Origin of the sequence: Acinetobacter sp. ANC 4169 (assembly GCF_002135355.1) — a bacterium.
Taxonomy (GTDB): domain Bacteria; phylum Pseudomonadota; class Gammaproteobacteria; order Pseudomonadales; family Moraxellaceae; genus Acinetobacter.
This window is the reverse complement of record NZ_NEGE01000008.1, coordinates 57,672-115,342: the sequence shown is the minus strand read 5'-3', so window position 1 is coordinate 115,342 and position 57,671 is coordinate 57,672. Positions and strand designations below refer to the sequence as shown.

General features: G+C 39.0%; 49 protein-coding genes, 1 other RNA gene and 1 pseudogene (2 of these 51 cut by a window edge). 30 read left to right on the top strand and 21 right to left on the bottom strand.

Annotated features, from left to right (window positions below):
- A protein-coding gene (locus B9T26_RS07905) for an NAD(P)/FAD-dependent oxidoreductase (RefSeq protein WP_086199171.1) crosses the window boundary here: on the bottom strand, positions 1-755 show its 5' portion. The gene continues 445 nt to the left of window position 1, outside the view; only the first 755 of its 1,200 coding nucleotides appear in the window; its start codon is at positions 753-755; its stop codon lies off the left edge, out of view.
- Positions 756-809: 54 nt separating this feature from the next.
- Positions 810-1,691: a 1-aminocyclopropane-1-carboxylate deaminase/D-cysteine desulfhydrase gene (locus B9T26_RS07900; RefSeq protein ID WP_086199170.1), complete on the bottom strand. Its 882-nt coding sequence runs from the start codon at positions 1,689-1,691 to the stop codon at positions 810-812.
- Between the two features lie 310 nt (positions 1,692-2,001).
- On the opposite strand from B9T26_RS07900, the gene B9T26_RS07895 reads away from it, so the two are divergent.
- The 5 genes from B9T26_RS07895 (at position 2,002) to B9T26_RS07880 (ending at position 5,096) form a co-directional block, all read left to right on the top strand.
- Entirely contained in the window at positions 2,002-2,193 is a 192-nt protein-coding gene (locus B9T26_RS07895) for an NF038215 family lipoprotein (RefSeq protein ID WP_086199169.1), read from the top strand.
- 420 nt (positions 2,194-2,613) lie between these two features.
- Positions 2,614-3,237, top strand: a complete 624-nt coding sequence (locus B9T26_RS07890) for a LysE family translocator (RefSeq protein WP_086199168.1) — start codon at positions 2,614-2,616, stop codon at positions 3,235-3,237.
- Between the two features lie 167 nt (positions 3,238-3,404).
- Positions 3,405-3,536, top strand: a complete 132-nt coding sequence (locus B9T26_RS15885; protein ID WP_264754448.1) for a hypothetical protein — start codon at positions 3,405-3,407, stop codon at positions 3,534-3,536.
- A gap of 117 nt (positions 3,537-3,653) precedes the next feature.
- Positions 3,654-4,103 carry an ABZJ_00895 family protein gene (locus tag B9T26_RS07885; protein WP_086199167.1) on the top strand — a complete coding sequence of 150 codons (450 nt, stop codon included), beginning with the start codon at positions 3,654-3,656 and terminating at the stop codon, positions 4,101-4,103.
- 84 nt (positions 4,104-4,187) lie between these two features.
- Positions 4,188-5,096 carry a TIGR01777 family oxidoreductase gene (locus tag B9T26_RS07880; RefSeq protein ID WP_086199166.1) on the top strand — a complete coding sequence of 303 codons (909 nt, stop codon included), beginning with the start codon at positions 4,188-4,190 and terminating at the stop codon, positions 5,094-5,096.
- Here B9T26_RS07880 and thiO read toward each other — a convergent pair.
- Both thiO and hemB read right to left on the bottom strand, forming a co-directional pair.
- On the bottom strand, positions 5,082-6,206 hold the full coding sequence (thiO, locus tag B9T26_RS07875; RefSeq protein ID WP_086199165.1) for a glycine oxidase ThiO: 1,125 nt from the start codon (positions 6,204-6,206) through the stop codon (positions 5,082-5,084). The two genes, B9T26_RS07880 and thiO, sit on opposite strands and share 15 nt — an antisense overlap.
- 18 nt (positions 6,207-6,224) lie before the next feature.
- On the bottom strand, positions 6,225-7,238 hold the full coding sequence (gene hemB, locus B9T26_RS07870) for a porphobilinogen synthase (RefSeq protein WP_086199164.1): 1,014 nt from the start codon (positions 7,236-7,238) through the stop codon (positions 6,225-6,227).
- A gap of 108 nt (positions 7,239-7,346) precedes the next feature.
- Between hemB and B9T26_RS07865 the strand changes: the two genes are divergently transcribed.
- The 3 genes from B9T26_RS07865 to B9T26_RS07850 all read left to right on the top strand — a co-directional run bounded on the left by B9T26_RS07865 (position 7,347) and on the right by B9T26_RS07850 (position 10,810).
- On the top strand, positions 7,347-7,844 hold the full coding sequence (locus tag B9T26_RS07865) for a thioesterase family protein (protein ID WP_086199163.1): 498 nt from the start codon (positions 7,347-7,349) through the stop codon (positions 7,842-7,844).
- Positions 7,845-8,119: 275 nt separating this feature from the next.
- A complete protein-coding gene (locus tag B9T26_RS07855) occupies positions 8,120-9,271 on the top strand; it encodes an HlyD family efflux transporter periplasmic adaptor subunit (RefSeq protein ID WP_086199161.1) in 1,152 nt (383 codons plus the stop codon).
- Positions 9,272-9,277: 6 nt separating this feature from the next.
- Entirely contained in the window at positions 9,278-10,810 is a 1,533-nt protein-coding gene (locus tag B9T26_RS07850) for a DHA2 family efflux MFS transporter permease subunit (RefSeq protein WP_086199160.1), read from the top strand.
- Between the two features lie 402 nt (positions 10,811-11,212).
- Here the strand turns inward: B9T26_RS07850 and glpK are convergent, their stop codons facing one another.
- Positions 11,213-12,697 (bottom strand): glycerol kinase GlpK, encoded by a 1,485-nt coding sequence (glpK, locus tag B9T26_RS07845; protein WP_086199159.1) that lies wholly within the window; start codon positions 12,695-12,697, stop codon positions 11,213-11,215.
- Between the two features lie 131 nt (positions 12,698-12,828).
- Here glpK and ssrA point away from each other — a divergent pair.
- From ssrA to B9T26_RS07820, 5 genes are all read left to right on the top strand, one after another.
- Positions 12,829-13,187: a transfer-messenger RNA gene (gene ssrA / locus B9T26_RS07840) on the top strand.
- Between the two features lie 184 nt (positions 13,188-13,371).
- A complete protein-coding gene (locus B9T26_RS07835; RefSeq protein WP_086199158.1) occupies positions 13,372-14,508 on the top strand; it encodes a tyrosine-type recombinase/integrase in 1,137 nt (378 codons plus the stop codon).
- 233 nt (positions 14,509-14,741) lie between these two features.
- Positions 14,742-17,339 (top strand): hypothetical protein, encoded by a 2,598-nt coding sequence (locus B9T26_RS07830; RefSeq protein WP_086199157.1) that lies wholly within the window; start codon positions 14,742-14,744, stop codon positions 17,337-17,339.
- A 291-nt stretch (positions 17,340-17,630) separates the two neighbouring features.
- Positions 17,631-18,506, top strand: coding sequence for an inovirus-type Gp2 protein (locus B9T26_RS07825; protein WP_086199156.1), 876 nt, complete (start codon positions 17,631-17,633; stop codon positions 18,504-18,506).
- Positions 18,507-18,596: 90 nt separating this feature from the next.
- Positions 18,597-18,863, top strand: coding sequence for a hypothetical protein (locus tag B9T26_RS07820; protein WP_086199155.1), 267 nt, complete (start codon positions 18,597-18,599; stop codon positions 18,861-18,863).
- A 245-nt stretch (positions 18,864-19,108) separates the two neighbouring features.
- Here the strand turns inward: B9T26_RS07820 and B9T26_RS07815 are convergent, their stop codons facing one another.
- Both B9T26_RS07815 and B9T26_RS07810 read right to left on the bottom strand, forming a co-directional pair.
- Positions 19,109-19,453, bottom strand: coding sequence for a hypothetical protein (locus B9T26_RS07815; protein ID WP_319823186.1), 345 nt, complete (start codon positions 19,451-19,453; stop codon positions 19,109-19,111).
- Between the two features lie 9 nt (positions 19,454-19,462).
- The gene (locus tag B9T26_RS07810) at positions 19,463-19,870 is read right to left on the bottom strand and encodes a hypothetical protein (RefSeq protein ID WP_086199153.1); all 408 of its coding nucleotides are present in this window, start codon (positions 19,868-19,870) and stop codon (positions 19,463-19,465) included.
- 687 nt (positions 19,871-20,557) lie between these two features.
- Here B9T26_RS07810 and B9T26_RS07805 point away from each other — a divergent pair.
- The 6 genes and pseudogenes from B9T26_RS07805 (at position 20,558) to B9T26_RS07780 (ending at position 26,110) form a co-directional block, all read left to right on the top strand.
- On the top strand, positions 20,558-21,592 hold the full coding sequence (locus B9T26_RS07805; RefSeq protein ID WP_086199152.1) for a DUF932 domain-containing protein: 1,035 nt from the start codon (positions 20,558-20,560) through the stop codon (positions 21,590-21,592).
- 131 nt (positions 21,593-21,723) lie between these two features.
- Entirely contained in the window at positions 21,724-22,797 is a 1,074-nt protein-coding gene (locus B9T26_RS07800) for a YqaJ viral recombinase family protein (RefSeq protein WP_086199151.1), read from the top strand.
- A gap of 206 nt (positions 22,798-23,003) precedes the next feature.
- Positions 23,004-23,888 (top strand): hydrolase or metal-binding protein, encoded by an 885-nt coding sequence (locus B9T26_RS07795; RefSeq protein ID WP_086199150.1) that lies wholly within the window; start codon positions 23,004-23,006, stop codon positions 23,886-23,888.
- Positions 23,889-23,964: 76 nt separating this feature from the next.
- Positions 23,965-24,195 carry a helix-turn-helix transcriptional regulator gene (locus tag B9T26_RS07790; RefSeq protein WP_086199149.1) on the top strand — a complete coding sequence of 77 codons (231 nt, stop codon included), beginning with the start codon at positions 23,965-23,967 and terminating at the stop codon, positions 24,193-24,195.
- A gap of 106 nt (positions 24,196-24,301) precedes the next feature.
- Positions 24,302-24,409 (top strand): annotated as a pseudogene (locus B9T26_RS15810) (HNH endonuclease); the annotation flags it as partial.
- Positions 24,410-24,499: 90 nt separating this feature from the next.
- Positions 24,500-26,110, top strand: a complete 1,611-nt coding sequence (locus B9T26_RS07780; protein WP_086199148.1) for an HNH endonuclease — start codon at positions 24,500-24,502, stop codon at positions 26,108-26,110.
- Between the two features lie 42 nt (positions 26,111-26,152).
- Here B9T26_RS07780 and B9T26_RS07775 read toward each other — a convergent pair whose 3' ends face one another.
- Positions 26,153-26,566, bottom strand: a complete 414-nt coding sequence (locus tag B9T26_RS07775) for a hypothetical protein (RefSeq protein WP_086199147.1) — start codon at positions 26,564-26,566, stop codon at positions 26,153-26,155.
- A 251-nt stretch (positions 26,567-26,817) separates the two neighbouring features.
- Between B9T26_RS07775 and B9T26_RS07770 the strand changes: the two genes are divergently transcribed.
- The 3 genes from B9T26_RS07770 (at position 26,818) to B9T26_RS07760 (ending at position 34,070) form a co-directional block, all read left to right on the top strand.
- Positions 26,818-29,580, top strand: coding sequence for a type I restriction-modification system subunit M (locus tag B9T26_RS07770; protein ID WP_086199146.1), 2,763 nt, complete (start codon positions 26,818-26,820; stop codon positions 29,578-29,580).
- Position 29,581: 1 nt separating this feature from the next.
- Positions 29,582-30,859 carry a restriction endonuclease subunit S gene (locus tag B9T26_RS07765; RefSeq protein ID WP_143223003.1) on the top strand — a complete coding sequence of 426 codons (1,278 nt, stop codon included), beginning with the start codon at positions 29,582-29,584 and terminating at the stop codon, positions 30,857-30,859.
- Positions 30,860-30,932: 73 nt separating this feature from the next.
- The gene (locus B9T26_RS07760; RefSeq protein WP_086199145.1) at positions 30,933-34,070 is read left to right on the top strand and encodes a type I restriction endonuclease subunit R; all 3,138 of its coding nucleotides are present in this window, start codon (positions 30,933-30,935) and stop codon (positions 34,068-34,070) included.
- Positions 34,071-34,100: 30 nt separating this feature from the next.
- Here the strand turns inward: B9T26_RS07760 and B9T26_RS07755 are convergent, their stop codons facing one another.
- Positions 34,101-34,934, bottom strand: coding sequence for a TIGR02391 family protein (locus B9T26_RS07755; RefSeq protein WP_086199144.1), 834 nt, complete (start codon positions 34,932-34,934; stop codon positions 34,101-34,103).
- A gap of 400 nt (positions 34,935-35,334) precedes the next feature.
- Here B9T26_RS07755 and B9T26_RS07750 point away from each other — a divergent pair, with 400 nt between their 5' ends.
- The 3 genes from B9T26_RS07750 to B9T26_RS15530 all read left to right on the top strand — a co-directional run bounded on the left by B9T26_RS07750 (position 35,335) and on the right by B9T26_RS15530 (position 45,505).
- Positions 35,335-41,955 carry a carboxypeptidase regulatory-like domain-containing protein gene (locus B9T26_RS07750; protein ID WP_086199143.1) on the top strand — a complete coding sequence of 2,207 codons (6,621 nt, stop codon included), beginning with the start codon at positions 35,335-35,337 and terminating at the stop codon, positions 41,953-41,955.
- Positions 41,956-42,046: 91 nt separating this feature from the next.
- The gene (locus B9T26_RS07745; protein ID WP_086199142.1) at positions 42,047-45,208 is read left to right on the top strand and encodes a transglutaminase domain-containing protein; all 3,162 of its coding nucleotides are present in this window, start codon (positions 42,047-42,049) and stop codon (positions 45,206-45,208) included.
- A gap of 3 nt (positions 45,209-45,211) precedes the next feature.
- A complete protein-coding gene (locus B9T26_RS15530; RefSeq protein WP_143223002.1) occupies positions 45,212-45,505 on the top strand; it encodes a hypothetical protein in 294 nt (97 codons plus the stop codon).
- A 392-nt stretch (positions 45,506-45,897) separates the two neighbouring features.
- On the opposite strand, the gene B9T26_RS07740 is transcribed toward B9T26_RS15530, so the two are convergent.
- The 12 genes from B9T26_RS07740 to B9T26_RS07685 all read right to left on the bottom strand — a co-directional run bounded on the left by B9T26_RS07740 (position 45,898) and on the right by B9T26_RS07685 (position 54,869).
- Positions 45,898-46,335: a hypothetical protein gene (locus tag B9T26_RS07740; RefSeq protein ID WP_086199141.1), complete on the bottom strand. Its 438-nt coding sequence runs from the start codon at positions 46,333-46,335 to the stop codon at positions 45,898-45,900.
- Complete coding sequence (locus B9T26_RS07735) at positions 46,310-46,696, bottom strand: type II secretion system protein (RefSeq protein WP_086199140.1); 387 nt, start codon at positions 46,694-46,696, stop codon at positions 46,310-46,312. The genes B9T26_RS07740 and B9T26_RS07735 overlap by 26 nt, the downstream gene beginning before the upstream one ends.
- Positions 46,683-47,159, bottom strand: coding sequence for a type II secretion system protein (locus tag B9T26_RS07730; protein ID WP_086199139.1), 477 nt, complete (start codon positions 47,157-47,159; stop codon positions 46,683-46,685). Before B9T26_RS07730 ends, B9T26_RS07735 begins: the two co-directional genes overlap by 14 nt.
- Positions 47,159-48,955, bottom strand: a complete 1,797-nt coding sequence (locus B9T26_RS07725) for a secretin and TonB N-terminal domain-containing protein (protein ID WP_086199138.1) — start codon at positions 48,953-48,955, stop codon at positions 47,159-47,161. The genes B9T26_RS07730 and B9T26_RS07725 overlap by 1 nt, the downstream gene beginning before the upstream one ends.
- A gap of 2 nt (positions 48,956-48,957) precedes the next feature.
- A complete protein-coding gene (locus B9T26_RS07720) occupies positions 48,958-49,473 on the bottom strand; it encodes a hypothetical protein (protein ID WP_086199137.1) in 516 nt (171 codons plus the stop codon).
- Positions 49,470-49,955 carry a hypothetical protein gene (locus tag B9T26_RS07715; RefSeq protein ID WP_086199136.1) on the bottom strand — a complete coding sequence of 162 codons (486 nt, stop codon included), beginning with the start codon at positions 49,953-49,955 and terminating at the stop codon, positions 49,470-49,472. The genes B9T26_RS07720 and B9T26_RS07715 overlap by 4 nt, the downstream gene beginning before the upstream one ends.
- Positions 49,952-50,413, bottom strand: coding sequence for a PilN domain-containing protein (locus tag B9T26_RS07710; protein WP_086199135.1), 462 nt, complete (start codon positions 50,411-50,413; stop codon positions 49,952-49,954). The genes B9T26_RS07715 and B9T26_RS07710 overlap by 4 nt, the downstream gene beginning before the upstream one ends.
- The gene (locus B9T26_RS07705) at positions 50,410-50,985 is read right to left on the bottom strand and encodes a hypothetical protein (RefSeq protein ID WP_086199134.1); all 576 of its coding nucleotides are present in this window, start codon (positions 50,983-50,985) and stop codon (positions 50,410-50,412) included. Before B9T26_RS07705 ends, B9T26_RS07710 begins: the two co-directional genes overlap by 4 nt.
- Positions 50,969-52,540, bottom strand: a complete 1,572-nt coding sequence (locus tag B9T26_RS07700) for a GspE/PulE family protein (protein ID WP_086199133.1) — start codon at positions 52,538-52,540, stop codon at positions 50,969-50,971. Before B9T26_RS07700 ends, B9T26_RS07705 begins: the two co-directional genes overlap by 17 nt.
- On the bottom strand, positions 52,540-53,589 hold the full coding sequence (locus B9T26_RS07695; RefSeq protein WP_086199132.1) for a type II secretion system F family protein: 1,050 nt from the start codon (positions 53,587-53,589) through the stop codon (positions 52,540-52,542). The genes B9T26_RS07700 and B9T26_RS07695 overlap by 1 nt, the downstream gene beginning before the upstream one ends.
- Positions 53,589-54,005, bottom strand: a complete 417-nt coding sequence (gspG, locus tag B9T26_RS07690) for a type II secretion system major pseudopilin GspG (protein WP_086199131.1) — start codon at positions 54,003-54,005, stop codon at positions 53,589-53,591. The genes B9T26_RS07695 and gspG overlap by 1 nt, the downstream gene beginning before the upstream one ends.
- A 132-nt stretch (positions 54,006-54,137) precedes the next feature.
- Complete coding sequence (locus B9T26_RS07685; protein WP_086199130.1) at positions 54,138-54,869, bottom strand: Fic family protein; 732 nt, start codon at positions 54,867-54,869, stop codon at positions 54,138-54,140.
- 454 nt (positions 54,870-55,323) lie between these two features.
- Here B9T26_RS07685 and B9T26_RS07680 point away from each other — a divergent pair, with 454 nt between their 5' ends.
- From B9T26_RS07680 to B9T26_RS07665, 5 genes are all read left to right on the top strand, one after another.
- Entirely contained in the window at positions 55,324-56,553 is a 1,230-nt protein-coding gene (locus B9T26_RS07680; protein ID WP_086199129.1) for a tyrosine-type recombinase/integrase, read from the top strand.
- Positions 56,554-56,609: 56 nt separating this feature from the next.
- A complete protein-coding gene (locus B9T26_RS07675) occupies positions 56,610-57,035 on the top strand; it encodes a hypothetical protein (protein WP_086199128.1) in 426 nt (141 codons plus the stop codon).
- Between the two features lie 120 nt (positions 57,036-57,155).
- The gene (locus B9T26_RS15660) at positions 57,156-57,332 is read left to right on the top strand and encodes a hypothetical protein (RefSeq protein WP_171262956.1); all 177 of its coding nucleotides are present in this window, start codon (positions 57,156-57,158) and stop codon (positions 57,330-57,332) included.
- Positions 57,333-57,434: 102 nt separating this feature from the next.
- Positions 57,435-57,653: a helix-turn-helix transcriptional regulator gene (locus tag B9T26_RS07670; protein ID WP_086199127.1), complete on the top strand. Its 219-nt coding sequence runs from the start codon at positions 57,435-57,437 to the stop codon at positions 57,651-57,653.
- Positions 57,653-57,671: the start of a Rha family transcriptional regulator gene (locus B9T26_RS07665; protein WP_086199126.1), read on the top strand. The gene runs 485 nt beyond the window's last position; the window shows 19 of its 504 coding nt (coding positions 1-19); its start codon is at positions 57,653-57,655; its stop codon lies off the right edge, out of view. Before B9T26_RS07670 ends, B9T26_RS07665 begins: the two co-directional genes overlap by 1 nt.

Below are 57,671 nucleotides of genomic sequence, written 5' to 3'. Positions count from 1 at the left end.
ACATTCCAGTAGTTGGACAGTTGCAGCGAACTTGGGCCACTTAAACCACGATGGGTAAACAGCAAGGCTTCAGTAAAACTGTTTAAATCATTGGATAGGGTGGCATCGACTGCATTACCACTTAAACGTGTGGTCACTTCTTTGAACTGGTCGCTAAAAGTAAAGGGCACCAAGCCGGCACGGGTAGCATGAACATGATGGCCAAACTGTTTGGCAATTTCATAACCGATCCCTGAACCACCCAGCGTAGGAACAGATAAACCACCGCTCGCCACAACCACCGATTCAGCCTGAAAATAGCCGAGAGTCGTTGCGACTTGAAAGCCCTGATCTGCAACCGCTGTTACTGCTTTGACTTCACAGCTGGTTTTAATTTCGACCAAACCGGTTTTCTCGCATTCTTTTAACAACATGGCCAAAATTTCCTTGGCACCGTTTAAGGTAAAGAGCTGCCCGTGTTTTCGTTCTTCGTATTCAATACCGTGTTCGCAAACCAGACCAATAAAGTCCCAGTTGGTATAACGGCTAAGCGCAGAAATCACGAAGTGCGGATTATGCGAAATGTAGTTTTCAGGCTCTACATACAGGTTGGTAAAATTACATTTACCACCACCCGACATCAGGATTTTTTTACCTACCTTGTTGGCTTTTTCCAGCACCAATACCTTACGGCCACGCTGTGCTGCCATAAATGCCAACATCAGACCTGATGCACCTGCACCTAAAACAATGACATCATACTGATTTGTAGACATGAGCAACCTGCGGGAGATAAAAGCAGGGCATTATAGACAATTTTGCGCTCAATTTCAGGATCGATCTGCATCTATGTGCCGACCTTGCAGGCCGCCAGTATGAATGACCAAAATGCGGCTGCCTGCCGGGAAATGGTTTTGGCCAATTAAATCCATCAATCCATACATCATTTTAGCGGTGTAGACCTGTTCCAATGGGAGATGATGCTGATTTTCAAAAGACTGTATAAACTGTAACAGCGCTGGCGTGGTCTTGGCATAACCTCCACAGCAATAAGCATCGGTCATTTGCCAGTTTTTCTTGGTCGTCCATTGTTGTATATCGCGCTGTAAAAAATCACCTTTTAAGGCTGAAAAACCCAGAACCTTTTGATGTGCTGAACTTGCTTCAATAATTCCTGTCATCGTTCCGCCTGTTCCAACGGCACAGCAGATCACATCATAATTTTGCCTGTCTTCGACGGTTAAAATTTCCTTGCAGCCTTGAATTGCAAGGGGATTGGTTCCGCCTTCGGGAATGCGGTAATGCTCTGGATAGTGTTGTTGTAGTTGCTCAAGAAATACAGGGCTGGTCTTTTCACGATATTGCTGCCGGGAGACAAAATGCAGTTGCATCCCAAACTGCTGCGCTGTGGCTAAAGTCGGATTCAATGCTTTGCTTGCCAGTTCTTCACCGCGAATAATCCCCACGCTTTTGAAACCAAATAAATGCGCTGCATATGCCGTTGCAGCAATATGATTGGAATAAGCCCCACCAAAGGTTAGGACTTTATTTACCCCTTGTTTTTGTGCCTCAAGAAAATTGTATTTCAGTTTAAAAAATTTATTGCCGGAAATTTGCGGATGAATTTGATCTAATCGCTTAATCGTAACTGATACAGTAGTATCAAGATTAAGTTTTTGGTAAGCCACTGACTGTGCAATACGATCAAACATTTCATCATGATCTTGGAATATTCAAAGCTATTGTACGCAAAATATTTTTGCCTATAGCACTATTATTTCTTAAGCGCGTGTATCTACGGAGATTGCGACAGACAGGCGAGAGTCAAGATATTCAATTTTTATCAGTCAGTGTATTGAATTAAATTTTGAATGGATATTTCTGTGAAGGGTAAATTTTACTAGCGATATTTATTTGTAAATATATCTTAAAGAATTGAATTAAAAATATAAAAAAATGATCGAAAAATATCCATTAGTGTTAATCTAAAAGATATAACAAGGATGAAAAAGAGGATATGTGATGAAGACGCTATCCGTAGGTTTATCGCTATGCATGTTGCTGTTGATGACTGCTTGCGATGCCAAAAATGACTATAACAAGCCGAAAACCGAAGTCCGTAGCATGATTATTGGTGGTGTTCCTGTGTATGAGCAAGATTATCGGCTTTCTCAGCTGAATGCGCGTGAAATTCAGCCCGTGGCTCAAGAATAAACTGAGCCGAGTTTTAATCCTGAACTTTAAATCAAAATAGACCTGCCAACTGGCAGGTCTAAATTTATATGCATCAATAAATTATTGTGCCGAAATGATGTCCTGATTTTTATTTTCCGGTTTTGTGGACTGCCACTGAAATGGATTTAATTCTGCAAATGTCAGACGAACGATGCTTATCTTTTTTCCAAGCTATACGCTCTTTTCCAGACCCAAATATTGCTCGCTCTACAGCAGCTATGCTCATCTATTTTCTAATAAATGAAGGATTTAATTCACTTGGCTAGTGATTTTATAGGCAATTTTGTAAATGCTTAGTAAATTATTCGGTAAAATTGTGAAAAAGAGGTGAAATACCGGGAGATATTCAGCTTTTTAAATTGTAAAATTGCCGCGAAATTAATTTAAATAGGTGTACCTGTGGAATCATTTTGGATTTTGGGTTCAATTGCATTTGCCTTGATGTTAGGTGCAATGAGTCCTGGACCGACATCCATTTATGTCGCTAAAAATTCAATTGCAATTTCACGTCGGCACGGCTTGTTTACGGCTTTGGGTACAGGTACAGGGGCTGCCATTTTTGGCTTGTTGGCCGTGCTTGGATTACAGGCATTTTTATTGGCAGTGCCGTCAGCCTATTTGGCTTTAAAAATCTGTGGTGGCTTATATCTACTGTGGATGGCTTATAAAATTATTAAACATGCCAAAGAGCCAATTGAATCTGGCCATGATTCAGCAGCGCAAATGTCACTACGCCGTGCATTTACCACAGGCTTAATTACCCAACTTTCCAACCCCAAAATTGCGATTGTCTTGGCCAGTATTTTTACTGCACTTTTACCCAAAGAAATTCCGACCTATTATTATTTTGTGTTACCCATTCTGTGCTTCTTTATTGATGCAGGCTGGTGTTCACTGGTAGCCGTTGCTTTGTCGGCAGAAAAGCCGCGCCGTGTTTATTTAAAATTTAAAGCCGGTTTCGACCGTGCAGCAGGCGGAATCATGACTTTACTGGGCTTGAAGTTGATTTTTGGAATGAAATGATTTCAGGTTTTGGCTTAAACAGAATGATTGTTTAATCATTTAATATTTTTTGTCGATCTGAGATGAGATGTCAGCCAGACATTTATAATTGAAATTGAGCAGATGTTATCTAAGATGAACCAAGGGTAAAATAAACTCTACAAAATAAAAGACCGACGATTCGAGTGATGATGAAATCGTCGGCCAAAAAATCTGTTGCAAGTTTTAGCTTGGGCTGCTGTTCCGCACTAAAACTTGAAACTAAGTTTATTGCTTTAGAAAAGTTCACCGAAAATATTGTGGATGCCGGTACAAATTAACGGTTTATGAACTTCGTACCCTATATAACGCAGGCTTTTACAGATTGGTTGACAATAAAATGAAAAAAAACTCATTTTTTTTTATACTGAAGCTCTAAAAGTTGTTTATGCAGGTACATCGTGTCATTAACTCGATATTTTTTATGGTTTTTTTTATTTTGTTTTATTTTTACCTGTATCTGCGGCGTACTGGCTGCTTTACTGCCAGCCGGCATGGGCGGAATTCTGACCATCGTGCCTTATTTAACTGCAATGATTTTAGTGCTGTATAAGTTTTTAAAGCAACAGAGACGTGCACCGACCGATCAGGAACGCAAAAAAATCACTCTGGGATTCACGGCAATTTTCTGGGGCTATAACCTGGCCTTTTTACTGTTGGGTATTGGGATTTTTGCCAAAGCAAATCCTGAAATTTGGCAGAATTTTCTTTTATATCTCAAAAATCCGCAATTTATGAGTATTGTGCTGATTATGCTTTTATTGATTGCCATCCCGCTTTATCTTTTGACCTATTGGTTTTATGGCAAACAGGCACAGCGTATGGCCAAAAAAATGTTTGGCGAATAAAGCGTCAACATGCGCTCAACCGATGTACGCTTGAATTTGTACTGAGCTTGATCTATAGATAAGAAAAACACGAGTGCTTATCAAATGCAAAAAGCATGTGTCTTGATCACTGGCGGAAGCGGTTTTATCGGTTCGCATTTGCTGCCTTATTTACTGGCGCGTGATTATGCGGTAATTGGGCTGACCCGCCAGAAGAATAAGATTTCACGGCATCCTGATCTCACCTGGATTCAGCATTTAGAAGAACTGAAAACCGATAGGATTGATTATGTCATCAACTTGGCTGGTGAAAGCATTGGCGATGCACGCTGGACAGCCAACCGCAAGCAACAATTGATTGAGAGCCGGGTTGAAACCACGCATCAGCTTTATCGCTATTTGGAAAAGAGACAGATTTTTCCAAAACGGATCATTTCAGGTTCTGCAGTGGGCTATTACGGCATTGATCCGACGGAACAATGGTCCACCATCTGTACCGAACAGTCGATGCCACAAGCGATTTTTATGTCAGAACTGTGCCAGTTATGGGAACATGCAGCCTTAAGTTTCGCGCAGCAGCAAACCAGGATTATTCGTCTGGGCATTGTTTTTGGCCGAAATGGCGGAATTCTGCCGCGTATGTTATTACCAATAAAACTCAATCTGGTGGGGCGAATTGGCCACGGGCGGCAACCTGTGGTCTGGGTACATGTGCAGGATGTGCTGCGTGCCATTGAATTTCTGATGCTGCATGAAACATACGGGCAGATTTTTAATGTGGTCGCACCGGAAAAAGTCTCACAAGGGCTATTTGCCAAAACTGCTGCACAGATGCTGAAACGTAAACCATTTTTTTGTTTACCCAGTTTTGTGTTGCGATGGATGCTGGGTGAACAGTCGCAGTTGGTGTTGAATGGTCAGTATGTATCGTCCAAAGCCCTGCGAGAGGCCGGTTTTGAGTTTAACTATCCGACTTTAAAAAGTGCCTTGCAGGATATTCTAGTCAGCGGTTAAAACAGTTTCGGGTTTTAGTCGTGCAGCACTATAAGGTTCAGGATTGACTAGCGTGGGTTGTTGCAGCATCAGTTGTCTTAACAATCGCGCAGAGGCGGGGCCCATACATAAGCCATTACGGAAATGCCCAAAGTTGGCCCAGAGATTATCCAGATTCGGCATTTTTCCAATATAAGGAATACCAGTGGGGGAGCCCGGTCTTAAACCCGCCCATTGTTTTTCGATCGGGAAATTGGCCAGTTCAGGCACCATTTCAAAACAGGCTTGCAAAATCTTGTCTTTGGTTGCTGCTGTGGGTGTGGTATCAAAACCACAATTGGCCATGCTGGAACCACAGACTACATGGCCATCTAAACGTGGAATTAAATACATCACATCATTCATGCACATGGTTGGCAACCAGTTTTCAGGGGTTTTAAACAGCACCATTTGGCCCTGAACCGGGTGTACCTGAATTTCCAGTTCCAGTTGTTCTGACCAGTGCTGAGACCACGCGCCAGTGGTTATGACAAACTGATCTGCCTGATAAGTTTTGCCATTTTGAGCAAGTACAGACTGAACCTGGCCATTTGTAATTTTGAACTGTTCAATGGGGCAATGTTCGATAAATTCGACTTGGGGATGCTGTTTTAAATAGGCCGTGATGGATTGCAGTAAACGCGGATTTCTGACATTGGCAATTTGTGGGAAATAAATGGCATGCTGGAATTTGGGAGCAATAAAAGGATTAAGCTGTTCGAGCTGTTCCTGTTGCAGATATTCACATTGCTGCATCGGTTCCTGAAATTGCTGGGCATAGTTTAAACCGCGTTCAAAATCAGCCTCATCGAAAATCAGCAGACCGGTTTCATGAATTTCAAAATCAATGCCTGAAACAGGCTTGAGCTTTTCATTCCACTCTAAATACAGTGACTTACCATGTTGAGCCAGTTGATTGACTGCTGATGGATAGCGCCAGGGATACATGGGAGAGAGGATGCCACCGCCTGCCCATGAAGCGGCTTTACCGGCTTGCTGCTGATCGAAAATAGTCACGGAACATCCTTGTTCCACAAGCTCTAGTGCAGACATCAAACCACTGATGCCTGCTCCAATGATGGCAATTTTCATCACTTGCGCCACTGAGCCTTATTTCATGTCTTTCAATTTAAGCGCTGCTTCTTCGGCAAAATAAGTCCAGATCCCATCTGCACCGGCACGGCGGCAACTCATCAGTGATTCAATGATTACGCTGTCAGATAGCCAGCCATTTTGAATGGCGCCAGCCAGCATGGCATATTCACCACTGACTTGATACACAAAAGTAGGCACACCAAAGTTGTCTTTTACTTCACGAACGATGTCGAGATAAGGCATACCCGGTTTAACAATCACCATGTCTGCACCTTCCTGAATATCCAGTGCAATTTCATGCAGCGCTTCAGCGCGGTTACCGATATCCATCTGGTAATTGTACTTGTTGCCGCCTTTTAGGTTAGTCGATGAACCGACTGCATCACGGAAAGGCCCATAAAAGCTGGAAGCATATTTCGCCGAGTAGGCCATGATGTTGGTATAGATATGGCCATTGGCCTCGAGCGCAGTACGAATTGCACCGATACGGCCATCCATCATGTCACTCGGTGCAACCACATCTGCACCTGCTTCGGCATGACTGAGTGCCTGTTTAATCAGGCATTCAACAGTTTCATCATTCAGCACATAGCCGGTATCATCAATGATGCCGTCCTGACCATGCGTGGTATAGGGGTCTAAAGCACCATCTGTAATCAGTACCATTTCTGGCAATTCTTTTTTTAGAAGGCGAACGGTATTTTGTACCAGACCGTCTTCACGCCAAGCGGCTTCAGCGGATAGACTTTTGTCTTCTTGTGGCGTGACAGGGAATAATGCAAGCTTGGAAACACCCAGTTCCAGTAAACGTTCTGATTTTTTTAACAGCAGATCAGCAGATAGACGCTGAACATTCGGCATACTTGGAATATCTTGGGTTTGATTTTGCCCCGGAAGTACGAATACTGGGTAAATGAGATGATCGGTGGTCAGCTGGGTTTCACGAACCATGGCTCGTAATTGGTCATTTTTACGAATACGGCGCATGCGGGTAGCGGGAAATGCTGGACGATTGAACGTATAAGTCATAAAAATCTCAATGATCAGTATTAAACTAGCCGCTATTGTAGACTCATAATTTGAGTTTAGGGCGACTGTATTCATTTTTTTATTCAATCCAGGTAATTCGGGCAGACTATGACGCAAGCAGAGAAAAATTGGACTGGTAACATTCACTTAGGCTCGAAAGTTGATATTGATGTGGTACTTATGCAGCTATGCAAGGCCTTTAACAAATCTCCTTTTTTTCAGCATAACGGCATGACCATGCGGGTTGTGGATGACCAGATTGAAGCCTATATCGAAATGCAGCCGTTTATGATTGGCAATGTCGCCTTCCAGATTTTGCATGGTGGTGTGGCGGCGACGATTTTAGACAGTGTAGGCGGTATTGTGGCCATGGGAGAGCTGTATAAAAAGGCCAACCCTGACGATTTACCCGAAACCATCAAAAAAGTCTCCCGTTTAGCCACGGTCGATATGCGGGTCGATTATCTTGCACCTGGTCGTGGCCAGTCATTTACTGCCCGTGCCGAGACTTTACGTTTAGGTCGTAAAGGCTGCACCATGCGCATGACCTTGGTGAATAATGAAAACAAGCCGATTGCGACTGCAATTGCCTCTTATGCCTATTAAGTTTGCTTTAAGGCCATGGTGCTAAAAGTAGTAGCATTAAACTGTTTATTCGGCATTGAATGAAAATTCAGTGCCGAATTCATTTTTAAAGACTGATGAGTTACATTTTTATTATCGCATGATGATTTTTTGTTATTAAAATGCGTCGTCAATATTAAAGCACAAATGACTTTCTCATCAACATCATCGCATGACAACAATTGTTTTCCTGTCGGTAAATTCTACCTGCAAGTAGGATGTGTAGTGATCAAGTCTGATGGATTTAGGAATAATCGATGACAGATGTTGAAAATACCCTGCCAGAATCAAAACAAGATGAAGCAATTACAGACGGTGCATTAAAAACCAAACGCAAAAAGGCATTAACCATTTTTGCCGTTATTGTGGTGATCATTGCCATCGCCTATGCCATTTGGACGTTATTCTTTAACCACACCGTAAGCACCGATAATGCCTATGTCGGTGCAGAAACCGCTTCTGTCACTTCAATGGTCAGTGGTCAGGTTGAGCAAGTTCTGGTCAGTGACACTCAAGCCGTTAAAAAGGACGACGTGCTACTGCTGGTGGATCATCGAGATGCAGAAATTGCCGTGGCGCAGGCTGAAGCGGAACTGATGAAAGCCAAGCGTCAATACAAGCAGACCCAAGCCAATAGCAGTGCCTTAAATTCACAAGTTTTTGTCAGTGATGATGGTATTCACAGTGCCGAAGCCCAGGTCGCTAAAGCTCAGGCAGAATTTAATAAAGCACAGGAAGATTTGGCACGCCGTACACAGCTGAGTGCATCGGGTGCAATTTCCAAAGAAGAACTCAGTACCGCTCAAAGCACTTTAAACAATGCCAAAGCGGGACTGGACTTGGCCAAGGCAGGATTGGCACAGGCGCAATCCAGTCAAAAAGCGGCACAAAGTACCTTGGCAGCCAATGAAGCCCTAATTCGCGGCAGCAATGAAACCTCAACGCCAGATGTATTGATTGCTCAGGCAAAACTGAAACAGGCATTGCTTGATCTGGAACGCACTGAAATCAAGGCACCGTTTGATGGCGTGGTCACACGCCGCAATGTGCAGGTCGGGCAACGGGTAGCGCCCGGTTCCGTGGTGATGATGGTGGTTCCGGTATCCAAACTGTATGTCGATGCCAACTTTAAAGAAAGCCAGCTAAAGGATGTGCGTGCCGGTCAAAAGGCCACACTGGTATCTGACCTGTATGGTGATGCAGTTGAATATCATGGCACCGTGGTTGGCTTTTCAGGCGGAACGGGTTCTGCATTTGCTTTAATTCCTGCACAAAATGCCACCGGCAACTGGATTAAAGTGGTTCAGCGTTTACCGGTACGTATTGCACTTGATCCTCAAGAGTTGGCCGAACATCCATTACGTGTCGGCTTGTCGATGGAAGCGAAAATTAACCTCGCTTCGAAGTAATGGCTTATGAATAATAATTACGTACCATTCGGCGACCTGAAAGGGGGGCGCCTGATCCTTGCTGCCTTTGTGTTGGCTTTGGCCAATTTTATGGTGGTGCTGGATATGACCATTGCCAATGTTTCCGTGCCGCATATCACCGGAAGTCTGGCGGTTTCCAGTTCGCAGGGAACTTGGGTCATTACTTCGTATGCGGTTGCAGAAGCGATTTGTGTTCCATTAACCGGATGGCTGGCAGGGCGTTTTGGTGCGGTGCGGCTGTTTGTGATCAGCCTGATTGGCTTTACGCTGTTTTCGATTTTGTGTGGATTATCCACCAGTCTGGAAATGCTGGTCTTCTGCCGGATTGGACAGGGTCTATTTGGCGGGCCGATCATGCCGCTCAGTCAAACCTTGTTGATGCGTATTTTCCCTCCGGAAAAGCAATCTCAGGCCATGGGTATGTGGGCAATGACTACCGTAGTCGGACCGATTCTTGGCCCGATTTTGGGCGGTACGATTAGTGATAATTTGTCCTGGCACTGGATTTTCTTTATCAATATTCCAGTCGGGATTTTCTGTGCGGTAGCCGCATTACGCTTATTAAAACCTGCGGAAACGTTAATTTCAAAAATCAGAATTGATACCATTGGACTGTTTTTACTAATTTTATGGATTGGTGCCTTACAGTTAATGCTTGATCTTGGGCATGAAAATGACTGGTTTAACAGTACCTTCATTTGTGTCCTGGCGGTGATTACTGTCGTCGGGTTAATTCTGTTTATTATTTGGGAACTGACCGAACGCCATCCGGTGGTGAATATCCAGATTTTTAGATATCGCGGCTTTACCTTCTCGGTACTGTCTTTGGCCTTTGCCTTTGGTGCGTTCTTCTCCAGTATTGTGCTGATTCCACAATGGGTACAAATTAACCTGGGTTATACCGCAACCTGGGCAGGTTATCTCACTGCGACCATGGGCTTTGGTAGTTTGCTGATGTCACCGATTGTGGCAAAAATGGCAACCAAATATGACCAGCGGATTTTAGCCAGTTTTGGCTTAAGTCTTTTGGCTGCAGTGACCTTAATGCGGGCTTTCTGGACCACCGATGCTGATTTTATGGCACTGGCATGGCCGCAGATTTTGCAAGGCTTTGCTGTACCATTTTTCTTTATTCCTTTGTCCAATATGGCATTGGCTTCGGTGCAGCCACAGGAAATGGCATCGGCTGCGGGCTTAATGAATTTCCTGCGTACCATGGCCGGGGCAATCGGAGCATCTATTGCGGTAACTTTATGGGATGATCACACCAAAGTTGCACGTAGTGAGCTGGTATCCAACTTGCATGTAGATGAAGTGCAAAATACCTTGATGCAAAGGGGTATGAGTTCAGAAGGTGCACTGGGCTATATATCGAGTCTGGTAGATAAAGAAGCCCTAACACTTTCTGCCAACCATGTGTTTTTAATTTTGGCGATGGTCTTTGTTTTTGCTGCATTGATTGTCTGGCTCGCGCCACGGCCAAAACTGGGTGTAGGTGGCGGTGGTCATGCACATTAATCGAAAATTCTAAAATAAAAAACCGCTGCATTCAGCTAATGCCAGTCAGTTAAGAAATTGACTGGTATTTTCTTTTTTAAATTCATGACTGTAGTTGATATGTGGAAAAGTCATCCGCAACTGTTTGAGGCAGGACTACATTAAAAAATGATTGTTTCTGCGATAAATTTGCTACTTGATAGTGGCTGACGAGTTTTGCGGTGAGGAGTATTACTCCGCAAGATGCCTTTCTTGCGAAGCTGTGCTTCTCATTTGGGCGAAACCAAAGTAACAAATGAGCTGCAAAACTTTGATTTAAAACGGTAAGACTCCGTCGTTAACTGCTAAAAAGCTAAAGAGTCTATTTCGAAACTCCTTAACTGATCAGCATTACTGCATTCAGCGGTTTTTTTATAGCGTATTTTATAAGTCTGATTTGGCACGTTTCAGTGCTGTTTGCCATTTATTGAGCTGGCTTTGTCTTTCATCTTCAGACATCTGCGGTTCAAATATTCGTTCAAGTTGCCACGATTGCGCAATCTCATCCAAGTTTGAAAATACACCTGCCTTTAAACCTGCCATTGCCGCCGCGCCCCATGCAGTCGATTCCAGCATTTTAGGACGCAGTACCGGAACATTGAGTATATCGGCCTGGAATTGCATTAGCATGTCATTGCGACTGGCACCACCATCTACGCGTAACTCTTTTAAAGGATGGCTAATGTCGGATTGCATCGCGGTTAAAACATCGGAAACCTGAAACGCAATAGATTCCAAGGCTGCACGGGCGATATGGGCTTTATTGGTTCCGCGAGACATCCCGCAGAGCAGGGCACGGGCATCGCTGTCCCAATGTGGCGCGCCGAGTCCGGTAAAAGCCGGCACCAGAACCACACCATCGGTATCATTCACCTGTCCGGCCAGTTTTTCAACTTCGCTGCTATTTTGAATAATGCCTAGACCATCCCGTAGCCATTGCACGATGGCACCCGCCATAAACACGCTGCCTTCCAGCGCATAAGTGGTTTGATCATGGCATTGCCACGCCAGTGTACTGAGTAATTTATTTTGGCTAAATTGAACTTGATGGCCGGTATTAAACAGCATAAAGCAGCCAGTGCCATAGGTGTTTTTTGCCGTACCGACTTCGAAGCAAGATTGGCCAAAAAGGGCAGATTGCTGATCACCTAAAATCCCCATAATCGGGATATTGGCTCCCAATAAACCTGTGGCAGTGTCGGCAATATAAGTATCCGAGGCAATAATTTTTGGCAAAACCGAATGCGGAATATTAAACAGCTCGAGCAGCTCTTCATCCCAGAACTGAGTTTGCAGATTCATCAGCATGGTGCGTGAAGCATTGCTGGCTTCAATGACATGTTCTGTACCTTGGGTTAAATTCCACATCAACCAGCTATCGACCGTACCAAAAGCCACATGACCCTGTTCGGCAAGTTCACCTAAGCCAGCTACATTTTCCAGTAACCAGACCAATTTACCGGCACTGAAATAAGGGTCGATCAGTAAACCGGTTTTTTGCTGGATAGTCGCTTGCAAATTTTGTTGCAGGAGCTGGTTGCACCATTCAGTTGCACGACGGTCTTGCCAGATAATGGCCGGGGCAAGCGGTTTCCCATTACGCTTATCCCAGATTACCGTTGTTTCACGCTGGTTGGTCAGGCCAATGGCTTTGATGTCTTTGGCAAGAATTCGGGCAGAGGCGAGGGCTTGCTGCACAACTGCAATTTGTGTAGTCCAGATTTCCTGGGCATCCTGTTCAACCCAGCCTGAATGTGGGGTAGAAATATGCGTTTCACGTTGAGCTGTTGCCTGAACTTTTCCTTGTTCATTAAAGATAATCGCACGGCTGGAGGTGGTTCCCTGATCGAGTGCAAGTAAAAAGCTCATAATTATTTCTTTTATAGGACTTGAAAAATAAAATATTAGCGCAATTATTGAATTAATCGCATCTGTTTGTGTAAATGTTTAAAAAACGCACTGCGGGTTTGAACATTTATGTTATGATTGCGGTCTACTTTGGGGATGTTTCTGGCTTCGACGCTGGTGATGAAACTCATAGATGCATGTCGAGAGCGCATTTTCTCTCGTAAATCAAATTTGCATTTTTTAGTCGCAAACGACGAATCATACGCTCTAGCTGCCTAAGGGCAGCTTGTCCGCCTCTCCGAATACTTGTGGTTAGAGAGTCCGACTGAAGCGCACGCACACAAGTCCGTATAAAGCCAAGCCTCGGGGCTTTGTACTAAACTTAGAGGATCGCGATTTGTACCCTGTTCGTCGGGTCACAAAGAGTTAAAACAATAGACGATATCTAAGCATGTAGTATTCTCGAGCGTAGTGCTGGCGGACGCGGGTTCAACTCCCGCCATCTCCACCAAAATTCAATTCAGAGATGTTTGACTGAATGTAAAAAAGCCCTTAAATTCAATGTTTAAGGGCTTTTTTATTGGCTGTATTGTCCGATCCTGTCCTAAGCTGTGTGACCCAATTTTTGCCTTTTGTGGGTAATTATTGGGAAAATTTACCCAATTATTTTTAGTCTAGATAATGGGTAAACACAGATGAAACTCACAGATACGGAATGCAGAAAAGCGCAACCACAAGATAAGCGTTACCGTCTGTCAGATGAGAATGGTCTTTCACTTCTTGTGACTCCTGCAGGACAAAAATATTGGAATGTACGTTATACCGTTCATGGTGAACGTAAGTCAGAGTCGCTTGGTCCATATCCTGACATGAGTTTAAAGAAAGCAAGGGAGCTTGCACTTGAACTCAAATACAAACATTCCAAGTCTGTCTTATACGAAGACATTAAGCCGTTTTTTAAAGAAGTGGCTGAGGACTGGTTTGAGAATCAAAGAGAAACTTGGTCATCTAAACATATTAGTAATGTACGAGCTTCTTTAGATGAGCTCAACGGTACGCTTGCCAATAAACGAATCAATCAGATTAAAGCACCAGATATCTTGCAGATCATCAAAAAGATTGAGGCAAGAGGATCTACTGAAGTTGCTAAACGCACGTTATCCCGTTGTGGCATGGTGATGAAGTATGCCATTGCACATGGCTATCGATATGACAATCCTGCAAGTGATTTAGTTTATGCACTTAAGAATAAAAAAGTGAAGAATTTGGCTTCACTACCTGAAAGTGAAATGCCTGAATTTCTTAGACGTATTAAAGCTTATCCTGCCGATGCGCAAACGCATCATGCAATTATTTTGATCATGCTTACAGGCGTTCGAGTCAGTGAATTACTACAGGCAAGTTGGGATGAGTTTGACCTAGAAGAACGTAAATGGGACATCCCCTCTGAGCGTATGAAGAACGGTTTACCCCATCGTGTACCATTAACAGACATGATGATTGATGAGCTCCAAGCACTACGTTTGACACATAACCAAGACTTGCTATTTCCACATCGTTTAAATAACAAAGAGCCTATGCGTAGTGAATCAATTTTGGCAGTGATTAAGCGTTCTGGTTATGCAGGTCGAATGACAACACATGGATTTAGATCGCTATTCAGTACTGTGTTAAATGAATCAAATTTATTCAATCCTGATGCAATTGAGCGTCAGCTTGCCCATGTGCCACAGAATAGAATTCGTTCTGCGTATAACCGAGCACAGTATTGGGATGAGCGTGTAAAGCTCATGGAGTGGTATGGGGAGAAAGTAAAGGAGTGGTTAAGTTAACTGACTACAATATAAAAAAAACCACGCTTTGATGCGTGGTTTTTTTTCGCGTGCATATAGCTTAAAACTCAAAAATATATTGATTTTATTGGCTAGATAAGGCGGCTTAAATTTATATATTTATTGCCGTTTTTTCTATGATTAAAATTGATTTTTTTGAAAAAATATTGAGTTCTAAACTTGTATCATATATTGTTGTATTTAAATTTAAAACAATAGCTTAAGTTTGAAAAATGAGTATTGAAACTAGATTTATTAAAGAAAAAAAGAAATTTTTTAAGCAGTTAGATATTTTATATAAAGAATTATATTTTTCAGATGAAATAAGCGGTAGTGAAAAAAACTCTTACAGTCCTGCAATAGCTGTTTATGCACTATTAGATACTGCGGTTCCATATTTAATACGAAGCTTGGATAATGGAGTGTGTGAGCTTGATCAGCACTTGAGGCATCAGGGTGTCAGTGCACTATTGGAGGCTTTGAAGCAAGTAAAAGTATTTCCAAAGCTAAATGATATTAGGCATCCTGATGATGAGTTTTTTGAGTGTCATGAATTTAATTATTTTGTTCAGAGAGTTCAAAGTCGGCGTGAGGTGATTGCTTTTCAGAACTCGCAGAGCAACTACAAAGATGAAACTAGATTTTTTCCATTTTCAGCGGATGGTTTTGCTGAGGCTTTTTTAAAAAAATATATCGAATGGCGTGTGGCTAAAAGTCAATCACCTCTAAAAGGCTTGCAATTTGATTTAAAAAAAGAGGTTAATCAGTATTCTGTCTTTTTTAGGGAAGAAATTTATCCACAAATTGAATCGCTCCTTGCTCAAGTTGGGTTTCTCTATGTAGTTGCTTTTAAAGTCACAGTTTACTCAAACCAGGCCGATGACTTTGATTTGAAGCATATGATCAATCTTTTTGAAAATTTTGGTCGGTTGCGCGAAATAAAGTATGTGATGGCAGTCGATTGTTCTTTCGCAAAAAATTGGCAAAGCTATTACGTTGTTTGTCTTGTACAAAATAAGTCTGCATCTACTAATGAAAATAATATTGCACTAAATATAGAAAGAGTCATTCGGGAAGAAATAGAGAACTCATCATCTAAAAGTTTAAGGATTGATGTTGGATCTCTAAATGATAAATTTAGATTGCTTGACTCATCTATGAGTAATGACAAACTTTTTGTGATCAATACTGAGAATGCTAGCAGCGAGCTTATACATCATCTTGTTTTTGGCTTAACTGAAAATTTATTAAATTTTGGCAGATTGAGTCCTATTCACATCGCTTCTAAACAAAGGTCTGAGAATATCGATAATACAAAATTTTTATCAGATGTAGTTAACTTATTGAATGGGGCTCCACGACAGCAAGAATCAAAAAGGAGAACATTGCCGAAGCAAGAAATAATCTGGCTGGAATGTAATGCATTGGATAATTATCAAAGTTTATGGAATATATTGCATTGCTCTAGAACTAAACTGATTTGGGATCAGAAGCATTTGTCTGAAAATTCTAAGGAATACTTGATTCAGGCTTCAATGATTGTTGCTGAGCAGATGGCGATTTGGGGGTTGTCTAAATTTACTGAATTAGCCATTAAAGTTGAAATTTTTATTCTAACATTTATGGAATCTAGCCTTTTAGGTTTTCATCCCATTGATACAGACTATCGTATTAAAAGATGGCATTCCCCTGTATCTTTTGAGCATGTGACATCTCGTCACTTGCTTCAGTTTGCTGAAATACTTAAACAGACTGAATTATTGGCTGAGCTTGAGGTGAAGTTGGAAGGGAAAATAGTCAGTAAAACATTGGGGCACTTTTTTTCAGTCTTCCGTAACCAAATTGATGATACTTATAGTTCAGGATTGCTACAGCATTTTTTATATTTGGATTTGGATTCAGAAAAAAATCAAAAAAAGATAGATAGATTATTGGCAGAGTATCAATTTACAGAGATGTTGTTTTTTCATCCTAAAAAAATAATAAAAATAAACCAGTCAGTTTTGCCTTCTAAGCCAGAATTTAAGGAAAAGGTTGAGAAAGATGTGATTGAAATGGAAGTGAATAGAAGTTCAACCTTAAGAATCGGTAGTAAAGATTCAACTAACTCATTGATCATTGATGACGCTGCTCCTCAGCGGTCTATCAATACCCAACAGATAATAAATAATGAAGGCGCGGATCAAACACTCCATTTGCTTCACATGCAAAGGCATAAGACACGTTTGATTAAGGTTAAAGAAATGTTGCGCTTTGCAATGCGGCAAGATGTTGTGATCATTCGATGTTTATTCTCCGAGCAATCAAAAGACAGGATTACGCAACAAGACCTATCTAAAATTTTCTCAAATATGTTGCAGATAAATAAAAAAAGTTTACCTTTTTCATTCATCACAGGATATTTGGGGTATTGGGAAGGTATAGAGAGAAGTAAGTCCAATAAAATTATCGGGTTTGCGGCCAATGTTGTATTTATATTTAAAGCCCAGGTTTTAATTCATTGTCCAAATTTAATAGATGCTTTATCCATAGCATGGCAGAAATCGTGTGATACCTATAGTCTGGAAAAGACTAGCGTCAGTAGCATTGATGGAGTCGTTAAGCAATTGAGATTGATTCATTCAGTTCCAGAGTTAAATTATGAGCAACTCATACTAGAAACAACACATTATAAATTAGCAAAAATTTTTATTAACCATGTTGCACCAATTGCAGTCTATCAAGACGTGCTCAATGATGAGATCTATCAAAAAGTCCCTAAATGGCTGATTAAAAAAAATGTAAAAATGAGCTCCAGCAAAACTGCAAAGTTAAGAAAAACAAAAACCTAACTTCCGCTTCAATCTTTTCTATAAAAATAGGATAATTTGTAGAGTTTCGACAGCTTGCTATAGAAGCAGCGTTTTGAATTTTATGAGAAGTCTAGTGAGTACATTTTGAGTTAATCTGACTAGGATATATATTTAATATATATTCTATTTATTAAATACTTAATCTTCTTAATCAACCTTCATCACTCCAAATGATGAAGGTTTTTTTATTGAGTTCAATGCTTACGTTCATGTGTAAAAAATACTGAGCAGTGATTCCTATGTCTTTCACCTAACATAGGAAATACATTCGTGAACGAAGCACAAACCTTACTTGATATTGAAAACTTCATGCTTAAGGTATCTAGAAGAAAATACCGCTGGAATGATTTCCAATTTGACTTTGATACACTTAAAAGCAAAGCAAGAGCTGTTCACAATCCAGACTGTACATACAGCCCTTTAGTAGAAGCCTATTTCAATCTGCTCCCTGAAAATATTTCTTGTGAGGATCAGGAGATTTTTGAAAGTAAGAGCGTATTTCAATGCTTACAGCGTGAGTTGGCTGAAAAGCAGGAAAGCTTCTTGGATGGATTCATTGATCAGATTCGAGATAACCAAAGAAGTTTAAAAAAATATTTTAATGAGCTGTTAGATCGACATCGTAAGCTACTCTTGGTAAGAGTTGATCTGTCATACAAGGCTTTGTCACAACCGAGTATAGGTAAGTTCAATCGTGATATTGAGAAGTTGGTTAGTCGCATTCAAGATAAGGATACTATTTTTAAGGATCAGGTCGGGTATGTTTATCGTCTAGAGCAGGGTGGAAAAAGCAGAGGGTATCATTGTCATCTGTTGCTGATATATAACGGTTCTTTGCGTAATCGAGATTCTTACTTAGGACAGTGCATTGGTGAATTGTGGAAAGATAAAATTACAGGAGGGTGTGGACAGTTTTATAACTGCAATCAAGCTGAGCATAAAAAGTATTATTGGGGTTTGAATCAGTTAGGTATTGGAATGATTGAAAGGCGTAACTCTAAAGAGGTAGGGAACGCGTTAAAAGCAATAGGTTATTTAGCTGATTTAGAGAAGAATGACCAATACTTAAGAGCTCCTTTGAAGGGAATGCGGAAGTTTAGTAAAGGTGGCTCAGGGCCCAGAAATCGGGATTCCAAAAAATCATAGATATACATCATTAACATGAACGAAGAATGTTTATTCACACATTCAAAGGCTTATCAATCGGTAGGCCTTTTCATTTTAAAGGTATATCTTATGAACATTACATGTCCTTATTGCCATTCCGAAAGTGTTAGCCGTGAAACAGCTCACTCAGGGAATGCGAATAATTTGTCGTCTATGGCAGGCGCTGGAATTGGAGCGAGCCTTGCTAAAAGTTTTCCTTCGCCATTCTCACCCATTTTAGGCGGCTTGGCGGGTGCAGTGATCGGCGGTTTGCTTGATAGCATTATTCAGCCTTCAAAGCCGCAACAATCTGTGACGTTCTTTCATTGTCATAACTGTCAGCGAAATTTTAATTAATATAAGCCAGAGGAAATTTCAAAAACATCGTTCGCATGATCTTCAATGATGTTTAACTAAACTTATGATCCAACTTTCCCAAATAATGTAGAGATTACCTAAAATAGCTTCAGCTGATCAGCCGAAAATAATATGGGAGCAGTAGCTCCCATATTTAGTTAGCTGAAAATTTCAATTTACAGCCGAGATACTATAAAAGGCAATTAATGTATGGCTGGGTTAAGCTCAGACAGAGGAAGAAGTGGTTATTTACACGCACCTTTCTTTACAGCTTGCACCATGCGCGGTTCATTCGGATAGCTGTCCAGCACTAAGCAAATTTTTTGTTTAGATTTTGCAGATTGCTGAATCAGCATTTCACCCTTGATCGGGCTGGTTCCGCCTGCGTTATACACCATATAACGTTTGCCAGAAACAGTTTTAAAGGTGAAGGCATCCCCTAATTCACCATAGCCTTCAATCTTCTTTACCGTGGCTGTGACTTGGTTGCTGCTTGCCATAGTGCTTACGCTGACTCCAGTGAGTATGGCAGTTGTTAAAAGTACTTGAGTGAACTTGAATAGGGCTGTGTTCTTAATATTGTTCATCATTTATTTCCCTTATTTTTTGTTCTCGATATACAGCAACACTGCTAAGCCTTGAGCGAAAATGCGCTCATCCGATTTTGAGCTGCTCCCGCCACTGTAAAACACTGCATCGCCTGCATCAGATAAGGCAATGGCACGGTCGCTGCTCAGCGTAAATCCTTTCCATAAACCGTACCCATCGCCTGATTGTGCATAAGGCTTAATTTTCATCCCGCTGATTTTGAAATTGTCAGGAATGGACTGCCATTGTTTAGATAAAGCGTAAAAGGCATTACATTTTTGATCACCGCCGCAGCGCTGTGCTTTAGGTGCTAGGTTTGGGTTTTTATAGATTTTTTGCATTGCAGCCGTGTCTGCATAACTACTAGACATAACGGCGGCAAAGCTGACCCCAGCGAGGATTTGAACTAATTTTTTCATAAAGATGTCCTTGTTATATTGCATTGAATGTTTTGTTCATTTTTATTCAGCATCAAAAGCTTGGAAATTCATCAGCCTATTGGTTCATGCGTCAAAAATTTTTAGCTTAAAATTACTGAGTTAGATACGGTCCGTTAAGACCAATGAAACATTGAACAGAGAATGACAAGAACAGGGCAGTGCCTGAATGACATGATCGCTTGGCTGGAAAGCAGCTTGAAAAAGAACAGTCATGATTGACTCCTTAGGTATTTAAGAAGTTCTACCGCATCACTGCTAAATAATGGTGGCAGAACGAAAAGGGGTTAGCAGACTGAACCTAAGAATCAGCACACCCGAAGGTGTCCCCCTCCCGTTCCGCCGCAGAGGGGAGCACGAGGGCACACACCAAAAGAAGGAATCTTTTAGTGCACTTAGGAAACGGTCTGCTAAAACCGGCTGGCAATGTAGGCCAGCAAGAGAATCATAATCGGTGAGAAAGCGCAGGTCAATTGATTGCTAATTGACTTGGATAAAAATTTGCAGATTAGATTCTAAATAATTTCAGATATATATCATTAAAATGAAAGATTACTCAGATTTTTATTTCTGTGTTAAACACGATTTCGCCTGCTGACTCAGCAGGTTTTTTTATGTCCAAAATTTGAACTTAAGCACATCACTCTTCAATATTAAAAGGAACATCTTATGGCTCATCAGCTTGAACAAATCGCCTATGTAGGTGAAACGCCTTGGCATGGCTTAGGTAATCAGCTGAGTCCCAATCAACCTCTGGAAGTTTGGGCGCAGCAGGCAGGAATGGATTGGCGTATTGAAACATCTGATGTCAGTTATATGGCTCAGAATGAGCGTGGTCAAAGCATTATCATGCCATTTGAAGAACAGCGCGTGCTGTATCGCTCAGATACCCATGCACCGTTATCTGTGGTTAGTCAGCGTTATCAGGAAGTTCAACCAAAAGAGATTTTGGAGTTCTATCGTGATCTAACAGAACAATCAGGCTTCGAGCTTGAAACAGCAGGTGTCTTGAAGGGCGGTAAGAAGTTCTGGGCATTGGCGCGTACAGGTCAAAGTACAGCGTTGAAAGGCAAGGATGTAAGTAATGGCTATATCTTGCTTGCGTCGGCCTGTGATGGAACTTTGGCAACGACAGCGCAATTTACCAGTATCCGTGTTGTGTGCAATAACACGCTTGCGATTGCTCTGAAAGGCGCAACTGCAAGTTCAGGTGTGGTCAAAGTACCGCACAGTACCAAGTTTGATGCAGAGAAAGTGAAACAACAATTGGGTATTTCAGTGCGTTCATGGGATGATCACATGTATGAAATGAAACAATTAAGCCAGCGTAAAGTGAGTCAGCAGGAAGCCAAAGCTTACTTTGATGCAGTCTTCAATAACAGCACCATGTCTATTGCAGATCCTGAGGAAAACATTATTCAGTTCTACCGTCAGGTTGCAAGCAATGCGCAAACACAAAATAAAACTGAACCGAATGGAAGAGCCATGTCTAAAACTTTAGAAATGTTTAATGGTCAGGGACGTGGTGCAATGCTGTCTTCAGCAAAGGATACGGCTTATGGCTTGCTATGCTCGATCACAGAGTTTGCAGATCATGAAAGACGTGCCATGAGTACAGATCACCGTTTAGATTCTGCGTGGTTCGGTGCAGGTGCAGGTCTGAAACAAAGAGGCTTAGAGCAAGCTTTGGCATTGCTTGCCTGAGATACATTTAGCCTAAGCCATATCTAACTAAATACTTTCCACCTTATATCAACCATACCCAGCATGAAGCTGGGTATGGTTTTTTATGCCGTTCAATTTTTACAGAAATCTATATTTATAAGGATGTCGCAATGAGTCAAATGATCCCAATGACACACCAGAAATCTCTACAACCAACAATAAATCCCTTAATCACAGCTAAGCGTTTCAATACAGCCAAACGTTTGGTCAGTACCAAAGATATGGCCTATCAGGATTGGCTTGAAGTCCGTAAACAAGGTATTGGCAGCAGTGATGCTGCAACAGCATGCGGTTTAAACCCCTACATGTCGATGCTCGAACTATGGCTGATCAAAACAGGCCGTCAGACGCAGTCGATTGAAGATGAGAGCTCGGGTCTTGCACCACTGTATTGGGGCAAGCAACTGGAACCCTTAGTCGCTGAGTATTACAGCATGCACACCAATTCCAAGGTCCGCCGTGTGAATGCTGTTCTGCAGCATCCTGATCCTGACAAGCACTTTATGTTGGCAAACTTGGATTACTCCGTTGTTGGCAATGAGGAAGTGCAAATTCTTGAATGTAAAACTGCAGGGGAGCATGGAGCCAAATTATGGCGAGATGGTGTACCGCTATATGTATTGTGTCAGGTGCAGCATCAATTGGCTGTGACAGGAAAACTGGCAGCCCATGTTTGTGTATTGCTCTGTGGACATGAAACCAAAATCTTTAAAGTGACACGTTCCGAATCGGTGATTGAACACATTATCAATGCAGAGCGTTACTTCTGGGAGTGTGTGGAAAAGGATACGCCACCATCAGTTGATGCAAGTGCATCGGCAGCGGAAGCGATCCAAATGCTTTATCCAAGTCATGTCCCATTGACAGTTGAAGACCTATCTCAGAATGAAACTGCAAATCTGATGTTCGATAAACTCATTAAATTGAAAGAGGAGCTTCAGCATAAGCAGGAGCGATTTGATGAACTTAAGCATCAGATTCAGATGATGATGAAGGATGCTGAGCGTGCAGTATTCAGCCGTGGTTCAGTGGTGTGGAAGAAAGCCAAAGATAGTGTTGGTTTGAATACACAAGCTGTCTTGAAGCATCAACCCGATTTGATTGAGCTTTACCCATTGTATAGAGCTGGAAGTAGACGCTTTAACATTTATTTAGATTCGTCGCTTTCAGACAGGCCAGCATAAAAAATCGGCAAAGCAGCCCCTTCGCCCCATTCTCAAAAAGAACAGGGCATTGGACAGCTTTGCCAGATCAAAAGACCGATGCACAACATATTCCCCCGTGGCCATTGGTGTGTCTTGTTTTTATTAATTTTAAATTAATCGGCTAAAGGGCGGGTGCTCTATAGATTTGGCCGTTTTGTATAAAAATGCAGAAAGAGGAAAACAGCATGATTAAAGGTTTAGCAATCACGCCGCCAATGCTTGGACGAATCAGCATTGGGCGGGTAGTGGAAAAGAACGGAAAACGTCTGCCTGAAAAAGACGACCAATTCACTATAACCTCCCAAATTCAGAACAAAGAAGGATGGATTAAGCATCCGCTAGATGAGCAGCTGCGGGTCAATGTGCCAAATCAAAAGCTGCGGACGATTCCTGTCCGTATGATCTTTAATGATCCTGATCTGAACTTAAGAGCAGAGTACACCATGTTTGACCGGCAAACGGGCCGACCTGTGTGCATAGGAAATGGTGAAACCTGTCAAAGGCGAACACAGCAAGGGATAGAGAAACTGCCATGTCCCTCGCCAGATATATGTCCATTGGCTCAGGGCGGTAACTGCAAACCTTATGGACGTTTGCATGTGAACTTAGATGAGTCGGATGAATTTGGCACCTTCATTTTCAGGACAGCGGGCTTCAATAGTATCCGCACCTTGGCTGCTCGGCTGAGTTATTACCATGCGGCTTCGAATGGCTTGCTTTCATGTCTGCCATTGCAGTTGACGCTAAGAGGCAAAAGTACAACTCAGAGTTATCGACAGCCTGTGTATTACGTGGATTTAACTTTAAAGGACGGTATTAGTTTGAATGAAGCGATTGTCATGGCAAAGCAAATTGATGAGCAAAGTAAACAGGCGGGGTTCTATCAGGAGGCTTTGGACCATATCGCCAGACAAGGCTTTGCCAATGCGCAATTTGAGATGGATGGAGAGGAGGGATTGGAGGTTGTTGAAGAATTTTATTCGGATGAACAACAGCAGCCGAAAAGTAATGAAACCAATGCATTTGATATACAGCAGGAGTTAAAGGGAGCAGTGACTGCATTGAATTAAGTCGGCAGGTAAAAACACACAGATGTGCCGTATCTCATGAGCGAGGAGCTCGTCAACATGAGATGAGGAAATAAATATGAATGCATTTACAGGTCAGACATTTCAAATGCAGCAGCTGATTAGTATTAAACAGGTTGTAGAGTTCGTTGGTGTGGCACGTTCTACTATTTATGAAATGATGGATGAAAACTCACCGTATTACGATCCAACTTTTCCAAAGAAAGTTAAAATTACGCAAAACCGAATCGGCTGGTCAGCTTATGAGATCCATCAATGGATTGAAAGTAAGTTGGCGAGCCGGGAATAGAAGGGGAGCTTTTGCTCCCTTATTTTTTTTTAGTAGACTGAGTTTGAATTTTTTAGCCTAAGTATGCAAAAGATTATTGAGAATGGAATTTGCTCATTGTCGATAGAATTTATTAGTTTTCCTGACAGATAAAGAGCGTTCACATAAAGTGGCACAGTGGACGTATGCTCAGGCAAGAAAAAATAATTACTCTATTTGGTCTATAAGCAACTGAAAACAATATGTAAAAGAAGAAGAAGCTTATATGATTTAATACTTCAGATAAAAATTTAAATATGTATCAAGAACGGTGGGTGATTTAGGAATGGCTTCATTATATCTAAACAGATTGAGTATTAATGAAAGAGAAAAATTGATTAAAGATCTTCATTTAGCACAAAAAGGGCAGTGTTTTATTTGTGAAAAGCCAATAGATTTAGTCATTCACTCTGACAGTATTGATATTGATCATGTGATTCCATCTGCTCATAATGGAAAAGATGATCCTAGTAATTTTGCAGTAACGCATGCCAGTTGCAATAGGTCAAAACAGGCAAGTAATCTTGAGGTTGCTCGAATATTACAACGTTTTAAACAATTAAAAGAAGACTTACAGCAGGATAATAAAGTTCCAAATTTAGCGCATATTCTAGATAGAGCTAATGGAGGGAAGCATGAACTCAATTTTAAAATTGAAGGTGACAACATTCAGTTCAGCTTATCTAGTATAGGTGATGAAAAAATTTACCAATTGCCACTCTATCAAGATGACCTAAGTGGATTTAAATATTTTTTCGCGAAAATGCCAATAGAATATTTACATCATGATCAACGAATCAATCCAAGATCAATTGGTCCTAATATTGGTAAATTGGTTGAAGAGTTTTATCAAAAGCGACCACAACTGCATATTCCTTTAGCATGGATGAAGAGTGAAAATAATAAATCAGAAATCTTTATCTTTGATGGTCAACATAAGGCAGCAGCGCAAATCATGTTGGGTGTGCGTTCTTTACCTGTAAGAGTTTTTGTTGATGTAGATGCTGATGTTTTGATTACGACAAATTTCAACGCTGGCACCACATTAAAACAAGTAGCATTTGATAAATCTGTACAGCGTCATTTGGGGAGTACGTTATATCAAGATAAATTACAGCGTTACCGTACAGATACCGCACGAGACGTAAATGATTTCACGTTTTCAGAAAAGGATTTAGCTTCTCATTTTAAAGGTCAGTCTCGAGAGATCAAACGCTATGTTCTGGATGCTGTTCGTAATGCTGTGATTACTAGCCCAGACAATAAGTTGCGTGACTATATTGACATGGCGGGTAAGGCAACTGAAAAACCAATTTCATATAGTAGTGTAGAACGGACATTCTATTCATTTTTTATTCATTCCGATCTATTAGAAACGCGCTTAGATTATAAAACTGATATAGGGGAAAATCCTCGAGAGCTTGAGATTAGTCAATTGGTTCAGTTGATGAATATTATTGCTGAGGAATTCTATATCGATAAATATAACTTTGATATTGGAACAGGTCAGATTGAAAGTAAAATTCAAAAAGGTCAGGTCATTCCGCTCGAGCACTTAAAAGCTTTTCGCTTGAGTAAAGAAGAAATTGTTTATAACTGGCTGTCGTACGTAAGGGAATTAATTAATAACTATTACAGTACGGTAGGTGGTGCTTACTATCCAAATAAGCCGTTTCAAATAAAATTCCCAGATCAACTCTGGATTAATATCCGCAATTTTCTAAGAAATTTTGCAGCGCTTCCATTTTTAGTGAATACACAACTGTCATCTACGATTTTCAGTGGGAAGCGTTCTACTGATTACTGGCAGACGATTTTGAAAACTGGCGAAAGTAATGATGGCATTAAAGTGATGCCGCATGGGATTATTCTCATTCAAATGCAGCAACCTAGTTAAATTGGATACCCTTTGCAGCCGTATGCCTGCAAAGGGAAATACTTAAAACTTGGAAATACCACTAATATTTTTTAGTGCAGTTGCTTCTATGCTGGTAGCTTTTCTCAAGCCAGGTCTTTTGGTCAGAAATTTTTGATGAATGAGCTGCCAGTCTTCATTGGCTTTATCCCATTCTATCGGTAAGGTTAGTAAGGATTTTTTACCTATGTAGGCATACATAAAATCATCTGAAACCATAGTTGGTGGTGTTGCTTTTGCATGAACCGTAAAACAATCAACCAAGGTATATCGAGTTTCTCTACTACTTATTTTTTCGCCCTGAATCATCCAAATGATATCACCTGCATTAAGGCGAAATTCTTCTTTCGAGTAGACAATAGATTGCTCAAGAGCAGCGTAAGGAAAGGGATTTTCTTTAGAATGCGCTTGATGATAAGCAAGCCAATGTTGAGCCATCTTATTAAGACCTTTGATGTTGCATTGTAATATTCAGCTATTCATTATAATCGGCTTAAATAGTGAAAAATTATTCAATTATTCATCTTAATTTCATTGACTAAATGACTGTGTAAATAACTCAAAATAACAGTTGTCCTGTATGCTCAAATTACCGAGAATATGGGCAATTGATTGGTCTGTATTGACAGGCTATACCCTCTTTTAAGCATCTCAGAATGCTCTAATATTTGATTAAATGTAGACCACCTATGAACAAGCAGCAACTCGCTTCCAAGATTTGGGATTCAGCCAATAAAATGCGCTCAAAGATTGAGGCAAATGAATATAAAGATTATATCTTAGGGTTCATGTTCTACAAGTTTCTCTCTGATAAAGAATTAAGCTTTTTAGAAGCCAATGATTTTGCACAGTCAGATATTGAAGCGCTGACAGAAGAAGATCCTGAAACCGTAGAATTTATTAAAAACGGTATCGGTTATTTCATTGCTTATGATGATCTGTTCTCAACATGGCTTAATAAGGGCTTAGACTTTACCGTTGCCGATGTTCGTGATGCGCTATCCGCTTTCTCACGCCACATTCATAGCTCTCACAAAAAAGTGTTTGATGGCATCTTTAAAACATTAGAGACAGGTCTGAGCAAGCTAGGCGATAACTCAAATAGTCAGACCAAAGCGATCAGTGATTTATTGCAACTGATTAAAGTCATTCCAATGAATAACAAGCAAGACTATGACGTGCTTGGTTTCATTTATGAATACTTAATTGGTTCATTTGCTGCGAATGCAGGTAAAAAAGCAGGTGAGTTCTATACACCGCATGAAGTTTCAGTACTCATGTCTGAAATTATTGCGCATCATTTAAAAGACCAGCCTGAAATTAAAATTTACGATCCAACAAGTGGTTCGGGGTCGTTGCTGATTAATATTGGTAGTTCTGTGGCGAAGCATGTGAATGATGCCAATAAAATCAAATACTACGCACAAGAGTTAAAGGAAAACACCTATAACTTAACCCGTATGAACTTAGTCATGCGTGGTATCTTGCCTGCCAATATTGTGGCGAGAAATGCCGATACTTTAGAAGATGACTGGCCATTTTTTGAAGACAATGATCCTATCAATACTTACGAACCACTCTATGTCGATGCAGTGGTATCGAATCCTCCATATTCACAAGCATGGGATCCTGCAAATAAAGATGCAGACCCTCGATACAAAGAATTTGGTTTAGCTCCTAAAACTAAGGCGGATTATGCGTTCTTGTTGCATGATTTATATCATTTAAAACCAAATGGTATTATGGCGATTGTTTTGCCACATGGCGTATTGTTCCGGGGTGGTGAAGAAGAGCGTATCCGTACTAATTTGATTAAGAAGAACCATATTGATGCGATTATTGGTTTACCTGCCAACATTTTCTTTGGTACAGGTATTCCAACGGTCATTATTATTTTAAAACAACAACGTCCAACCACAGATGTATTGATCGTGGATGCGTCTAAAGGATTTGTGAAGCAAGGTAAAAACAATCATCTACAAGCATCGAATATTAAGAAAATTGTCGATGCTGTGATTGAACGTAAAGATGTTGAACAGTTCTCACGTCTAGTGACGCAAAAAGAAATTCATGATCAGGGCTACAACCTCAATATTCCTCGTTATGTGGATTCTTCAGCAACGGCTGAAACATGGGATATCTATGCCACGATGTTTGGCGGTATTCCTAAAAAAGAAATTGATGCACATGCAGCATATTGGGCAGCATTCCCACAATTACGCCAAGACTTATTTACCGAAAGCGATACGCCTTATGTGAATTTGGCGACAACTGAAATTAGCCAAGCGATTCACAGCCATCAAGATGTGAAGGGCTTTGTTAATCAGTTCAATACCGCATTTGCTGATTTTAAGGATTATTTAAAAGACGAACTGATTGGCAAAATGCAAAGCTTGCATATTGCTCAACAAGAAAATGTTTTAAGTAAAGACATATTTAAACGTTTAGCTGATATTCCATTGGTGGATAAATATCAGGCTTACCAAGCGTTAGATGACCAATGGCAAGGGATTGTAGGTGATTTGGAGATTATTCAATCTGAAGGTTTGGATGCTGCCAAAATTGTTAATCCAAATATCGTGATTAAAAAGAAAGATGGTAAAGAGCATGAAGTGCAAGAAGGTTGGGTAGGCTATGTATTGCCATTTGATCTTGTACAGCAGCGTTTATTGTCCGAGGAATTGGAGGCATTAAAAGCCAAAGAGCGTGAACTTGCGGAAGCCAGTGCAGAGATTGAATCTTTAATGGAATCTTTATCTGAAGAAGATAAAGAGCAGTTGTTAAATGAAGCCAATGATGCCTTTGTGCCTGTTGAAATTACTAAAGCGTTAAAGCAAGCTTATGCAGATGTAGAAACGCCTGAAACTATTACTTTAATTGATTATTTAGAATTCACAGGAACTAAGCCTGCTCCAAACAAAGCGGCTAAACTTAAGTATATTAAGGAGCATCCAGAAGTAAATTGGTCAAGTATAGAGGCAAGTAAAGATGGGACATACGCTAAGGCAAAAGTAAATGCATATTTACGTAGTTTACAATCATCAATTACATTTGATGAAAACACCTTAGAAGCGACATTAGTAAGAGTTGATGAATTACTTACTTTAGAGAAAGAGTTAAAAGCTCAGATTAATAAAGATGAAGCTGTACTGCATCTTTTAACCAAAACCACCATTGAAGCTTTAGTAGAAACTCAAGTGAAAGGGTTGTTAGAAGCGAAGTGGGTTGAACCAATTGTATCCGCGATTTTGGCATTGCCGAATGAAGTGATTGAGCATTTGACTGATACGGTACAGGCTTTAGCAGATAAGTATGCAGTGACCTATACGGAAACTACGCAAAAGCTGACAGAAGCCGAGCATAGCCTTGCAGACTTAATTGGTGACTTAACAGGTGATGAGTTTGATATGAAAGGCTTGGCGCAGTTTCAAGCATTGTTAAAAGGGGTGTAATGTGGAAAAGCAAAAATACCCTGAAGTGAGATTTAATGGATTTAGTGAAAACTGGGAACATTCTAATTTTCTCGATAATATACAAAGCATTATCGATTTTAGAGGGCGTACTCCGAAAAAACTCGGTATGGATTGGAGTAAAGATGGCTATTTGGCACTCTCTGCATTAAATGTTAAAAATGGTTATATCGACCCAAAAGTAGATGCTCATTATGGTGATGAAAAGCTCTATCAAAAGTGGATGGCTGGTAATGAATTAAAAAAGGGACAGGTACTATTTACCACGGAAGCACCAATGGGTAATGTGGCACAGGTTCCTGATAATCGAGGTTATATTCTTAGCCAAAGAACGATTGCTTTCAATGTTAAGGACAATAAGATTGTTGATGACTTTCTAGCAGTATTATTAGGATCACCAAACGTTTTTAATACTTTGAGTGGATTGTCTAGCGGAGGAACGGCAAAGGGTGTTAGTCAAAAATCGCTATCAGGTTTAGAGGTTATTTTTGCGAAAGACCTTGCTGAACAAGAGAAAATTGGTAATTTTTTCCAAAACCTTGATCAATCCATTGCTTTACATGAGAAGAAACTTACTCAAACCCAAAACTTTAAAAAAGCGATGTTGGAAAAAATGTTTCCAAAACACGGAAGCAAACGTCCTGAAATTCGTTTAAAAGGTTTTAGTGGGGATTGGTCTAGTTATAGTGTTTTTGACCTTTCCAAAAATAGTACTTTAAGTAATGGTGTCTTTAATGACCAAAACAAAGTTGGAAAAGGTTATAAGTTAATTAATGTCTTGGATATGTATTTAGAGACTTCAATTGATGAAAATCGACTAACTCTGTTAGATTTAGATAAAAGAGAATTTGAACAGAATAAAGTGAATTATGGTGATATTTTCTTTACACGTTCATCTCTTGTCAAAGAGGGTATTGCTTTCTCTAATGTTTATTTAGGTGATAGTGATGATATAACCTATGATGGTCATCTCATTAAGTTGAGTCCTAACTTAAATATTATTGACCCTATTTTTTTAAATTATTGTTTAAAGTCCTCGAAGATTAGGAAACAATTAATTCTAGGTGGAAAAAGTACGACAATGACCACGATTGGACAACAAGAGGTTGGTTCAACTCTTGTAGATATTCCAAGCATTCAAGAGCAGAAAAAAATAGGAATATACTTTAAAAAAATTGATGAAACACTCAATTTAAAGCAGCAACAGCTTCAAACCTTAAAAAATCTTAAACAAGCATTGTTAGAAAAAATGTTTGTTTAATCATTGCTATATCCCCCTTGATGTAAGGGGGATTTTTAAAATCTAAATACTGACTTTATAAAACCAAACAAATATGACTTTTAAAAGCGAAACAGCATTTGAACAAGCACTCATTGACCTCCTTTTACAAAAAGGTTGGCAAGATGTCATTAAAAATCCAACGGAACAGGATCTTATTAATAACTGGGCAGAGATTCTATTTCAAAACAACAGAGAAATTGATCGACTCAATAATCAGCCACTCACCGATGGGGAAATGGCTCAGATTATTGAACAGATCAATACACTACGAACACCTTTTGCACTCAATGGATTTATTAATGGTAAAACCGTATCCATTAAACGTGACAATACAAACGACGAACTACATTTTGGTAAAGAAGTCAGCTTAACCATTTACGACCGCCAAGAAATTGCCGCAGGTAAAAGCCGTTATCAGATTGCACAACAACCGAAATTCCCAACCAAATCTACAATCTTAAATGACCGTCGTGGCGACTTAATGCTGCTCATTAATGGTATGCCTGTTTTTCATATCGAGCTAAAACGCTCAGGCGTACCTGTCAGTCAGGCAGCACATCAAATTGAAAACTACGCACGTTCTGGTATCTTTACAGGTTTGTTTGCACTAGTACAAATCTTCGTGGCAATGAACCCAGAAGAAACGTGGTACTTTGCCAACCCAGGACCTGATGGCACATTTAACTCAGACTTCTATTTCAATTGGGGTGATTTTAATAACGAACCAGTGAACTATTGGAAAGATATTGCGGGGAATCTGCTTTCTATCCCCATGGCTCATCAACTTATTGGTTTCTATACCATTGCGGATAAAACCGATGGTGTTCTAAAAGTCATGCGGAGTTATCAGTGTTTTGCTGTGCATGAAATCACGGATCGGGTGGCAAGTATTGAATGGGATGGTCGAGATCGTTTAGGTGGATATATTTGGCATACCACGGGATCTGGTAAAACCATGACCAGCTTTAAGGCAGCACATTTGATTGCCCTGAGCAAAGATGCAGATAAAGTGATCTTCTTGATGGATCGTATTGAATTGGGTGTGCAGTCACTTGAGCAATATAACAACTTTGCTGAAATTGAAGATTTTGTGCAAGCCACTGAAAATACCCATGCCTTGGTCAGTAAACTCAAAAGTAAAAATCCAAATGAAGTCTTGATCGTAAGCTCAATTCAAAAAATGAGTAATATCAAAGATGAAGATGGTGGTTTAAATGCATATGATATTGAACTGATCAATAAAAAACGCATTGTCATCATTGTAGATGAAGCGCATCGCTCTACATTTGGTGAAATGCTAATGACCATTAAAGATACCTTCCCACAGGCTGTATTCTTCGGTTTTACAGGCACGCCGATTCAGGAAGAAAATGAAAAAAATATGAATACCACTGCAACGGTATTTGGTAATGAATTACACCGCTACAGTATTGCAGATGGTATTCGAGATAAAAACGTTTTAGGTTTTGATCCGTATTTGGTTTCAACCTATAAAGATTCTAAATTGCGTAAAGAAGTTGCACTGTACCAAGCAAAAGCCAATACAGAAAAAGAAGCCATCGATGATCCTGACAAAAAAGCAGTCTATCAACAGTTCATGGACAGTAAGCAAGTTGAAATGGCAGGGCGTACAGATAAGTCAGGCAAATACATCAAAGGAATCGAAGACTATCTGCCAACATCACAATATCATCGTACTGAGCATCGCAATAAAGTGGTCGAAGATATTAAAGACAATTGGATACAGTTTAGCCAAAATCATAAATTCCATGCCATGTTTGCAACCAGTAGTATTCCTGAAGCAATTGAATACTATCGATTGATTAAAGAGGCGATGCCAGAGCTAAAAGTCACAGCCTTATTTGATCCAAATATTGATAACAACGGTAATGCTGCCTTTAAACAGGATGGCTTAGTTGAAATTATTCAAGACTACAATGCACTTTATGGTGTGGACTTTAGCTTAGCTAATCATGCCAAGATGAAGAGAGATATTGCAGATCGCCTATCACACAAAGAAGCCTATAAACGCATCGAAAATACGCCTGAAAAACAGCTTGATCTGTTAATTGTGGTGGATCAAATGCTGACAGGTTTTGACTCAAAATGGGTCAATACGCTGTATTTGGATAAGATGTTAGAATATGCAAATCTAATCCAAGCCTTCTCACGTACCAATCGCTTGTTTGGCAAAGATAAGCCATTTGGCATTATTCGTTATTATCGTCGTCCGCACACCATGAAGCGTAATATCGACGCTGCGGTAAAATTATATTCGGGTGATAAGCCATTGGCTTTATTTGTCGATAAATTGCCAAGCAATTTAAAAAACATCAATGACATCTTCGAAAAAATTGATAGCGTATTTAAAAGTGCCCATGTGTCTAATTTTGAGAAGTTACCAGAAGATGATCAGTCCTGTGCTTTATTTGCAAAACTGTTTAAACAACTCAACGAATATCTTGAAGCGGCTAAAATTCAGGGCTTTAAATGGGATAAATTGAGTTATGAATTTACTGATGAGCATAAAAAGAAATTTACGATTCAATTAAAGTTGGATGAGCAAACTTTCTTAGTTCTGGCACTGCGTTATAAAGAACTGTTCTCGAATGGCGGTGGTGGCGGTTCAGGTGGTGGGAGCATACCTTTTGAAGTAGAAGGCTATTTAACAGAAATCGATACAGACAAAATCGATTCAGATTACATGAACAGTCGTTTTGATAAATATCTAAAAGCACTGCGTAATGGTGATTTAGAACTTTCTATTGAAGATGCGTTAAATGAATTGCATAAGAGTTTTGCAATGCTCAGTGCCGAAGAACAGAAGTTTGCCAACATCTTCTTGCATGATGTACAGAGTGGAGATGTGACTCTTGTTGCTGGTAAATCGTTCAGGGATTACATTACTGAGTATCAATTCCAAGCACAAGAAGATGGAATTCATGATCTTGCAGAAGCATTAGGACTCGATGAAACGAAGTTAAGACAACTCATGAATACTCAGGTCACTGTAAATAATATTAATGAGTTTGGACGTTTTGATGAGCTTCTAGCAACGGTAGATAAAGTCAAAGCGAAACAATATTTAGAAGCTAAAGATGGAGCAACCATTCTTCCCCACAAAGTAAATATTCGAGTGGATGCAATGTTGCGAAAATTCATCTTAAGTAACGGTAAAGATTTAGCATAGTGATATAAGACAAGGCCATATGGCCTTGTTTTATTTTGATTCTATTGTTATTGCTTCAGCTTCTAGTAGGTATAACTCATTGATCAATAAAAACTCTCGGTACTGATGAATTAAGTTTTCATCTTTCTCGCGATGGGCACGAGCATTCCTGAATGCCATATATGCACCCGTAAATAAATTGATTCGACCTTTGATCTCGGCACTGTCTGGTACATCCCAAGTGAGAATGGCATTTTCACCTTGAAAGACTTGAGCAAATAGCTTGGTGCTATGCTCACGGATACCTGTACGTGTACGAACAATATCTTCAAGACGTTTATACGCTTTTGTTAAAGCAGAGTCGGGATCTTGCTTAAACAGTAAAGCAAGATCAAAAATTCTGTCATCAATAATGGAGTAGGGTAATTCTAAAGGGTAGTAACACTTTGACTTGGTAGTTTGGGTTACTTCATTTTCGAAGGGATAAATATAATCATGCAGACGAATAGGACGAATGATTTCTTGCTGAAAGATAAAATCGATGTCCTGATCACTCAATGATGAGCTATTCAATTTATTAAGGAGTTTTGTGGATACTAGAATTTCTTCAGTTTCAATTTGATGCCTTTTTAAAAGAGACAGTGCTATTGCTAGACCTTTAGGTCCTTCTCCGAAATAACCCGATGTAAAGCCAGCACGAATGACGTAATAATTTTCAGAGCTATCCTTGAGTATAAAGGCATGAGACTGTTCACTAGTAAGCAATAGAGCGTAACTTAGATCTGCATGGGTTTGGATCAAATTGTGCAGGCTAAAGAGACAAGTCTGTGTGATGCCTGCTTCACCTAAATAATCGACATGAGAGTAGTTTTCTGTTTTAAACATTCTTATAAATGAAGTGGTCGTTGTTTGGAAAAGATGATGTGGTAAATTGGGGTAAAAATCTAGCGCATTAAATTATTTAAATAATAGATTTAAATAGAAATTTGAACTCAATTCAATTGCCACCACCACTACTACTTCATGAGATGATTTATATAACCATTTATTTTTTATTGGGCGTATAAAGTAAGATTTATGGCATAGCGCGTATTCACATTAGAATTTAAAAAAAAATAAAAAGTCTAAAGATCATTTAGATCACAATATTCTTTAAATACTATAAAATTTTAATGTAATTGTGATAAAAGCATAAAGAAAAAAACTTGATTAAAATTAATACAATAATTATAGTGTGTGCAAAATTTATACAAAAACCAATAAAACTAACACGATAGGTTACATAATGATATTAAAAGTTTGGCAGAAGCTTCTATTGGGAATAGGTGTATCCGCAAGCGGACTACAAGTGAGTGTTGCAGGAGTTCAAGAAGGGATTAGTTGGTTGAAATCTTCTGAACAAACGAAAGTGGCTACTTCTTTGCAGACAGTGCATGAGAAAGCCATAACCCTTGGGGCTCATTCGGTTTCTACTAATCCTGTAGATGTAAGGCAGTTACTTGGGGAAGAGCAAAGTACTGAAGGATTGGTACGCGGAATTCTCATTTTAAAATTACAAAATGAGCCTACCGAACAGTATTTAAGTCAGGTTTTAAAATATCAGAATGAAGATGGCGGATTTGGCCATCTGGCTGGCTGGCAAAGTAATCCTCTAGATACCGCCTGGGTGCTACTGGCCTTAAAACAGCTGAATTACAAGAACAGTGAGGTGATTGGTAAGGCGGTTGCCTATCTTGCAAGTCAACAACGTTCTTCTGGTGCATTTCAGGTCGTGTCACTTGATGAATTTTACGTGACTGCATATGCCTTAACAGCTTTAACCGAATACTTAAAAGAATATCCTCAATATAATTCAGTCGCATTAAAAACCGTTAATTTTCTAGAATCTAAACAGATTAGTGACGGACACTGGGTTGAACATCAAGATCAACTATTTGTAGATGCTTTATTGAATGAAGCACTGCACCCATATCGTAATTCAGGCCATCCTGCGCGTGAGGCATTTAAAGCAGCAATACTCAATCAGCAGAATGCTGATGGCAGCTGGGCTCAGGATATTTATACTTCAGCAATCATCTTGCGCTCACTAAAAACCCAGTCTACCCCGGCTGTGAACCCAGTCAGTTCAGGTATTAGTTTCAGTGTAATTGACGCAGAAACGAAAGCGAACATTTCGGGTGCGACGGTGACAAGCTCATCAGAAAGCGCATCGGCTTTAACAGCCCAGACTGATGCCAATGGTTCGGTAGTATTTACCGATACCAAAGCAGGTGATTATCGCTTTACCATTTCCAAAGAAGGCTTTGGCAGCCTGATCTTTCAGGTGACTTTACGCCAAGGTGAGAGCTTGAACCTGGGCCAAATCGAGTTGACCCGTCGAGCCAATGTAACGACTGCATTAGTTCAAGGCCGAATCACGGATAAAAATACAGGTTTACCGATTGCCAATGCTGAGGTGAAACTGGTGAGTGGGGCAACCACATTAACGGCTACCACCAATGCTGAAGGGCGTTACCAGATCACCATGCAGCAACCAGCTGCCTTTAGCGTAAGTGTAAATGCTGCTGGTTATGTAGGTGTGGGAGGGACCGGTACTGCCGCGGCAGGAAGTACCTTTGACTTCTCTCCACAACTGCTTGATGAACAGAAGAATATTGGTTCCGTCACTGGCACAGTTGTAGATGGACAGGGACAAGCCTTAGCGGATGTCGCTGTTCTAAGAAACGGGACAGAAGTTGCACGAACTGATAGTCAGGGACGTTTTAACCTAGCGGGGATCCAGGCGGGTGCATTTAACCTGACCTTTAGTAAAGATGATTACTTTGGTCCAGGCATAAGCATTAACCTGCCAGCGGGACAGACTGCGGATGTCGGTACGATCCAGCTCTATCAAAAGGATGCGAATGATCCAGGCCAAGACACCACCGTTGATACAGGTAAATTTGAAATTACCGTCGTCAATGCGAGCGGTAACCTGATTAATAATCCAACTATTGTTGCCGAGAAGCTGGATGCCAATGGTCAGGTCATTCAAAAACAAAGTTTTAGTGCAGCGAATGATGCTGCCAATAATTTCTTGCTAGCCGAGCTGACGACAGGACGCTGGAGACTGACAGCTTTACATCCAAGTTATCAGGCAGGTTCCCCAGCCACCTACACCTTAACCAAAGACCAAACCCAGAAAGTCCAGTTAAAACTCAACCTGTTAGCCTATGAAATGAAAGGCTATGTGGTAGATTCACAGACCAATAAAGCCATTTCGAATGCGACAGTGACCATTTACCGTCAGGACAATGGTCAGCAGCTGTTTACAGCCAAGACGGATGTTGCCGGCGGATTCAGTGCGAAAAACCTAAGTACTGACCTGATCCGTATTCAAATTGCATCGACCCCGCATTTAGGTACCACCCGATACTTTGATAAACAGTATGTTGACGGTACAGTTGCCGATCTGGGAGAAATCCGTTTACGTCCTTTATCAGCTGATACTAGTCTGCCTGACCTGAAAATTACGAAAACAGATACCAACAAACTCACGACCGAACAGCAAAGTCTGGAAACGACAGGGGTGCTAAAAGCGACCATTGGCAATGCTGGGAATAAGGCATTTACCAAAACCCAGGAAGTCGAGATTTTGGCTTTTGCCGATACCAACAACAACCGTATCTTTGATGAAAGTGAAATTGTTCTAGGTAAGACGACTCTTCCTAAGAGTTTGGAAATCCAAGAAGAAATTGAAGTTGATATTCAGATTCAGGGTAAATCACTATTTAGAGATGCACCGATTGGCATTTGGGTGGATAGTACCAAGCAGGTCGCAGAGAAGGATGAGTCTAACAATATTGTATTGACCAGTGATACTGCAGAGATTAGACCCGAAAAGGGAACACTTGAAGCTGAGATTGTTTGGAAATATTCAGCTTCTACAGATTCTAGCCCAACTGTAGCGCCACTAGAAGATACCAATGGTGATGGCATTATTGGGCCTGGAGACATAGCCACTATTATTTATAAGAGTGGAAATTATGTCGCTTTAGATGGAAAAACAGGAAAGTTAAAATTCACTTTATCTGGTTCTGGGTCTCAAGAAGTAGCTGCTGTTGCAGATCTTGATAAAGATGGAATCCCTGAAATAATTGTTAAAAATGGTTCGAAATTGACTATTTACAACAATAAAGGGGTAGTAAAAAAAGAGTTCTCAGTAGGTAGTTTAGCATCAAGTGGATGGTCATCTGATGCCTATCATCCTAACGTAGCAGATCTTGATAAGGATGGAATTCCTGAAATTATAATAAATAATAAAGTTGTCAATTATGAAAATGGTATCATTTTAGATAATTTATTATCAGGGCAAACTCAAGCAATAGCTGATGTGAATGGAGATGGAAAATTAGACATTATTGGCTTACAAGGAGCAGTTGATTCTAATGGCAATTTGTTATACCGATTTAAAACGAAAAGTGGTACTCAGCTTACTCTCAAGTTCTTGGCAATAGGTGATGTTCTAGGTAGCTCAAAACCACAAATCATCGCAATTTATAGTAGTACGATTTATATTTTTGATGCTCAAACAGGGACTGAAATAGCATCTTACAATGCACCAAGCAGTTCAGGAGGATCACCGGTTATTGCAGATTTTGATGGTGATGGTATCTCTGATATTGGTTTAGCAAGAACTTACAATTATGTTGCTATACGAGGAGATGGCAGTGTGATTTGGGCGACACCAATCAGTGATGGTTCAGGTGGAACAGGCTCAACTGTATTTGATTTTGATAATGATGGAAAACTAGAAGCCGTTCATTTTGATGAGCAAAATATACGTGTATATGATGCTGCGACTGGTATTGAACGGATAAAAATTGCAAATAGTACGGCAACTGCTCATGAATACCCAGTAGTGGTAGATGCAGATGCAGATGGACATGCAGATATCATTTTAGGTTCTAGTGGTCATGGAATTAGAATGATCTCTGGCAAGAACAAGGACTGGGCGAATACCCGTAATATCTGGAACCAGTACAGCTATCATGTCACCAATATCAATGATGACCTTACTGTTCCAAAGCAGGAAGTGAATAGCTGGGAAGCCCACAATACCTATCGCGCCAACTTGTTGTTGAACCAGAATGCAACAGCGGCTGCTGACCCAACAGCATCTTATATCCGTATCGATGACAAAAGTGGTTCTGGTCAGACCAAGTTCACTGGCCGTATCGGGAATGCTGGTGGCAAGACCATTCTGAAAGGTTTACCGGTAAGTTTCTATAAACAAACAGCGGAACAGCAGGCTGCGGGTGACAAGGGTACGCTCATTGGCATGGTCCAGACCAGCAAGGTGCTGAATGCCGGTGAGTATGAAGACCTATCGATAGATTATCCAAATAATCTGGTGGACTTTGGCGATATCGTTATTGTTGCCAATGATCCGGGAGCAAGTACGGCTGTTAAAATTCAGGAATATACGGACAAGAATAATACAGCCCGCCTGAATGTTTCTGCCGGTGGATATGAGTCCTTCGGACTGAATGCTTCTCTGGATAAAGCAGAGTATCAGGCGAATGATACGGTCAAGATTTCTGCAAATGTCGAAAACTTGGGCAGCTTCTCCAGTGAAGCCACAGTACGCCACAGTATTTATGACCAGCAGGGCAATCTGATTATCACGCTTCCAGCCTATGATGTCAGCCTAGATTCTCGTAGTACAGGCACCTTCCAGGATCAGCGTATTACTGATTGGTTATTGACGGGAGTTTACAGCGGACAATATCTGGTGAAGACAGAATTGTTGAAGAAGGGCATCACAATTGCGACAGCAACCAGTAACTTAACGGTTGTGAGTGCCGCAAATCTAAATGGTTTAACAGATACCCGTATTTCTTCAGACAAGCAGCAATATCCAAGCAATGGTCTGGTGACTTTAGAGATGCAGCTGCAAAACACCTCCAGCAATGATCTGGGAGGTGAAACGACAGTACTGACTGAAGTCTTTAACAGCCAGAATGAAAAAATATTGGAAAAGCAGGAAAGCTATAGCCAGCTTGCAGCAAATGCACTGAAACAGGCCCATTACCAGTTACAGCTGTCGAATGCAGTGAAGGGGAACTATAGTGTTGTCACAACGACTACCACAAGTGGCAATAGCTATACACGGACCACCAACTTTACTGTATTAAGTGCAGCACAGTCTGGTCTAGGTCTGGTAGGTGCCTTGAGTGCAACACCAAATACAGTGCCGATCGGTGAGAATGTCCTGCTGAATTTACAGGTTCAAAATACCGGTAATGAAATCTGGAACAACTTGCCACTGAATATTCGGATCTTTAAAAATGATGATCTTGAGCCGGTAAATACTCTTAGCGCAACAGTTGGACAATTGGCTCAGGCTCAGATTTACCAGCAAGGTTTGAGCTGGAAAACAGCAGGTGTGAATGGTGACCGGATAACAGCAGCCTTAACATATAAAACGGCTACTGGTGAAGAGAAGCCACTTGCACAAGCCAGCTTTAACCTGACACAAGTTCCGGTTGAAGTTAACTTGCCAGACTACAAGAACGTAAATAACCAGCTTCTGGTGTATTACAGCTGTGAAGCGGGCTGGCACAAATCTGTACTGAACTGGGCATTTGGCAAGTTCAACTACGCCTGCTTCAGTGAGCGCGGAAATACCCTGAATCGTTATTTAACCGAAATTAAACAGGAAACTGGAATCAACTATAAGGTGACTTATAATCCAATCGAGTTTAAAAAGCTTATGCGTAGTGGTTTGTATAACAATTACTGGGTACTAGGTGCGGTCGAAAAATTCGCAATTTCAACCAATGATGAAATGAGGGAACTCAGTTTTAATGGGGAATCAGTCCTGTTTGATAAAGGTATTCTGGACTGGACCAACTACGAGTTGCTGAACCTGACCGATATTCGTTACCGTGGGCATATCTTGCTGTCTAAGCGTGAAATGCAGCCCCATCAGCCAGTCTATGACAATACAAATCCGGTGGTAGAGCCAATAGGTGATACTTTGGCGATGTATCTGGGTGATCGGGCAAAAGTGACAGCAACCTATGACGGACGCAACTGTTTGGGCTTTGACAAAGACTGGATCAGAAATGTGGAAACCATTGTTGATCTCAAATTCTATGTCTGCAATAGCACCCATAAATATCCGGCAATCGTCACAGCTGACTACGGTGATGGTAAACCGCTAGCTTTATCCTTCGATCTGCTACGCAGTTTGATGATAGATGGGCAATCATCAACCAGCAAGAAAAACAACTGGAAGAACTTGCTGAAACAAAGCCTGTCCTACCAGCAGGTTGATGCCACCAAACGTATGAGCTATGCACCACAGGAACCTGTGCATTTAAATGTCAAGCTGAGTGCAAATGCCAATACACAGGCAACGGTTCTGGTACAGCTGCCTGCAAATGCGAAATGGTTAGGTCAGGGAACTGTGACTAACAACCAGGTGAAGGTGATAACCAATCTGACCCAGGCAGAGAATCAAAACCTACACTTGCCGATTGCCTTACCAACAGGTTCAGGAACTCATGCGGTCAAGGTAACAGTATATAACGGTACAGATACCAGTGCCCAGCCAATAGACAGCAAGGAATATCGCTTCCTAATACGTGGAGTGAGTGAGCGGGTAAGTCTGCTGGATCAGCGTATCCGTCAATGGAGTCCTCGACTTGCAGATATTACTGAAGTTGCCACGATTAAAACACTGATCAGCACAGCCAAAGTCAACCAAGGGCTTGGCTTGAATGATTTAGCGATTGCGTCATTTGCTGAAGCGGGTGGAGTGATGGATCGTTTGAAATATATTGATGCTAAGCCAGCGAGAAAAGAGCTGGATGAACTGATCCGTACATTACAAATCCAGTGGTATCACGCAAATCCATAAGAAATAAGGTGAAGTCTGGGCTGTTTCCGTAGAAATAGCCCAGATTGAATGATTAACTCAAGATAAATTTAAAATAAAAACTGGTGAAATAATGAAATTTAATACCAATTTAAAACGCTGGATAGCAGGCACGATCGTGCTATGTCATGCGGGGGTATTGGCTGTGCCAGCAATGGCGGCAGTTGAACAAGAAGCTTTTGGCCGTGCCAAGCCGGGAACAGAAGGATCTGTGAGCCAATCAGATCTTGAGCGGCTGCAAGAGTTGGTTAAACATATGCAAATGCGTTTGCAAGATTTCACGCCACAAGCAAAAGCAAGCACTGCAAAAATTAAAGAGCTAAATCAGCAAAAGCAGGCTTTACAGACCAAAACTGCACAACAGATTTTAGCGTTAAGAAGCAATATTGCATTAGAGACAGCGAAAGCTGTTGCTGATCTGCGTGCAGAAGCGAAATTATTTAAAGATAAAACCATTGCACAGCGTCAAGAACAAACTGCAAAGTTGATTGAACAACGTCAAACCATTATGGAGGGTTTATTTAATCAACTTGCGGATGCTAAAGATGATACTTCACGTAATGCAGCACTGACTAAAATCACGCAACAAATGGCTGCATGGGAACCTAAAAAGCTTCAACGTGACTTTAAAGAACTTCCTTGGGGACGTCCTGACAGTAAGGTACCAGCACCAGTCACCGCACAGGATTTTAAAAAGCTAGGTTCAGCGCTTGAGTCTTATCAAGCACATTCAAATGAAAAACTGGTTATTAATCCACTTTATAAAGCTCAAAAAAATATTAGTGCTTTAAGTCCTGATGAAATTTGGAAACAAGCGACACCAACAGTATTAACCACCTCTAGTGTTGGCCAATGGCAGAAAATTGCATTTAATGGCATGACATTATCTGATCAGAATAAATGGCCAGTACTTGCTTCTCTTCCTGTTGCAACATTAGCAGAAGATTTAAAAGCCAATGAAGACGTACAGATTACTCAAGAGATCAAAGATCTTGCAAAAGATTTAGATCATAATCCTGCAAAAATTTATAAATGGGTTTATGACAATATCGAATTTGTTCCAACCTATGGGTCGATTCAAGGCTCAGCTTATACGCTAGAAACTAAACGCGGAAATGCGACAGATACCAGCAGTTTGCTGATTGCATTGTTACGTGCATCAGGTATTCCAGCGCGTTATGTATCAGGCACTATTGATGTTCCAGCTGAAGTAGCCAAAGACTGGGTAGGCGGTGTGAATCACCTGAGTGCCGCAGGTAACCTGATTGGCCAAGGCGGTGTGCCAAGTGTAATCATAATGAATGGTGGAAAAGAAAGCCACTTACGTATGGAGCACATTTGGGTTGAAGCGAAAATGGACTTTATCCCAAGTAAGGGTGCTGTACAAACCAACGGTCAAAATAACCCAAATATTGAAGATAGCTGGGTGCCTTTAGATGCAAGTTATAAACGTTATGAACGTACTAAAGGCATTGACTTAGCTAAAGAAGTCCCTTTTGATGCCGAAGATTTTTTAAATAAAGCAAAACAGGGTGCTACGGTTGACGAAGCAAACGGTAGTGTACAAAACCTGAATAATGCCAATATAGAAATAGCAACCAAGGCTTATCAGGACAAAGTGGAGGCGTATTTAAAGCAAAAACATCCTAATGCAACAGTGGGTGATGTATTAGGTACAAGTAAAATCAAGACTTATAAAAGTAAGATGCTGAGTCCAGTACTACCTTATGAAGTGGTTGCTGTAGTGCGTGATTATCACACCTTGCCTGATACCATGCGTCATTACTTCCACCTGAATGTTTATGATGCAACTGACCCATATGCATCTCAGATGGGAAGCTATGCCGTTCAGTTTAAGATTCTGAGCACCCAGTTACGTGGAAAACCATTAGCTTTATCATTCCGTCCAACGACAGATGCGGATGCGCAGGCGATTGTGAATGCACTGCCAAAACCTGATGCGAGTGGCAACATTGACCCAAGTAAGTTACCCAAGTCTTTATCGAGTTCGATTCGGATGACAGGAGAAATTACATTGGATGGGCAAGTGTTAAAGACCTTACCAAACTATGCTCTAGGTACAGAAATACAAGCACAAATGGGCTTTATGAGTCCAAACAATAGCTGGAGTTTGCCAAACAAACAGTTTAGTGCTGGTGAGTACCATGCGATTGGTTACAATATGCAGGGGATTGGCAAGCCACAAATGGGATGGTTAAAGGCTAAACTTGAAGCAGCCAAAACCAGGATAGAAAGTAAAGATGAAGCACAAATTAAAATGCTAAATAATCATGACGTAATTGGAACAATGCTTCAGGCAGTAGTCCAAAGCTACTTTAGTTTAAATGATGCACAGGATGAAACTTTAGAACGACAATTAGGAGTAATTAGTAATTCATATATGAGCTTTGGAACATTCTCGACCAGTATTCAAGGAGGTTATAGTTGGGGAGTGCTTAGATCTGCACAATTTGCAGGTATGGTAATGGATATAGATCGTATTGGTGCAACAATTGTTGATAAGGATAATAAACAATCTAACTTATTGGCTTTTACCAAACAACAAGGACCACGTCAAAGTCTCAATGAAAATCTTGTGCCAGAACAGTTCTTTAACGATCCTAATAGTATACAAAAGAATGTAGAGGGAGTAAGTGCTACTAAGATTTTGAAATTAGCAAGTGATCAAGGACAAAAAATTTATCAGGTTGATCGTTCGAATATTAATACTACACTTCCACAACTTAATCATAGTAGTCAGGTCATTACAGATATAAGTAACGCTGTCGCATCAGGTAAAGTCGTAACTATTAGTGAAAAAAGTATCAATTTTAATGGCTGGAAAGGCAGTGGTTATACCATCATTGATCCAAATACAGGTAGTGGTGCATATATGATTAGTGGTGGGTTTAATGGGGGAGCTATTAGTATGCCTCCTGCATATAGTATCTTTTTCGCTATAGCTGCTATAGCTTTTGTAGTTGGGTTATTCGTAGCTGGAACAGTTTTGGCTATCGCATTATTACTATTAGCGATAGTAATGCTTGGGTGTGGTTTGGCTAATTATACTCAAGATGGTATTTATGGTGACTGGGCAGCAGTAGGAGTAGGAATAGTTATATCATTATTAGGGTCTATTGCTACCTCTGGTGCGAGTATAGCTACAGTCATAGGAATTATTGCTTCAGGAGCATTTGTAGGTACACGATTTAGTACCCGCTGTGTTGAGGCATAGATAATGAGAAAAATTATAACTTTGGGAAAATGTCCAGTTTGCCATAGTCAGATATTTTTTGGTAAAAAAGAAGTATTGGGGGGTAAAAATTTTGCAGAGAAAATTTGTCCATATTGTGGTGCATCGTTAAAACATAGCCGAATTAAAATTATACTTTCTCTAATATTTTTATTAATTCCTACAGTTATAATTAATTATACGTATCCAGTTGAAGTGCGATTGTTGGCTTTGTTTTTTAGTGTTGTTCTTACCTTATTGGTATGGTTTTTATTTGGATATAAAAAGTATTCCAATTAATAGACTTCTTTCATAAGTCAATTTTTAATCAATATGTAATTCACAAAAAATATGCCCTCTCCTTTTCAAGGAGAGGGCTAGGGAGAGGATTTATATTAAAAATTTCCCTCATCCTAACCTTCTCCCAGAGAGACGGGACTTTCAATATTAATCCTATTATGAATTAATGATCATTTTTTGACTTATGAACGATATCTAATAAATTTTAATAAAAAAGCTCCTCTTATTATAATAGGAACTTTTTTCAATCAATATAATAGTCAAAAATTAATTTTTATATTAGACTGATGTGTGCTTAACCTCTACTTTTAACTTCGTTTATTTATGGGAGGATTACTATGCTAAGAAATCTGGAGTACAAATATCACCCAATAAGAAGATCGTTTTTTGATTTATGAAAGAGATCTTTTGATTGTGAATTCTAAGGAATTATATTTATCTATTGTTTTTTTATTTATAATTTCACTTTCAGCTGAAGTTTTAACTCCAATTATTTGATTCTGTTCATCATAGATATAAATAAATGTTTTATGTGTTAAAGGGTCTTTATATAATTGTCTTAAATAACGTTTGCAGGGATAAGTTGTACCGTCACACAGTAGCTGTTTAATATCTGTTGGTAATGTCTGTTTATCTTTATAGTAATTTTCTAGTGCTTTTACATATAATTCAGCTGTATAAATAAAATCCTGCTCTTTTAATCGCTTTGCTTGCGTAGAGGTCACTTCAATATAACTACCTAATAAAATGCCATAAATTAAAATAAACCAGAGGAAAAAGACATAAGTCATACCTTGTTGTGACTTACCATGTTTGATATTGCGTACCATCAGTAGCCACCCCTTGAGCACTGCTTTTTACATCATAAACAACCTGTTCACCGTCCATAGAGACATAAATTGTCTGCCAATTGGCTTGTTTGCTAATTGGATCGACAGGTAAATGACGCAAGTATTTCTCATTAACCAACTCGTCTAAATGCCGAGGATAACGGCCTTTATCTGCATAAAAACGATCTATAGAAATGCGTATAGTTGCCAAATCACTTTTTAATGCAGACTCTTCAGCTTTATCCAAACTCTTAATATAACGGGGCATAACCACTGCAACGAGTGATGCAATAATGACCAATACAATCAAAAGCTCAATTAAAGTAAATCCTTTCTTCTTTTTTTTCTTACCAAGAATCATAACGGCTACCATCTAAAGCTGTTTTTTTACTTTTAGAATAAACATCATAGACATCATCACCTTCTTCAGGGGCATCAGGTGGACTTGCATAACTCCGTAGTCCCCAAGATTTCTCATGCATTAATCCATCAGGGGCAAAGGGATCAGTCGGAATACGACGTAAAAAATAAACTTTACGACCTTTCGCATCTTTTAAATCAGGCACACCTTCGACTAAATCATTTAAAGTTTTAGGATAGCCCGAACTATCTGCAGGCATATAAATCCGACCTTCATCTACAGCTTGTTTATAATTATCTAAAGCAGTACGAATCTGTACCAGTGCATCCTTAAGTTCCCGTTCCTGACGTCTTTTCTGATCAATCTGAATCAGTGGAAAAGCCATAGAGGCGATAATTGCCACTAAGGTTAATGTGACCAGCATTTCAACCAAGGTAAAACCTTGTGCACGGCTTAGACGCATTATTTAATTTCCACAGTTTTGCTGATAGCTTGATTCCCAAGCTGAGGATGAGAGCTTTCTAATGAAATATTCCCTCGTCCTGTATAGCCAGCTAAGGGCTGTAAGGTCAGCAATGCAAGGGATTGCTCTGTAATATCTTCCCCAATGGTAATTTCAACGCCTTCAAGTGTCGTATTGTAGTGAACGGATTGTTGGGCCTTAGTCATTAAACGAACATCGGATAAATTAAAAGCATTCCGATCAAATTTAATCAGTAATTTACTGTCTTTAGCTAATTTTTTACTTTCCACCAAAATATTTAATGGATCTGTTTTAACAATCTTCTCAGGCAAACTCAAATTTACAATATTGCCTTGGCTATTTGCATAATTAGATGTTTGCATCATTTGTGTTGGGGCTGCAACAGCAATGTAATTCTGGGGAGTCTCTATTGCTTTCCCCGTTATTTCACCTTTAAATTTTGCAGTAGAAGTTTCGTTATGGTCGAGTGTAATGTAATTCTGAGTACCTGAATAAAATGCTTCCGTATAATTTAACCTGTCTGTATTCTTTCTGATAATTTTAGGCGTGATAGAAAGCAAGATTTCAGATCGGCTTTTATCAGAAGAGCGACTTGAAAATAGGCGACCTAGAACAGGAATCCGACCTAAACCAGGAATATTCACATGGCTATTGCGCTCTTGCTCTCGAATTAAACCTGCCAAAACTTCGGTTTCACCATCTTTGAGCTGCAATACGGTATTAGCATTACGTGTACCAATTTGATAAGTCAAGAGTCCTGTATTCGTGCGAATCTCTTTCACAATATTACTGACTTCTAAAGATACCTTGATCCCAACTTCATCATTAATTTGGATCTCTGGCTGTACCTCCAATGTTAGTCCTACGTCTAAGTAGCTCACAGATTCAGTTATCGCACTTGAAACCTGGTTCATGGTTGAAGTAATTACCGGAACTTTATCACCGACCACAATTTTTGCTTTTTCTAGATTTTTAACGCGTAAAGAAGGTCTGGCTAACAGATTTACCTTACCTTTGGTATCTTGTAAATTCAGTGTAACTAATGGAGATACTCCGCCCACTGCTAAATTATCTTTATTTAAATTTAATAGATTGCGTATGACTAGGCTAGTTGTTTTATCAACTGTATTAATCGCAGAAAGTGATATTTGTGAGGGTAAAGTAATACCTAAATTGGTGAGGTCTTCATGACTGACTTCAAAAACTTTTACTTCTAAAATAACTTCTGAATCTGGATGATCGTAAGTTTGGATAAGTTTTTCAGCGGCATAAATAATATCGGGCCGATCTCTTAACGTAACTAATCGGTTTTTTTCGTCTGTATAAATAAATTTAGGATTCAATATCGTTTTCAATACATCCTGAATTTTTTTTGGATCACCATTTTTAAGGACAAAGGTTTTTACATCCAAATCCTCATATTGCTGCACTTTATCTGCACTGTCGCTATATATGAGGTAGGTGTTCTGATTTATAGTTTTATAGCGTAATTTACTGGTCTTTAAAATTAAGTCCATCGTTTCTTTTAAAGTCGCATCTTGCGCATATATCGTTGTTTTTAAATCTGTACTGACATCACTATCAAAAATGAAATTCACGCCAGCAGTCTGAGCGACGACATCCATGACTTGGCGAACATTTGCATCTCTAAAATTAATAGATACTTTTTTTGAAAGAAAAGTATGTTCATTATTTGCAGTTAAATCGGCATTAGTGAAAGAACTACTGAATAAGCAGCCCAGAATTAACGCGTTAAATAAATAATTTTTTTTCATTGCTATATATTTAATACAAAAAGTTGATTAGAAAATTGGTCAAAAATTGTGATTTGATTTTCTTGGATAGATTCGATTTTCCAACGTTGAGAGACAATATCTCCCTGTGACAAAACTAAGGTCTGGTCTTCAAATGTCAGAAATACTTTTTTGACTCCACCAGCATCAATCATTTGCCCCGTATAAATTAGATTTGGAGGAGAGGGGGGAGCAGGCTCAATATGCTGTGGTAATGAAGTTGATGGCTGAAGCTTTTTTTCTTTAGTAACGACAATGTCTTTTTTTTCGTCGGCCTTGATTACAGGGATAACTATAAATTGTTGTGGTTGATTAAACTCTTCTAAGAGGATTTGATCTGCTGAAAGAGACATTGCAAGTGGGGGAGTCGATTCTATATTTTGCTTATGTGTGTCTATATCTAGAACAATTTCTTCGACTGGATCAGGTATTAACCATGTAGCTAAAGTCAAAGCAAGTGTAATAATCAAAGCAATAATAAAACTAATGGTACGAATCATGAGGCTACCTTCACTTGCCAAGTAATTAAGAGTTCAGGTGCTCTATCACGTTCATTTTGTGTAATCGTAATATTGAGAAGTTCTAGATTATTAAAAGTTTGTAAGTACTTACTAACTTTAAGAAAATCTTTAACTTCTCCTTCTAATTGAAACTGTATTTGTTCTGATTTTTGATCATATTTACTATCTATAACCTGGATTCCTTCTTGTTGATAAAATTTTGCCACTTCAACTAAAGGAGTTCCTGTTAAAACTTTATCTTGAAGTGGCAGTAAAGCACTATTTTGAATTTTCTTTTGTTCTATAGCAGAAGAAACCTCTTCATGATACTGATTTAGAAGATGAAGATTTTTTTCATATTGAGGGATTACCAGACTATAAATAAATAGGATGAAAAAAATAAAAAATAAAATTCCTGCATCTAGAGGATGCAATTGATACAATTTTTTTTCAATTTCCCAATATATTTTTTTTCGGTTCATAGCTGACCTTGTAATCTGAATTCCATTTTAAATGTCTTGCTATTACGATCCATAGCAGTTGAAGTGATATTGATATCTCTAAATATGTTTTCTTGATTTAAATCAATTTTTAACTGCTCAATCTCTTCTACAGACTTAGCGAATCCCTGAATAAAGATTTGTTGAGTCTGTTGTTTATAATCAATTTGTTTAAGCTGAATCACATTATTAGGATAGAATGTCATTCGTTCTATTTCAGCTAAGTTTATCCCTGATTTTTTATTCTCTTGGGTAGGAATATGGCTTAATTCTTGATATTGCTGTTGTAACTGGAAAAGTTCTTCTTGTTGATGATCTACTAAATTCTCAATATTTATAAGTTTATAGATCATTAACGATGATAATCCAACACACAAAGTTAGGATTAGATAACGATAAATATGTTGGTATTTATTCTTTTTATAAATATAAAAACTCATATATCTTTTTCCAGTAAATGAAAGTGGCTGGCTTCATTCATATTTTTATTCTTTTGAATGACTTGATGTAATTGGCCATCAACATGAATAAAATGTGTTTCCAAAGAGGGTTCTTTAAAACAGAAATTATTTTTATGAGATTTCTGGAAATATATAAAAGAAGCTAAAGGTAAAATTTCAATATAATCTAAACTTTTAAATTTAAAAATATTTATAAAGTTATTATACCAATCTTTTTCAATTGCTACGGCAAGATAAGGCGACTCAAACCTAGGCTTATTATAAAAACAATAATATTGAGCCACATTCAAGTGCGGAAAACATAATTTGAATCGTTGTTCTACTTGTTGTTGAAATCGTTTTGGTGAGTACAGAACTTCTGCAGGACTTATAAAAATTTTATAGCAGTCTGCAGCCAAAAAAACTTTACATATATGTGGAAATTTAAAAGAAGTATCTTCTTTTAAATCATTAAAATGTCCTAACTTGACTAGATTGTTTGATTCAATTTGATAAACATCATGTGTAGATACATAATATTGAGGTATTTTTTTCTTATTGGAAGGTAACACGATTCACCTCCTCTAAAGTAGTTTCTCCGGTATCTACCAAACTCATTGCATAATCTCTCATAGAAAGTAAACCATGCTGTGAACTTATTTGTTTCATTTCACGGATTGACGCTTTATTAATAATTAGCTCTTTTAACTCGTCATTCAGAACTAAAATTTCTGCAATTGCTTTTCGGCCTTTATAACCAGTAAAGTTGCATTCAGAACATCCTATTGCTTGGAACTCATTGACATCATTTGGTTTTTTACAATGTTTGCATAACAAGCGTATAAGGCGTTGAGCTACGATTCCGTTTAGTGCACTAACAAGGTTATATTGATCGATTTCCATGTGCTGGAAACGCCCAATTACATCAAAAACATGATTAGCATGGACAGTTGTGAAAACTAAATGTCCTGTCAAAGCGGCTTGTATAGCAATTTCTCCGGTTTCCTTATCCCGAATTTCACCTACTAGAATTTTGTCAGGATCATGTCTTAGAATAGAGCGTAGTCCCTTCGCAAATGTCAGTCCTTTTTTTTCATTTATAGGAATTTGTAATGCATTATTAAGAGCATATTCCACAGGGTCTTCTACTGTAATAAGCTTTTCATAAGCTTTTAATGTTTCATTAATTAAGGCATAAACAGTAGTCGTTTTTCCTGAACCTGTAGGCCCTGTTAATAACACCATGCCATACGGTTGACTTGCAATTTGTCTTAACTGACCCTGAAAGTCTGGTGGATATCCTAAGTCGTTTAATGAAAGCTGTTGTCCTTCTTTTAATATCCCGTCTTTATCTAGGATTCTTAAAACAGCGTCTTCTCCAAAGACTCCAGGCATAATTGAAACACGGAAGTCGAGAATTTTATGTTCAAGCTTTACGCTAAAACGTCCATCTTGGGGAATACGTCGCTCACCAATATCCAATTCAGCCAGAACTTTAATTCGTGAAACGATTTGCTGAATTAAGGTGTAATTTTGAATTTTTTTAATAGAAATTAAGATACCGTCTAAACGATAACGAATATGTAAACCACCCGCATAGTTCTCAAAATGGATATCACTAGCCTTTTGTATATAAGCCTCATACAAGGTTGAATTGACTATTTGAATAACTTCATTCTCAGCATTTGCAATACTGCTTAAACTTAATATTTCAATATTTTCATTTTGTAGATCAGCATGTAAAGAGTGGTTTTCTTCATTTTGAGAAGAAGAAAAGCTTTGTATTTTTTGCAAATAATGTTCAATAAAAACAATACTAGAGAAATAAATATCTACCTTTTCTTCAGTAGGTTTTAAGAGAGAACTTAGACTATTATGCCAAGGGGAAGGCAAAATCAAGATAAATTGATCTTTGTACTCAGCTAATAAAATTTTATAGCGATACATTTCCTGATAACCAAGGAATTGATCAGTAATTTGTATTTGATGCTCTTCGAAAAAGGGAATTTGATAGATCTCTTCTATATAAGATTGCCAATCTTCAGGCTGGAAAGCTTTAATAGTAGAAATCCAGTCTTGATTAGTAAGAGCTAAGTGCTCAAGTTCACTTAATTTATTTGTATCCATTAAAGTGATCCCACCATATCAAAAATAGGTAAATACAGCAGAATCACAATCATTCCTACAAATCCTCCAATGACAATCATAAGAACGGGTTCAATGACTTTGGATAATTTATCGATAAAACGAGAAACCTCAAGATCATGGAAATCTGCTGTTTTAGCAAGCATGCGGCTAATATTGCCATTTTTCTCACCGCTTTTAATTAAGCGGCTTGCAATAGGTGTTGTAAGTTGGTGTTGTTCGAGCAAGAGACTAAAGACTTCACCTTGTTTTAGACCTTGATTAATACTTTCAATTCTATGTTTAAAATCATCATTTAACGTTTCTTTACACGTATCTAGTGCCGAGATTAAAGGATATCCTCCATCCAGCATCAAACTTAACGCTCGATAAAATCGGGTCAATACAATTGCATTATAATAATAGGAAATTCTTTTAAATTTTAGAGTATAAGATATTGAATTTTTTATAATATTTTTTCTAAAATAAAGAGTAATTCCTAATAAAATTATAAAAGTAATGATGGTATATATCTTATATTGATAAATAAAACCTCCTAATTTAATCAATAAATTAGATAGAAAAGGAAGGTTTAAGTCCAAATCATTATAGATGAGCGAAAATTTTGGAATTAAATAAAGCAATAGAAAAGTAAAAATAACAAAGCCAATAACTAAAACTGTCAAAGGATAAATTGATGCACTCGTAATTTTATTTTTGAGTACATTAATGTTCTCCATATAAGTCAAATAACGCTCTAAGCCTAAGCTTAATTGCCCTGTTTGCTCAGTTGATTTAACTGTAGCTATCAGAAGTTTGGGGAATATTTTGGGTTGATGAGTTAAGCTCTGTGAAAAACTATAACCAGCTTTTAAATCTTGATAAATTGGAGATAAAACCGCTGTATAGACTTCACCTCGATCAAGTAAAGTCTGAATAACTTCAATAATACTTAAACCTGATTCGAGTAAGGTCTTGAATTCATAAAGAAAAATATTAACATCAAAACTTGAATTATAATTTTTGATATTGAAGAAGTTAATCTGCAACATTACCAGTTACCAATATCTTGATTATCGCCTTCGCCGCCTTCTTTTTTATCTTTTCCAAAAGAAAATACGTCATATTCATTATCATGTGCTCCTGGTTCAGCATATTGATAAGGCATGCCCCAAGGATCATTAGGTACTGATTTTTTTAAATATGGCCCATTCCAACCCTGTAAATTAGTAGGATTCGCAAGAAGAGCTCGTAAGCCCTCTTGAGAACTAGGATAGCGTCCCGTATCTATACGGAAATTATCGAGGGCTTTTACAAAGGTATCAATTTGTGCCTTAGCAGTAGTTGTTTCAGATTTATTGATATTCTTAAAAAGTTTGGGACCTACAATCCCAGCAAGTAGACCAATAATCACGACAACAATTAATAGTTCTAGTAGTGTAAACCCTGTTTTTTTATAAAATTTCATGAATATTTGATGGTTTTGTGTTCTAATTGTGTAAAAAATAGCATTTATTATGTTATTAATCTATAGGGATTTATTAGAATTAAGCTCATCTTGAAGGCGAATAATGATTAAAACTCTAGATATAATTCTTTTTTAAATTCCTAAAACAACCTGATATGGTTTAAATCCATCAAGCACAGCCTCAGAAACTAATTGGATAAATGCCTCAGTTTTTCCATAAGCCATCCATTGATCTAATGCTTCATAGTAAGCCAAACGATTTTCTACTGTAATCACACAAGGCGGATATCCAGCTTTAAGTAATTCGAGATTCATCAATAAACGTGATGTACGACCATTGCCATCAATAAACGGATGAATGCCTACAAAGTCTGCATGTACTTTAGCGGCACGTTCAATAGGGTGCAGCTTATGCGCCTCAGTATTGTACCAATCGACAAGTTGAGCCATCTTGTCATTTAATAATGTATAGTCAGGAGGGGTAGTCGTAGCACCTGAAATCAAGACGTTTTGCTGGCGATATCGTCCTGCATTGTCATCATCAATATTTTTTAGAATAAGCTGGTGGATATTTCGAATTTGCCATTCAGAAAAAGGCTCATCTTTGCGAATAATGTCTTCAACGTAGTAGATAGCATTTCTATGGTTGATTGCCTCGAAATGTTCTCGTAATGCTTTGCCGCCAACTGTTATACCTTCTAAAACAACTTTTGTTTCTAACAATGTCAGAGTATTGCCTTCAATTGCATTTGAATGGTATGTCCAGCGAACAATAAGATCTTCTTGTAGATTTTTTACAATTGCAGGAGAAAGGGGACGATGCTGATCTAATTTTGTTTTTAAAGCATCAATATTTTCAAACATAACTTTATCCCTACAGTTGTATCCTTAAATGATACATGAAAAATAGAAATATAAAAAAGTAACGATATAATATTTCATTTTGTATTTAATTTACATGTGTTAATCTCAGTACACAAGTTCAAATCCTAAAACTGACTTTGAACAAAATTAATTTTAGGATTCAATACACTAAATCTAATTTGGGTAAAAATTGGGTACAAAATTTCTAGATTATACAAATTAATATTTAAAATCATTAATTTAGGGTCCAAGTTCAATTGACGCCATCTCCACCAAATACCTAGTTTTATATGACCAAATATAGCGAAATATAAAACGGAAAGGCTTAAATCTAAAGGGTTTAAGCCTTTTTTTTTGCCTAAACATAAGTAAACATAAAAGCATATAGTATTGCGCTTCGTGTATCCCTCCGTGTATCCTTGAATAAAAATTGAATCCGAGGGATACAAGGCTGATGAAAAGAACTGAAATAAAACGCCGTCCTTTGTCTGATACGGTGCTTGCTAACCTTGAAGCTGAATCAAAAGAATATCGTGAGCTTGATGGTAATGGCTTATACATTCGAGTAAAAACTGATGGTAACAAGTCTTGGCAATTGAGATATAAAAAGCCTGATGGTAAATGGTCTTGGCTTGGGCTTGGTGGCTATCCCGAAGTTGCAGGGCAACTAGCACGTAAAAAAGCTAAAGAGCTTTTAGATGATGTATCTAAAGGTGAAAATCCCATCATTTCTAAACAAGAGCGGAAACGACAAGAGTTAGAACAAAATAATGCGACTTTTGAATTGCTGGCTCGTGAGTGGTTAGATACAAAACTAAACTCATGGGTAGCTGATACCATGACGAGAAATAAAGGCGCATTGGAAAAGCATATTTTTCCTGTTTTTGGTAAAAGGCTATATACAACGATTAAACCAATTGAATGGATGAACTTGTTAAAAGGGATACAACAAGAGAAAGGCATTTTTGAACAAGTGAATCGCATGCGGGCAATGTGTCGGGATATATACGATTATGCAAAGGTCACAGGGCGTATTGATTACAATCCTTTGGAGGGTATTCAGAAATATCTAGAACAAGGCAAAAAAACTAATATGGCACATGTAGATGAAAAAGAACTACCTGCATTGCTGAGAGCTATCAATAATTATCCTACGATGGATGTTCGTATGGGTTTGCAGTTGCTTGCTATGCTTTTTTGTCGTCCGAGTGAGTTACGTGGTGCAAAGTGGGATGAATTTGATTTAGACAATGCTATATGGAATATACCCGAAGAACGTATGAAGAAACGCCGTGAGCATGTTGTTCCTTTACCGACTCAAGCCATAGAAATTTTGGAAGAACTCAAAAGTTACGACACTAATTCTGAGTTTTTATTTCCGAGCCGTTCGGATAAGAGTAAGCCTAAATCGGATACGGTTTTTATTATGGCTTTGCGCCGTATGGGATATGAGGGACGACAAACGCCACACGGTTTTAGGCATATCGCCAGTACGCTTTTAAATAATCGTGGTTTTGATGAGCGTCATATTGAATCTGCTTTAGCGCATGTAAAGGATGGTGTTGCGGGTGTATATAACAAGGCTCAATACTTACAGGACAGAGCGAATATGATGCAATGGTATGCGAATCATTTAGAAGAAATAGCAGATCAAAGTATTATCAAATTTAAGAAAGCTACATAACAAAATTTGCGCTAATTTGATTGGCTTAACATTACTATTTTTTAGGAGGAGGAAGTGTGAGTCTATTTACCAAAACAGAGGAAGATGTTGAGAAGAGCTATGTCAAAGTGTGGGATATTATTGAATTATTACTACATTTAAATGACCGAGATTTACGTGAAGTTGCTCAGTTTTTTTTACATTATAAATTTGAGGATAATTTAGCTTTATATTACAAAAGTAATTATGAAATGTTAAAACATAAACCTCTTGATGATAAGCATCCTCTATTTTCTGTAAAATATGCATATCCTATTTTATTTTTTATACAAGACTTATTACTTACCACTTATGTTGTTAATGAAAAAGAAATAGAAATAAAAGAATTTTTAGATAAATATTATTGGGATAAAAATGAAGTCTATATATATAAACCATTTGTTGAGTTAATTTTTGATAGTTTATTGAAAGAAAAAAAGATTATTAACAATGCTCTTACTTGAAGTGAATCAGATATAAATAAAAAAGAATTTGAATTATCGAAACCTTTCGAACCTAAAAGTGCAACCAATTGTGAAGAAAAAAATATAAATAACAGTGATTTAATTCTAATTTCTGTTTTAATGAAAGAACTTCAAAATGAAATATCAGTAAGAGCGAATAAATCGCAAGCAAAGATTTTACAAAAAATTGAGGATGAAAATAATGATATTAAAGGGTTATCAAAAAGTCGTACTGAAAAAATTGTCGCGAAAGCAAATAACTACTATAAAGTATTGAAAGATAAACAAATGAAATGATTTTTAATTGCAATGCAATTTTATTTTCGTTGCATGAAATGTTTTAAAATTAGATATTTAGAATACTAGACCTACTATATTTTTGTATAAGTAGGTTTTTTTATGACTATTAATCCAATTCGAATCCAATTCAAAAAAGTATGTGAGTTATTAGATATAAGCCGTGAATCTTTACGCCATATCGTGCGAACGGATAAGGCATTTCCGAGACCAATAAAAGCAGGTAATACCAAACAAAGTTCTGTCTATTTTGATTATGCAGAGCTATTAGCATGGCATGAAAAGCAAAAAATAAGCCCTTCAGACATGGAGGTTAAATAATGGAACAAGTTACGCTTA

Excerpts from the sequence above, each read along its gene's own strand:
- B9T26_RS07900 (WP_086199170.1), bottom strand. The coding sequence starts at position 1,691 with ATGTTTGATCGTATTGCACAGTCAGTGGCTTACCAAAAACTTAATCTT.
- B9T26_RS07895 (WP_086199169.1), top strand. The coding sequence starts at position 2,002 with ATGAAGACGCTATCCGTAGGTTTATCGCTATGCATGTTGCTGTTGATG.
- B9T26_RS15885 (WP_264754448.1), top strand. The coding sequence starts at position 3,405 with ATGATGAAATCGTCGGCCAAAAAATCTGTTGCAAGTTTTAGCTTGGGC.
- B9T26_RS07880 (WP_086199166.1), top strand. The coding sequence starts at position 4,188 with ATGCAAAAAGCATGTGTCTTGATCACTGGCGGAAGCGGTTTTATCGGT.
- thiO (WP_086199165.1), bottom strand. The coding sequence starts at position 6,206 with ATGAAAATTGCCATCATTGGAGCAGGCATCAGTGGTTTGATGTCTGCA.
- hemB (WP_086199164.1), bottom strand. The coding sequence starts at position 7,238 with ATGACTTATACGTTCAATCGTCCAGCATTTCCCGCTACCCGCATGCGC.
- B9T26_RS07865 (WP_086199163.1), top strand. The coding sequence starts at position 7,347 with ATGACGCAAGCAGAGAAAAATTGGACTGGTAACATTCACTTAGGCTCG.
- B9T26_RS07855 (WP_086199161.1), top strand. The coding sequence starts at position 8,120 with ATGACAGATGTTGAAAATACCCTGCCAGAATCAAAACAAGATGAAGCA.
- B9T26_RS07850 (WP_086199160.1), top strand. The coding sequence starts at position 9,278 with ATGAATAATAATTACGTACCATTCGGCGACCTGAAAGGGGGGCGCCTG.
- glpK (WP_086199159.1), bottom strand. The coding sequence starts at position 12,697 with ATGAGCTTTTTACTTGCACTCGATCAGGGAACCACCTCCAGCCGTGCG.
- B9T26_RS07835 (WP_086199158.1), top strand. The coding sequence starts at position 13,372 with ATGAAACTCACAGATACGGAATGCAGAAAAGCGCAACCACAAGATAAG.
- B9T26_RS07830 (WP_086199157.1), top strand. The coding sequence starts at position 14,742 with ATGAGTATTGAAACTAGATTTATTAAAGAAAAAAAGAAATTTTTTAAG.
- B9T26_RS07820 (WP_086199155.1), top strand. The coding sequence starts at position 18,597 with ATGAACATTACATGTCCTTATTGCCATTCCGAAAGTGTTAGCCGTGAA.
- B9T26_RS07815 (WP_319823186.1), bottom strand. The coding sequence starts at position 19,453 with ATGATGAACAATATTAAGAACACAGCCCTATTCAAGTTCACTCAAGTA.
- B9T26_RS07810 (WP_086199153.1), bottom strand. The coding sequence starts at position 19,870 with ATGAAAAAATTAGTTCAAATCCTCGCTGGGGTCAGCTTTGCCGCCGTT.
- B9T26_RS07805 (WP_086199152.1), top strand. The coding sequence starts at position 20,558 with ATGGCTCATCAGCTTGAACAAATCGCCTATGTAGGTGAAACGCCTTGG.
- B9T26_RS07800 (WP_086199151.1), top strand. The coding sequence starts at position 21,724 with ATGAGTCAAATGATCCCAATGACACACCAGAAATCTCTACAACCAACA.
- B9T26_RS07795 (WP_086199150.1), top strand. The coding sequence starts at position 23,004 with ATGATTAAAGGTTTAGCAATCACGCCGCCAATGCTTGGACGAATCAGC.
- B9T26_RS07790 (WP_086199149.1), top strand. The coding sequence starts at position 23,965 with ATGAATGCATTTACAGGTCAGACATTTCAAATGCAGCAGCTGATTAGT.
- B9T26_RS07780 (WP_086199148.1), top strand. The coding sequence starts at position 24,500 with ATGGCTTCATTATATCTAAACAGATTGAGTATTAATGAAAGAGAAAAA.
- B9T26_RS07775 (WP_086199147.1), bottom strand. The coding sequence starts at position 26,566 with ATGGCTCAACATTGGCTTGCTTATCATCAAGCGCATTCTAAAGAAAAT.
- B9T26_RS07770 (WP_086199146.1), top strand. The coding sequence starts at position 26,818 with ATGAACAAGCAGCAACTCGCTTCCAAGATTTGGGATTCAGCCAATAAA.
- B9T26_RS07760 (WP_086199145.1), top strand. The coding sequence starts at position 30,933 with ATGACTTTTAAAAGCGAAACAGCATTTGAACAAGCACTCATTGACCTC.
- B9T26_RS07755 (WP_086199144.1), bottom strand. The coding sequence starts at position 34,934 with ATGTTTAAAACAGAAAACTACTCTCATGTCGATTATTTAGGTGAAGCA.
- B9T26_RS07750 (WP_086199143.1), top strand. The coding sequence starts at position 35,335 with ATGATATTAAAAGTTTGGCAGAAGCTTCTATTGGGAATAGGTGTATCC.
- B9T26_RS07745 (WP_086199142.1), top strand. The coding sequence starts at position 42,047 with ATGAAATTTAATACCAATTTAAAACGCTGGATAGCAGGCACGATCGTG.
- B9T26_RS15530 (WP_143223002.1), top strand. The coding sequence starts at position 45,212 with ATGAGAAAAATTATAACTTTGGGAAAATGTCCAGTTTGCCATAGTCAG.
- B9T26_RS07740 (WP_086199141.1), bottom strand. The coding sequence starts at position 46,335 with ATGGTACGCAATATCAAACATGGTAAGTCACAACAAGGTATGACTTAT.
- B9T26_RS07735 (WP_086199140.1), bottom strand. The coding sequence starts at position 46,696 with ATGATTCTTGGTAAGAAAAAAAAGAAGAAAGGATTTACTTTAATTGAG.
- B9T26_RS07730 (WP_086199139.1), bottom strand. The coding sequence starts at position 47,159 with ATGCGTCTAAGCCGTGCACAAGGTTTTACCTTGGTTGAAATGCTGGTC.
- B9T26_RS07725 (WP_086199138.1), bottom strand. The coding sequence starts at position 48,955 with ATGAAAAAAAATTATTTATTTAACGCGTTAATTCTGGGCTGCTTATTC.
- B9T26_RS07720 (WP_086199137.1), bottom strand. The coding sequence starts at position 49,473 with ATGATTCGTACCATTAGTTTTATTATTGCTTTGATTATTACACTTGCT.
- B9T26_RS07715 (WP_086199136.1), bottom strand. The coding sequence starts at position 49,955 with ATGAACCGAAAAAAAATATATTGGGAAATTGAAAAAAAATTGTATCAA.
- B9T26_RS07710 (WP_086199135.1), bottom strand. The coding sequence starts at position 50,413 with ATGAGTTTTTATATTTATAAAAAGAATAAATACCAACATATTTATCGT.
- B9T26_RS07700 (WP_086199133.1), bottom strand. The coding sequence starts at position 52,540 with ATGGATACAAATAAATTAAGTGAACTTGAGCACTTAGCTCTTACTAAT.
- B9T26_RS07695 (WP_086199132.1), bottom strand. The coding sequence starts at position 53,589 with ATGTTGCAGATTAACTTCTTCAATATCAAAAATTATAATTCAAGTTTT.
- gspG (WP_086199131.1), bottom strand. The coding sequence starts at position 54,005 with ATGAAATTTTATAAAAAAACAGGGTTTACACTACTAGAACTATTAATT.
- B9T26_RS07685 (WP_086199130.1), bottom strand. The coding sequence starts at position 54,869 with ATGTTTGAAAATATTGATGCTTTAAAAACAAAATTAGATCAGCATCGT.
- B9T26_RS07680 (WP_086199129.1), top strand. The coding sequence starts at position 55,324 with ATGAAAAGAACTGAAATAAAACGCCGTCCTTTGTCTGATACGGTGCTT.
- B9T26_RS15660 (WP_171262956.1), top strand. The coding sequence starts at position 57,156 with ATGAAAGAACTTCAAAATGAAATATCAGTAAGAGCGAATAAATCGCAA.
- B9T26_RS07670 (WP_086199127.1), top strand. The coding sequence starts at position 57,435 with ATGACTATTAATCCAATTCGAATCCAATTCAAAAAAGTATGTGAGTTA.